Here is a 57,671-nt window from a genome sequence, read left to right as displayed (position 1 = left end):
CACCTCCTCGCTCTCGCCTGGCCCCAGGGTGAGCGCAAAAACTGACCCTGCTCCTAATTGCTCCTTCAAGCGCAGGGCCGCCTCCAGGGCACAAGCATCAGCGGCATTCAAAGTCTGGACGAAGCGTTCCGTATCGACCTCGCCGCTGATGGGATCAACATAGACCGAACTACAATCAGGAGCCTGCTTCAGGCAGACAGCGATGCGCATGGTCTCTCCTTTGGGTGGACCTTCCCTGTGCTGTGATCAAGTCTAAGTTGGAGAGCCTCTTATGAGGCTCGAAAACTAACCCCCCAACCTCCGCGGGGATAATCCCACTCGATGGCTTTGCGCTCGCAGGCCACATAGCACGTACCGCACTCCAGGCAATGCTCGTAGGAAAAATGCATCTCGCCTCCGAGAATCTCGAACAGTCCCGCCGGGCAGACATAGACGCAGGGAGTCAGATCACAGTCTCGGCAGGCCTCAGTATGAACGCGAATGTGTGGCCTCTTATCGACCTTGAAACGCACCAGTTCCAGCCGTTCTTCGATAGGTTGCATCACCACTGGTTCAGATGCTATCTGTTGCATAGTCACGTGTACTCCATGCACTCCTCAAGCGCACTAACAAACAGAGCAGGAAAAGCAGAGCGCGCTTCACTGGATTCTTTTTAAAAGAAGAGCGCGCGCCCTGCCTGCCATCCATCGCGCAGGAGGGTCCAGAGCGAGACCTTGCAGCGTAGCGTCGCCAGGATCGTTGACCCTAGCTTCTTGCGTGGCCTGCCCTCTGAGCGAAAGACCTGTTCAGCTGCCTGACACAACAGTTCAGGATAAAGGTTCTGCAAGCGCTCGTTATTCACAAAGGCAGGAGTCAGGCGGAAGCGCTGCAGGTCCTGCAACACAAAAGACTGCTCCAGGCGTTTCCGATAGCCTGTGAGAGTCGCGGTAGAAAAATCGCCATGTCGGTGAGCCTCCAGCGCCGTTTCAGCGGCAGCCAGGCCGGAAGCCACAGCGAAGTTCATGCCTTCTAGAAAAATGCCTGCGGCGAAGACCAGGGCGGCAGCGTCGCCAGCCACCAACAGGCCAGCGCGCACCAGGCGGGGGATAAGCTGCCAGCCTCCTTCGGGAATCATGTGGGCCGAGTACTCCAGTGTCACACCATCGCGCACCAGAGGGGCGACCGCTGGGTGCTGTTTGAAGCGATCGAGCAGTTCATAGGGTCTGACCCGCTGCTGAGCCAGCGAGGCAATCTGGACAATGACTCCGAGTGAGAGCGTGTCGCGATTGGTATACAGAAATGCCCCGCCTTTGACGCTGCCAGTGGCCTCGCCCACATACTCGCTGGCCATACCCTCATCACCCGTCAGATTGAAACGCTCCTCGATCGTACGCTCTCCCAGGCGGAGCACCTCCTTGACGCCCAGGCTCATCTCTTCTGCAGAAAACTCCCGTTGCAGGCCGGCTTTTTTGGCCAGGAAGGAATTGGCGCCGTCAGCGGCAATGACCACGGGGGCATAGAGGGCCCCGTCATCACGCCGGCATTGAACCCCGATAACACGTTCTCCCTCGTAGAGCAGGTCATCGACCACTGTCGAAGTAATGAGCAGCGCGCCGGCCTCGACAGCCTTGCTGGCCAACCAGCGGTCAAATTTGGGGCGCAGAATCGTCACCCCATTGTAAGGAGGGGTAGCGAAATGGCGGGTGCGGAAGTCGAGTGAGAATGCGGATTCCTTTCCCAGGAAGGTCAGTACTCGGCGCGTAATATAGCGCTCGAAAGGGGCCTCGTCCCAGAAAGTAGGGAGCAGTTCGGCCAGCAGACCAGGCGCATAGAAGACCGCTCCAGAGACATTTTTGGCCCCGGGATACTCGCCGCGCTCGATCAGAGCCACGCGCAAACCGGCGCGCGCCAGCACCAGCGCTGCGCTGCTTCCCGCCGGCCCGGCACCCACAACGATCACGTCAAACTGCTGCTGCGCATGCATCGCTTCGTCTCAGCTTTCGTCGTCACACTGTACTGCTGTACTGCCTGTACCGCTGCTTCGCGATCAGCTCGTGCCAACCTGGTCTGGCATAGCCTCGGAGCACGCTCCTTTGCCGCGTTGCGCTATCCATAGCCACATTGCTAGCTGCCACCTAGAAGGACCTGAGATACTGGAGGGAGGGAGGGCCGGCCTGGAGCAGGTCGAACAGATGATGCTGAGGACAGGCTTGTTATGCTCCGGGCCAGCTTCCCTCTTTGCCCTGGCCGATAGTGACTCAGCTGTGCAGGAGGACAATCTTGCCAGTAACCTCACCTGCCGCCAACAGCCGATGAGCTTCGGCCACCTCCTTGATCGGCATAACGCGCGCTATGATCGGCGAGACCGCCTTCTCGGCAATCAGCTGGAGAATGCGCTGCTCATTGGCGGGCGAGGTGCGCAGGGTGCCGCCGCCGATGACCTTCACTCGTTTGAGGCGCCAGGACTGCGTGTCAACAGTCGACTGCTGGCCGCCCAGGTTGCCGATCAGCACCACGCGTCCGTCGTTCACGCAGGCATCGATGCTATCCTGTAGGGTGGTACCGACTAATTCAATGACCAGGTTGACACCGTGGGCATTGCGCACTACCTGACCGACCTTTTCCTCACGATAGTTGACAATCATGTCGGCCCCCAGGCGGCGCAGCGTCTCAGATTTCTCCGTGTTGCTGGCTGTCGTGGTGACCCAAGCACCGACATGTCTGGCGAACTGGATGGCCCACGTCCCGACTCCACTTGCGCCCGCCCATACGAGCACGCGCTCACCTGCCTTGAGGTTCCCCAGGTCGAACAGTGCCGCCCAGGCCGTCGAGGCCGCCAGACCAGCTGCTGCCGCCTGCTCGAAAGAGACATCATCGGGAATACGTACCAGGTGGGAGGCAGGCACCGCGATCCGGCTGGCATAGCCACCACCCCCACGCGCCTCCGGCGCCCGCGTGGTGAGCACGCGCTCACCTGCCTTGAATCCATTGCTGTCCTCGACTACCACGCCCGCCGCCTCTAGACCTGGCGTGTAAGGCAGGTTGGGCACCGGTCTGCTGCCAGCCCGCTGAAAAAGATCCAGACGATTAACGGTCGTTGCTTTCACGTCAACGAGCACTTCGTCTGCTGCGGGAACAGGGTCCGGGACCTCGCGCAGTTCCAAAACTTCGGGTCCGCCGTAACGAGCAAATTGCACAGCTTTCATGGCGATGTCTTGCTCCTCGCTTCTCGTGAATCGTCAGGAGGTGTTGCTCCTGGCTTGATATATTGTATCCATTCCGCCTGATGACTGGCAAAACCAGAAAGAACGCTGGCAATCAACCAGCCAGCCAGCCAGCTCAATCAGGTCAGACCAGATCAGACAGAGAGGTAAAAAGAGCAGTAGAGGGCTGAATTGAAACGCTTAGACCCCTACCGACTCTTCTTGTAGCAGCTGGATGGCGCGGCGCAGAATCTCTCTGGCATCGCCTAAAAGTCCCAGATCGGCCAGCGCAAAGATCGGGGCGTTGCGATCGGGGTTGATGGCGATGATGGTTTGGGCCTCCCGAATGCCGCTGGTGTGTTGAGCTGCGCCTGAAATGCCACAGGCAATGTAAAGCCTTGGACTGACGCTTTTGCCAGTCGCTCCGATCTGGCGCTCTGACTCAACCCAGCCACGATCGGTAGCTACGCGACTGGCTCCCACCGCTGCACCTAGCAGGCGAGCAAAGGTGGCAAGCTCGGCAAACCCCTCGCGGCCAACACCCCGACCGCCTGCGACGATCTTCTCCGCTGCCTCTAGCTCTACTTCCTCTGCTGCTGGGGCCTCGATCCCAAGACGCTGCAGACGCGGGCTTTGCTCCTCAGTGGCGAGTGGAAGCTGATAGCGAATCACCTCTGGTGCCGGCGAAGGCCCCACCTGCGAACGGCTTGCCGACGGTGTTCCCCGCGTGCCCGGTACAAAGGTCACCAGCGCTGGCAGCCGTCCCAGTCGGGTACGAGTCTGGACGTAGGCCCGCCCGCCGTACAAGGCTCGCAGCGTCAGCAGGGTATCTTGCTCCAGCACAAAACGCAGACAGCGTGCCACAAAGGGTAACCCAAGCTGTGCTGCCAGGCGCGGGGCCCAGTCCTGGCCATTGGCCGTCGCGCTGGTTACGATCAGCGCCGGTGTGTGCGCTCGGATGAGCCAACTCAGCGCCGCAACATAGCCCTCCGTTGTGTAACGCTCCAGGGCGGGATGCTCCAGCACATAAAAGCGTTCAGGCGCGATGCTCTTGAAAAACGGCTCCGTGTTTTTCTCGGTAGCAGTAGGGAGAGGAGCGCGCAGCTGCACCGCGCACAGCTGCAATCTGCCTGAATGTTGTTGGACCAGCTCCTGTGCCTCAGCAAGCACCTCCTGATTGTACTCAGGGGGCAGGCCATCTTGTTCCTGTAGCACGACCCAGAGTTCGGCCACGCTTTCACCTCGCATGAGCGCCGCATCATCGGCAGCCTTCGTTGTTGACCAGATTCACCTGTTCTCTCAAGCACCCCCAGGCGCGGCAACCTGGAGCCGGCCCTTTGCTCTGAGCACCTGGGTCACCAGCACAAACATGGCGTGGGACCAGCCAAGCGGCATAATCCAGCAAGGTTGGCCATCCTGGCGACTGATTTGCTCAGCGAGCAGATCGAGGGCAGTACGATGTTCGACGGCCCAGCGATAGAGCTGCTCAGCTTCGGCAAGGTGTCCCGCCAGGGCCTCATACCAGGCCAACCAGAGCGTACATAGCACCCACGGATTCCCGCCGCGATAGCTATCCCCCTGGTAGCGCAGAATCCCACCAACAGGGCTGCGTAGCCGTTCGGCAATAGCTCTGGCTGTGGACTGCACCCGGGGGTCGGCTGGATCAAAGACTCCGCAGGGGACGGCCAGACCCAGAATCGAGATATCAAGCGTTGGATCGCTGCGGCGCGCGCGCCAGCGTCGACCCCGGATCTCGATCGCGACCTCATCGGCTGTCAGCGGCGTCGTCTCCTCATCTTCCAGCGGAGCCACTTTCAAGCGTCCCCCACGCAGAAAATGCCCTGCTGACTCGCTCCAGAGATGCTGCTCAATAGCCTGCTTCAAGCGAGCGGCGGCTTCCTGCCACTGCCGCATCTCTGCCTCGTCGCCCAGGAGCGTGGCGAGGTGGGCCAGGGTGGCGAAACCGGCCCAGGTCGTGGCGCAGGCATAGGTACTGATGCCGTCGAACTCCTCCCACAGATCCTTCGTGACCGGAGCCAGACCTGTCTCCGGGTCCAGCTCGCGTAACATATAGTCTCCAGCCCGTCTGAGCGCCGGCCAGGCCAGGCGCGCATACTCTATATCCCCGGTCAACTCCACGTGTTGGCCCAAGGCCCAGACAAAGATGCCGATCTCATCGAATTGAATCAGACCCCAGGTTGGTGCCAGGTTCCCCTGCGTATCATAACGCTGGTACCAGCAACCGGCAGCCTCCTGCGTCCGCAAAGCCCAGTCAAAGAAGGCACGGGCACGTTCATGCTCGCCGGCCACATCAAGAGCATGGGCATTATAGGCTCCATCGCGCAGCCAGCACATACCATATCCCCCGCTGGAACGGAAGGTCGGGTCCATCTCCGGCGCGGCGATGATGGCCCCCGTCTCCTGGTCGCTCAACAAATGGAGCACTATGAGCGAACGCTCGTAGAGCCGACTAATCTCATCTTCTATCCCGTTGAGAGCGAAGCGCAAGCAGAGCTGGCGCCAATAGACAAGCGTCTCCTCAAGCAACTGACCGCTGTTGTGTCGCTGCTGAGTCAGGACCGTACGCACGGTCTCTAGCTGGCGACCGAAAGAGAACAGCAGGACCCCACGGTGGCTAGCCCCAGGGGACAGCTCACCGATATTGTGACGCAGGGCCGCCGCCACCTGACCAACAGCAAACTCCTGGCGGCTGTAGCGCTGCTCAGCGGCCATCTGGAAGGCTGCATCAACGGCCCCGCAGCGGCTCTGTTCACAGGCGAAATCGGCCACGGGCCAGTTGCTGCCCAGAGCCAGATAGCGATCAGCATGGAAGAAGGTCAGCAGCTCCGTCTCTGGATCGTACCAGGCGCAGTTACCCGCTGGGCGCAGATCGATGTCAATAGCAGCGTAGGTGAGCAGGCTGCAGCGCAGAGGAACCTGCCCCGTATTCGTCAGGCGCAGCTCAACCACCAGCAGATCGTGCTCGGGATGGACGGCGAGGCGACGCTCAATGAGCAGCCCGAGGTCGGATTGCTCCGAGCGAGCGCTGACCACGGCGCTGGATGGCAGATAACGCAGCTCGTGCGACCAGCCTTCCTCGGCCAGCCAGCTCACCTGCGACGCCTGCTCCTCTCGCTCGACCTGGACTCCCTGGAGCAGAGAGCGCACATGTGGGCCACCGTCGATGTGCGGATAGAAGCATTGCACAGGGGTCGCTGTCTCATCCAGACAAACGAGTAGCCTGCCATTGCTGAGGAGCGCGCTATAGAGCCAGGCCAGGCTCAAGGCCCGTTCTGGAGGCAGAGGAGGAACGCTCGCACGCCGGGCAGGAGGCTCCATCAGATAGCTGGCATTGAGACCAGCACTCAGCTGAGCAGCGACATGAGACGGAGACGACCCGGCGGCCTGGGCCAGCTCCTTTTGCCCTCCTGACGAAAAAGAAGAACGCTCAACAGACATACCTACTCCACAAACAGCATTTGGCCTAGCGCTCACCGCTGGCTGAAGGCCGACGACTGCCGGCGGGCAAGAACCAGGCAAAACCCGCGCTCCTGGCGCCTTGAGTTCAGCACAGCGGGTTTCCCTGTATTGTAGCATCTCGAGCGAAATCGACAAGCCTCGAACCTGCTCGGAGGGCCGGAAGTTGGGGCCGCTGGAGCTGGAGCCTCAAGCCCTGTCGACAGCGCTCAGGCCCTCTAGCGCCAGTGCCCGCCCGACGCGCTCACCATCGAGAATAGCATGCTCCACACGTCGCGGCGCCAGACAGTCTCCTACACGATAAAGGTGAGGAACCCGACCCTTGAGGTCCTGATAGAGGGCCTCATCGGCTACCTGGGGAGCGACTACGACCACCAGCGCCAGGTCCTCAATAGTGCGGGCCTGACCGGTATAGTTATTGACAATGGTCGCCCCGCCGGGCTGCAGGGCCGCCAGATAATGATGAGGAGTGAAGATCGCCCCGTGAGCAAGCATGCGACGATACCACAGCTCGATATCCAGTGTCACACTGAGATCGCCGCCGACGTAAAACTGGGGCGTCACCACCTCAACCTGACAGCCGCGCTCGGCTAACAGCTCTGCCACGCTTGTCGCCTGGTGGAAGCCAACCTGATCGTAGATCAGAACGCGCTGGCCGGCAGCCGCAGTTTTCTCTCCGAGAAGCACCTGCCAGGGGTTGGCCACATGGGGCAGATCGCCGCCTGGCACTGGGACCGGCCCGGGGCGGGAGCCGGTGGCGAGAATCACCGCGTCTGCCTCCTCTCTCAGGATGAAGTCGGCGTCGACCTCGGTGCCTGTGATCACCTCAACGCCCACCTCGGCCAGCTCGCGCTGCAGATTCCGCGCGGCATCGCCAAACTCAACGCGACTGGGCACCCGTACAATCAGGTTGATCTGGCCCCCAGTCTCTGGCTGGCGCTCATACAAACGTACCTGGCCTCCGCGCTGAGCAATCACCTTGGCTGCCTGCATGCCCGCTGGCCCCCCGCCCACTACAAGCACCCGCGGACGACGAACGGCGCTCCGCAGCATGGGCCGCGAGGGTAGGGGACGGAAGCGCAGCTCGTTCCCTGTAGCCGGTGTCTGGATACAGCCCAGGCTGAGATTCAGCCCCATCCGTCCGATGCAATACTGATTGCAAGAGATACAGAGGCGAATACTCTCACTATGCCCCTCACGCGCCTTGCGGGCAAAAGCAGGATCGCAAATCTGGCCGCGCACTACATCGACCATGTCGGCCAGCCCTTCGCGCAGAATACGCTCCGCCTGGACGGGGTCCTTGATGCGTCCGGTGCAGAAGACCGGCAGCTGTACGACCTCGCGCAGTCCTGCCGAGACGAAGAGCTGGTAGCCGGGCGGTGTGTGCATTGACCCCTCAACCATATAGAGATTATGGAATTCACCGATGCTTGTATTAATGAAATCAAGCTGTCCGGTAGCTTCCAGGCGCAGAGCGATCTCGCGTACATCGCTGAAGGTCAGGCCCCCGGGGATCAACTCATCGCCGCAGAGGCGAATTCCCAAAGGGAAGTCGCGCCCGACCTCGGCGCGAATGGCCTCGATGACCTCCAGCACGAAGCGCAGGCGGTTCTCTAATGAGCCACCGTAAGCGTCACGACGCCGGTTGTAGTAAGGGGAGAGGAATTGACGGATCAGGGAGCTATGCGAGGCTTGCAATTCGGCCCCATCGAAACCGCCCTCGCGCACATGACGAGCCACCAGGGCGTAGCTGCGCACGATCTCGGCAATCTCCTCGACCTCGATCTCCTTACACATCTCGCGGTGGATCGGATCGACCAGAGGGGAAGGACCGAGCACAGGGCGGCGCGAGTAGATACTGCTCGCCTGCATGCCGTTATGGTTCAGCTGAGCAAAGATGCGCGTCCCGTAGTCGTGAACGGCGCGTGTCAGCCGGCGATAGGCGGGGATTACCTGGGGATCGAAGCCGTGGATCAGTTTTTGATAGGCCCAATCGCTGGGATGAACCGACTGCTCCTCGGTAATGATCAAACCGCAGCCGCCGCGAGCGCGCTCAACATAATAGGCAGTCAAGCGCGGGCCAGGCTGATTCTCCTCGGCCAGGTTCGTCAAATGAGCGGCGAAGACAATGCGATTGGGTATGACCACTGTACCAATGCGCAGCGGCGTAAACAAATACTGAAACTGGCCTGCCATGGGCGGACCCTCCTGTGCTGCTCAGGCGCATGTCTGCCTGCTCTCTACTACGCTCATGCGTGGGCTGACTGCTGACGCTCAGGCCCAGAGGCCAGCCTGGCGCCCCTCAGCGATCGCCTGCTCAATGCGGCGAGGGGCAATGCAATCGCCAGCGCGGCGTAGACGAGCGAGGCGCCCCTTCAAAGCAAAATAGAGATCCTGGTCGGGCTGCTCATAGACTCCCAGAACCACCATGTCGGCGGGCAAGGCGCGCTCCGCCAGGGCGAAGCGATCACGCACGACCACTTGTCCAGGCTCAATGCGCACAACGCTGGTATGGGGTGTCATGACCACGCCGCGCGAAAGTACCCGTCCCAGCCAGGCAGGCAGATCGTGGGTAGCGACCAGATCGCGCCCGACATACCAGTCTTCAGTCACGATCTCGATCTGCCATCCCTCATTGGCGAGCAGCTCCACTGTCGAGAGCACGCCATGTGAAGCTGTCTCATCGATCACGACGGCGAGCTGACCAGCCCCCGTCACGCGTTCACCCTGCAGAATGCGACGCACGTCCAATACATGGGGGAGGCCATGACCGGGAATCGCCAGCAGACCCTGGCCCGCTTTCGCCCCTGTAGCCACAAGCACTGCCCCAGGACGCTGCTCCAGGAGCCAGGAAGCACTCACGGCGATACCGGTCTGCAGCTCGACTCCCAGACGCTGGCATTCGCTCACCAGATAGTCGATGATGCGGCGCAGCGAAGCGCGTCCCGGCGCCCGCGCGGCCAGGGCCACCGCCCCACCTGGCTCCGACTCACGCTCGAACACTACCACCCGCCGCCCGCGCAGAGCGGCAGTGCGTGCCGCTTCCAATCCTGCTGGACCTGCCCCTACCACGACAAAGGCTTCGCTCAGTGAGGGCGTCTTGTCTGGAGAAACCTGGCAGCCCTGGCTCTGGAGGCCTCCCGCGGATGGCTCGGTGAGCAGAGCAATGGAAGGAGGCCCGGGATGCAGCACATCAGGGTTGACGTTACAGCTGAGGGCCACATTGAGCAGGCCACGCACCTGGCAACCCTGGTTACAGGCCAGGCAGGGCCGTACACGCTCCGCCTGGCCCGCCTGAGTCAGACGCGGCAAAGCGGGATCGGCGATCAGAGGCCGGATCATCTCAACGCCATCGGCCTGGCCTGCCGCCACAATTGCCTCCGCTTGCTCGGCATCCATAATGCGACCGGCGGCAAAAACAGGCAGCGCGACCGCCTCCTTCACGGCTGCCGCCAGTGCTACTGCATAACCTGGGGCGACATGCATGGAGGCGTGGAAAGGAAAGAGGTGGGTACTCAGGATGCTTCCCATCGTTACCGTCAGGTAGTGGACCCGACCTGTCTCGGCCAAGCGGCGGGCGATCTCGACCCCCTGCTCTGGCGTGAGACCGGCCCACGGTGCCAGCTCATCGACGCAGAGGCGTACCCCGAGAATATAGCGCCCCTGCAGGACGGCGGCCACAGCCTCGATGGTCTCCTGCAGGAAGCGCAGACGATTTTCCAGCGATCCCCCATAGGCGTCGCTGCGCTGATTGGTCAACGGCGACAAGAACTGACGCAGCAGCGAGCGATCGGCGACTTGCAGCTCTACCCCATCGGCTTCGCCGCGCACGGCGTGCTGAGCGACCAGGGCGAAACCGGCGATCACAGCGCGAATATCCTCCAGCTCCATCGCCTTGGGAACCTCGCGCGTGGCCACATCAGGTACGGCAGAGGGCGCCCACAGTTCGCGCTGATGATGGTCACTCACTCCTTGCTGTCCGTTGTGGTTCAGCTGAACGAGGGTCAGCGCCCCGGCAGCATGCAGACGAGCGCTCACCTTGGCCAGGGCCGCTGGCGTTTCGGGCAAATAACCAAACAGGGCAGCCTCATACGGAAAATCGGAGACGTGAACGATGTGCTCCTCCAGCACGATGCTGCCGACACCTCCTTCGGCCCGGCTGGCGTAGTAGTCGCCATGCTGCTCGCTCAGTAGATGATGACGGGCGAAGTTGGTCGTGTGGCTCCCAAAAATCAGGCGATTGCGCGCCTCTCGCGGCCCAATACTGATGGGTTGAAAGAGTTTCATATCCATGCTTATCATGGCGTAGGGCGGATTCTCCTCCGGCGGCAATGCCTGCGCCGCCCCTTCTCATGGATAAACAAGCAACCGGACTGCTGACTCGGCTCCCAATGCTCAAGCCCAACGCACCAGGCCCATATCATGTTTGCCCGCCAGCAAGGGATGATTGGGCAGCACACGTACCCCATAGACCAGGCTGCCGCTCTCCTCTGGCTGGAAGCGAGCCTCGTAGCGATACGAGCCGTCCTGCTCCTGGTGCTGATATTGCATGGGAATAGCCCGCTGATTAGAGACCTGCTCACCGTCCCCGCTCTCGCCATAGACCAGCTCGACCAGCAAATCATCCGGTGTAATCTCGGGTGCGCGCACCCAGGCACGTACTTCGATGGTCTCGCCCAGGCTGAGCTGACCCTCGCGGCGTCCCTCCACATAGAGAGCCAGGCTCTCCCAGCGCTGCTGAATGCGCTCTTTCCACTGAGCCAGTGCGCGGGCCAGCTCGTAGGCGTTCTGCTCGACCCGCTGGCCCTGCTGAATCTGGGGTACATAGAAGCGTGTCGTGTATTCCTTCACCATCCGTCGCGTACTGAAGTGGGGGGCGCAGGAACGGATGGCTTCTTTCATATAGCTGATCCAGCGATGAGGCAGACCGCTATTGGCCAGATCGCGCTCATAGTAGGTAGGGATGATCTCCCCTTCCAGAAGAGCGTAGAGTGACAGACTGTCGGCCTCATCCTGAACATCGGGATTGTGGTACTCGCGCTCCTCGCCGATGGCCCAGCCGTTGCGCCCATTGTAGGCCTCGGCCCACCAACCGTCGAGAACGCTGCAGTTAGGCTGCCCATTCAAAGCCGCCTTCTGGCCGCTGGTGCCGCTGGCCTCGTGGGGGCGAATCGGGTTATTCAGCCAGAGATCGGTCCCTGCTACCAGATAGCGAGCCATATCAATATCGTAGTTTTCCAGGAAGATCACCTTGCCACGGAAATCGTCGCTCCGCGAGATCCGATAGACCTGCTCGATCAGGGCCTTGCCCGGCTCATCGGCGGGGTGGGCCTTGCCCGCAAAGATAATCTGTACCGGACGCTCAGGATTATTCATAATGCGCTTCAAGCGCTCCGGATTGCGGAAGATCAGCGTTGCCCGTTTATAGGTTGCAAAGCGGCGGGCGAAGCCAATCAGCAGGGCCTCGGGATCAAGCATACGCTCGAACTCGGCCATCTGCAGTGGCCCCTCGCCCAGGCGCAGATGCTGCTGTTTTAAGCGTCGACGCACGTAGTCGATCAGCAAGCGCTTACGCTGCAAATGCACCTGCCACAGCTCCTCATCGGGAATCTCCAGCACACGGTTCCACAGATCCGGTTCATCGACGTGCTCCGCCCAATCCGGCCCCAGGTAGCGCTGGAAGAGAGCGTTCATCTCAGGAGCCACCCAGGAGAGGGTATGGATACCATTGGTAATCGAATCGATAGGGACCTCATCGGGATCGACGCCCGGCCAGAGAAACTGCCACATCCGGCGCGAGACCGCGCCGTGCAGCTTGCTCACCCCATTATGCTGCCCGGTCAAGCGCAGGGCCAGCACTGTCATCCCGTAGGTCGGACCCCAGCCATGATCTTCGCGGGCCACCTCCAGAAACTGCTCGCGCGAAAGGCCAAGCTGACCCCAGTAGGTATTGAAATACTTGTCGATCAGATCATAGCTAAACGTATCATTGCCCGCTGGCACCGGTGTATGAGTCGTAAAGAGGGAGCTGGCGGCCACGACCTCGCGTGCCTCGCGGAAAGTCAGCCCGCAAGCGACTAACTCGCGGCAGCGCTCCAAATTCAGGAATGCAGCGTGTCCCTCATTGATATGCCAGACTGCCGGAGAAATGCCCAAAGCGCGTAGAGCGCGCACGCCACCAATGCCCAGTACAATCTCCTGAGAAATGCGCATCTCGCGGTCGCCACCGTAGAGGCGGGCCGCCAGCTCACGATCGGCGGGAGCATTCGGTTCGACATCGGTATCCAGCAGATAGAGTGGAATACGACCGACCTGGACGCGCCAGACCTTGGCATGGATGCGTCGTCCTGGCAGATCAACGCTAATCAGGACCTCATTGCCATCGGGGCCGCAGGCCGGAGTTGCCGGCACCTGGGAGAAGATCAGCTTATCGTAGAAGGCCTCCTGAATACCCTCGCGAGTGATGCTCTGCCGGAAGTAGCCCTGGGGATAGAGGAAGCCTACTCCCACCAGCGGCAGGCCCAGATCGCTGGCCTCCTTACAATGATCGCCTGCCAGGATACCCAGGCCACCGGAATAGATGGGCAGGGCCTCGTGCAGGCCAAACTCAGCCGAGAAGTAAGCAATGACGCACTGCTCCAGCTCTGGATATGTGCGAGCGAACCAGGTGCTGCCTGGAGCCGGATGCATATAGCGGTCGAATTCTGCCAGCACACGATCGTAGACCTGCAGATACTGGGGATTATGAGCGGCCTTCTCTAAATACTGTGGTCGCACCTCGCTCAGAAAGTGGACAGGATTATGACCGACCGCCTCCCATAGTTCGGGATCGAGCGTACTATAGAGCGTGCTGGCTTCGGGGTGCCAGCTCCACCACAGATTGTAAGCAAGCTCATAGAGGCGGCTAATCCGGGCGGGCATGATGGGGAAAACGGTCATGCGTCCGAATACTTTCACGGAAATCAAGCTCCCTTTCTTCGCTTACTGGACTGGCCTGTGGGCTATGTTGTTATCTCTCGTTATCGCTAGCCCATGACCCGGCAAGAGGTCAAAGGCTACCTGGGCTGACCTCCTGCCCCAAGGCAAGGCTTGTTTCAGGGTACCACAGCTGGCAAGAGGAGGTCCCAGTCTGCGCCCTGGGTTCTCGCTCCGCTTGTCAGGCCCTGCAGGCGCAGGTCTGGCAGCGCCGGGCCTGTAAACCATAGACAGACTCAACCTGGCTTCTTGCTCCTCTTCTCACTCTCATTATGGCATATCGCTTGAGCGCTGCGCCTTTCCTCCGCTGTGGGAGGCTTGTCTTTGCCAGGCATCTTCGACTATACTTGGCAATACTGGATGGACCAGATGCTTGAGCGAGGCGGCGAGCGCCAGGCCCACGAGTCCAGTCCTCAACCAGCCAGCCGGTTTAGTTTAGTGGCAAGCGAGCCGTAGCTGATCAGCTCGTCTACGGCTCGCTAGAACCTAACAGGCAGCAGGCCAGGCGCATCTACTCAGAGGAAGGAGAAAAGGTATCAGCATGAAGCGGCGACAGCGTATCCAATCGCGTACCTGGAAGATCAGCGGCCTCGTCGGAGCGCTTCTGCTGGTGATTGGTCTGGGCTGGTTTATCCTCCTGCTCAGACACCCCCAAGGAGGGCTGAGGCTGCTCGTCCCCCACCTGGCCCAGACCAGTCAGACCTCGGCGGTCCAGCTGCCCGCCCTCTACACCGCTGGCGTTATTCTTGGTACACCCTCCCAGCCGGCCAGTCTTGGTCAGGAAGAGGCTCTTCTGCTGGCCAGTCAGTGGGAGCCAGAGGTGGCCAGCAATGCCAAGAAGGTCCTGGCGCGCTACGTCCTCCTCACCTACATTCCGCGCACCAGCAACCGGGCCCAGATTGAAAATGCTCCAGCCTGGATGATCATCTACGAGCAGGTACCGCTGCAGCCCGCCGATGCCTCAGTTGATCCCACCCCCTTCCCGCGCTCAAGCTACGACTTTTATCTGTTTCTTGACGCCCGGAACGGCAAGGTGCTCCTCAGTCTGTGGACCTAGCAAGCTTGCCTGGCTCAGTACTGCCTGCGACCTTCCTCCTCTCTGCGCTCGACTTACGTATCCTGAATCTTGATCCAGCCGTGGCGCAGAGCATGCACCACCGCGGCGGTACGGTCGTTAACCGCGAGCTTTTTGAGGATCGACGTAATGTGATTTTTCACGGTCTGATCGCTGATCTTCAAAGACTTAGCGATCTCCTTATTACTATTCCCACGGGCAATGTAGTCCAGAATCTCGATTTCACGGCTGGAGAGGGGGGAATAGCTCTCCTTGCCGTCGCTCTCAGCGGCACCATCGTGAGAGGCCATCGGCAGCTCGCGCAACGACTGCAAAACACGGCTGGCGATCTGAGGCCGGGCGAGCACTTCGTCATTGATCAAATACTCTCCGCGATTCACGCGCTGCACGGCCTCGATCAGCTCCTCGGATGAAATATTGCGGGTATAGTAGGCGGCGGCGCCCACCTTGATCGATTGAAAGAGGCGCTCCTCATCCTCGGAAGGGGTCAGGATCACAATGGCCATCTGGGGGGCCAGCTGGCGGAGCTGGCGGGCCAGCTCAAGAGCGTCAGTGCTCTTGAGACCGGCATCGAGGAGGATCACCTCGGCTCCCGGCTCGCGCGCCAGCGCCAGAATCTCGGCGGGGTTAGTCGACTCGCCCACAACAGTGCAATGGCCCAGGCGCTCAAGCGTATAGCGAATTCCTTCGCGGAACAGCGGCTGCTCATCAACGATGATGACACGGATAGTCTCCATAAGAACCTCGCAGCGAGACAGTCGATCGATCAAGCGAGCGGCCCGGTGCTTTGCCTGGGCCGTCTCGAAGTGATGGCCTTTCATCTGCAAAGACAAGAGAGGAAAGGCCAAATCTCCCTTCGTAGAGAGGGAGAAGATAACCAGACCAGGTTTCGCCGTATTATACACAGAAAACCGTCGATGAACAACGAGTAAGACAGGAACAAAGTTGCTCTACATAGATGGCGGAAGAGGCACGGGGAGAAAGAGTTGCTGAAAAAAGGTCGGGCCATCCTGCCAGTCAGAGGAGAAGCGGCGACTCCTTGCCACAGGAGGAGAGCGAAGCGAGCGAGCGAGCGCGTAGGCGCGCGCACCGCTAGCAGGCTGGACTAGATGCGTTCGAGGCGGCGGAGCGTCGCGTTGATGGCGACGCGCAGGCATTCGATCACGCCGTAGCCTGTGACAGCGACGGCCTCGAAGCTAGGGACGCGGTACGGGTTCAAATACTGTTCCAGCACCGATACTGGTAGAATATCCTGCAAGTCGCGCTTATTCCACTGCATCACCAGCGGGAACTCGGTGATATTCTTGTTCATGCGGCGGAGCTGTTCCTGAAGCTCGTTCCAGCTTTCAATATTTTCCTGCAATTTGCTGGCCTGGGAATCAGCCACGAAGATCACGCAGTCGGCCCCTTTCAGCACCGAGATCCGCGTCTGCTGGTAGAGCACCTGACCGGGCACGGTGTAGAGCTGAAAACGGATTGAGAAGCCATTGACCTTGCCCAGTTCCAACGGCAGCAGATCGAAGTAGAGGGTACGCTCTGTCTCGGTATCGATCGAGACCATCTCACCCACATCGCGGGGATCGACTGCCTGATAGATATAGTGCAGGTTAGTGGTCTTGCCGGACAGACCAATGCCATAGTAGACGAGCTTACAAATGATCTCGCGTTTGGCCATATTAATCAGGGACATAGGTGGTCATTCTCCTCATCCGCTCGCTGGTGTGCCTCGTCGTGGTAGCGCGTCGTCTCCTCTTCTCTGTAAGAGGAGGGCACCGTGCCTATGAATCTCAGCAACAGTCCTCTCGTGCGAAGCAGTACAAAAGGTATTTCCTGGATTTATCGAGGGAAGCTTGCGTTTCAGCGCAAGACGTCCCACGATGTTGGTGACTTCAGTATACCAGAGTCATCCGTATCTGGCAAGGACTCCGGCTCCTCTTTCCTGCTGGTCCCGAAGCAAGGGACTGGCGGCCTGATCGGGCATCAGTGCCAGTGCAGCCCTGGCTGGGCCTGTCACGGCTACCCAGTTGACGAATCCAGGGGAAAGGGCTAGACTAACGGGTGACAGTGACGCTGAAGAAGCTTTCAGGAAGGTTGGGAAAGATGGCTGTACCTGCTCATACCGAGGTTGCCACTGAATTCGAGATTGTCATCGGTCTCGAAGTGCATGCTCAGCTCACCACGCGGAGCAAGATGTTCTGCTCCTGCAGCACTGACTACGCCAACGCCGCCCCCAACACCCATGTCTGCCCTGTCTGCATGGGGATGCCAGGCGTGTTGCCGGTCATCAATCGGCAGGCTGTGGCCTACACCATTATGACGGCGCTGGCCCTCAACTGTAGCATTCCCGAATACTCCAAATTCGACCGCAAGAACTATCCCTACCCTGACTTGATGAAGGGGTACCAGATTTCCCAGTATGATCTTCCGCTCAGTCGCAATGGCTATCTGCTGATTGAGCATGATGGGCAGGTGCGGCGCATTGGTATTACGCGCGTTCATCTGGAGGAAGATACCGCCAAGCTGCTGCATCGAGACGGTTACAGCCTGGTTGATGTCAACCGCGCCGGTACGCCCCTTATCGAAATCGTTAGCGAGCCGGACATGCGCAGTCCCGAGGAGGCGCGGCTCTATATGCAGAAGCTGCGCGAGATTCTGGTCTACCTGGGAGTCTCTTCGGGGCGTATGGAGGAGGGCAGCCTGCGCTGCGATGCCAATATCTCGGTTCGTCCCCGCGGACAGCAGACGCTCGGGGTCAAGACCGAAATCAAGAACATGAATAGTTTCAAGGCCCTGCAGCAGGCCCTCGAATATGAAGCTCATCGCCAGATTGAGGTGTTGCGAGCCGGCGGGACCATTCAGCAGGAAACGCGTGGCTGGGACGAGAGTCGAGGCGTGACGGTGCCGCAGCGTAGCAAAGAGTATGCGCATGACTATCGCTACTTCCCTGAGCCGGACCTGCCGCCGCTGGTGATCAGTCGTGAATGGGTGGAGGAGCTGCGTGCGCGCCTGCCAGAGCTGCCCGATGCCCGCCGGCTGCGATATCAGCGCGACTACGGCCTCTCGGCTCAGGATGCTGATATTCTCACAGAAGAGAAGGCTCTGGGCGACTACTTCGATCAGGTCATGGCTCTTTCTTCCCAGGTCCAGGATCGCCAGACCAGGGCCCGCGCAGCCAGCAACTGGCTCCTGAGCGAGGTTGTTCGCCTCCTCCATGCGCATGATATCGCTCCTGCAGCTTGCCCGCTGAAGCCAGAGGCCCTGGTGAATCTGCTCGATCTGCTCGATCGTCAGCGCATCACCGGCAAGCAGGCGAAGGAGGTTCTCGATGAGGCCTTCGTCAGCGGTGAGCTGCCAGAGACCATCGTGGTGCGCAAGGGCATCCAGCCGCCGATTACCGATCCGCAAGCCTTGGAGCGCATCATCGTTGAAGTCATTGAGGCGAACCCTAAGATCGTGGCCGATTACCGCGCTGGTAAGACTAACGCCGCCCAATATCTGGTCGGCCAGATTATGAAGCGCACCCGTGGCCAGGCCAAAGCCGATCTTGTCCAGCAACTCTTGCGCGCCAAGCTTGATGAGACGCCCACGGCCTGAGCGAACTTGACCGGCCCTGGCAGTCAGACCCGGCTGCTGGACCGGAACAGGCTGGCTGGGCGATTGATTCTTGATCCTTGGCTGCATCAGCTGCTCTCAGCTGTAAAATACGGAAAAAGGAGCAAGAACGTGGACCTGCACAACGACGTGAAGTCCTCTCGCGAGACCCGTATTAACCCCTATGAAATGGCTGTTCAGCAGTTTGAGGAGGCTGCCGATCGGCTCAATCTCTCGGAGGATATGCGAGAGATTCTGCGCAAGCCCAAGCGCGAGCTGACAGTCAACTTCCCTGTACGCCTGGATGATGGCCGGATCAAGACCTTTACCGGCTATCGCGTACAGCACAACGTGAATCGCGGGCCTGCCAAAGGTGGCATTCGCTACAGTCCTGATGTGACCCTGGACGAGGTCAAGGCGCTGGCCATGTGGATGACCTGGAAGTGCGCAGTGGTGGGTATTCCCTATGGCGGAGCCAAAGGCGGGGTCATCTGCGATCCCAAGACTATGAGTCCAGGCGAGCTGGAGCGGCTGACGCGCCGCTATGCGACTGAAATTTCGATCATTATCGGCCCTCACAGCGATATTCCAGCGCCCGATGTCAACACCAATCCCCAGGTCATGGCCTGGATCATGGACACCTATTCGATGCACGAGGGCTTCTCCATTCCCGCCGTTGTCACTGGCAAGCCACTCTCCATTGGAGGGAGCGAGGGGCGCAACGACGCTACCGCGATGGGCGTGCTCTTTGTCACACGTCAGGCGGCGCGCCGGATTGGCCTGCCGCTGCGAGGGGCGCGCGTCAGCATTCAGGGATTTGGCAACGCTGGCTCCATTGCTGCCCGTCTGTTCCATCACGAGGGCTGCAAGATCGTGGCGGTCAGCGATACCCGGGGTGGCATTTACAACGAGGCCGGACTGGACCCTGCCGCTGTCCTCCGGCATAAGCAGGAAAGGGGCAGCGTTGTCGGTTTCCCGGCGGCTCAGCAGATCAGCCCCCAGGAGGTCTTGGAAGTTCCCTGTGATATCCTGATCCCGGCGGCGACTGAAGGGGTCATCACCGAGGCAAATGCCGGTCGTATCCAGGCGCAGATCATTGCTGAAGCTGCCAATGGCCCGACAACGCCCCAGGCGGACAGGATTCTCGGGCGCAGGGGGGTCGTTGTCATCCCGGATATTCTGGCCAATGCTGGCGGCGTCACGGTCAGCTACTTCGAGTGGGTGCAGGATCTCCAGAGCTTTTTCTGGGGAGTCGAAGAAATCACTCAGAAGTTAGAGATCATTATGAATCGAGCCTTTGCGGCGGTAGCTGAAAAAGCGGAACAATACCATTGTGACCTGCGGCTGGCGGCCAATATGCTGGCCATCTCACGAGTGGCTGAGGCCACTCAGATTCGCGGCATCTATCCCTGATATGACCTGCGAGGAACCGAGGGTTGAACAGCTGCTGCTCGGCGAGCGGTGGCGGCCCGGGGCAGTCGAAGCGGCTGGTGATCAACAAAAAGGCCAGGAGCAGACAACTGCCTCCTGGCTTTTCCTGGCTGGGATCGGACTGGGACAGCAGTGAACAAGTTTCCCCAAGACACAGAGGCTGATCGACAGCTTCCCCTGTTAGCTGCTGCTCCAGTCCGACTGGCATCCAGCGCAGCGCATCATCGCAGGCCGTCTAGTAACCGCGACGCGTCTCGCGTTTTGCGCGCTTCGCGGGCTTAGACTGGCGACCGGCTTTCGGCTGCTTCTTCTTCCCTTTACCGCCGGGCCAGAGGTCCTCATCCTCCTCCTCTTCCTCATCCTCGAAAAACTCCTCCTCCTCCTCGAAGTCCGGCTCTAGCTCCTCCTCTTCCTCGTATTCCTCCTCCTCCTCCTCTGGAGTGGCTTCCAGAGACTCTTCCTCTAGCAGCTCCTCATCCTCAAGGTCGGCCCCCACGCTCTCCTCTTCCTCCTCAGCGCTCGGGATCTCCTCCTCGGGGACAATAATTTCCTCAGAGGAAGCCGTCGCAGGAGGAGCCGCGGGCGTCGCGACCTCGGGCTGGCGGGCCTTGGCTGTCAGCGTTTCCGCCTGAGAAGCGCGAAGCTCCTCACGCTCGCGGCTTTCGCCGCTGGACGTGTGGCTGCCGCGAGCCGGCTTTCGTGCTGCCCCTGACTCCTGGGAGTCGCGTTCGCCCCGCTCACCCGTCTCGCTCTCCTCGGTGGTCTTGGAGCTGCCGATCACCCGGCGTCCGGCGGCGACATCGAGCCAGAACTGAGAATAGTAGTGCGGACGTTCGGTGTCCTTTTCGCTCTCTTTCCTCGTCATTGGACCTGCGGCGCAGCAACCCCCGCCAGGAATCTGGGGAAAAGCGCCGCCTCCTTTCCCTCAAACAGTATCAGAAGATGACGACAAAAGCGCCGTAATGTCCGTTCATTCAGACAGACGGCAAGCCGCCTGGGCACTATTGCCGGTGCCTCTCTCCCCGGACCGGGCGTGCTGATCGCCTCCCTTTCCGTGATCCTGTTGGCGTGCTGTTCTGCGGGGCTGCTTCAGCCCTGATGCTTGCCGACCTCATAACTGCTTAGCTGGTTTGACTCAGCTCGACTGGCTTACTCACGAGCTGAAGGGGACATTCCCACGCACGGACAGGGTTGATGGGAGACGAAGAGCTGAAGGGATGCAGGAGAGCCGCCTCCACCCCAGTGTGATCAGTATACCGGCAGGAAAAGGCAACGTCAAGCGGTCCATCGGGTCACGCCTGCCATCATTTCAGCGCGTAAACGGACCTCCCCTTGCGGGGGAGCGTTGATCTTTTGGGAACGCTCCAACCCACCCGGATGTCCCAACTGTTTTCCGAAAGGCCATGATAAGAAGAAAGTCGAACCCTGTCAAGAGTCTTCCGGCTCCATCCCGGTTGGCCAGTACCGTGAGCAGCTCCAGCGCCCAAGCCACCGCCTGGCCACCTCCCGACCGCATTGCCTCCCCCTCCTTTCACGTGAACAGCTGTCCTGTCAAGGCTTCAGGTGCCTTCCTCTGTCGCATCGCGACCTTTCTTTCGCTGTCTGCGACGCCCTATAATACGAGGTAAGCTTTCCTGTGGGAGGACTGCCTTGGCAAGGATACTGGATCGCATTGATAGCCCGGCTCAGCTCCGTTCGCTCAGTGTGGCGGAGATGCAAACGCTGGCCGAAGAGATTCGTCAGGAAATCATCGAGACTGTCTCGACGAGAGGAGGACATCTTGCCCCCAACCTGGGTGTTGTCGAGCTAACACTCGCCTTGCATACCGTCTTCAACACCCCCCATGATCTGCTTGTCTGGGATATCGGCCATCAGGCTTATGTGCATAAATTGTTAACTGGACGTCGCGAGCGCTTCCGCACAATTCGCCAATTTGGAGGCCTGTCGGGCTATCTCCGCCGCGAAGAAAGTCCCTATGATGTCTTCGGCGCCAGCCATGCCAGCACCTCCATCTCTGCCGCTCTGGGCCTGGCCGTGGCGCGCGATCTCCAGGGCCAGGACTTCAAGGTCGTGGCCATCATCGGTGACGGCGCCTTGACTGGCGGTATGGCTCTGGAAGCCCTCAACAACGCTGGCAGCTTGAAGAAGAATCTCATTATTATCCTCAACGACAACGAGAAATCGATCTCGGATAATGTGGGCGCCATTGCCACCGTGCTGGCCAAAGCGCGACGCATGCAGACCTCACCAGGCTACCAACGCTTACGAGAGGTGACCAAAGGCTCCATCGAGCGCTTGCCCGTCGTGGGTGATGTCGCTCTGGAAGCCGCTGCCCGTGCTGAAACCAGCTTTAAACAGTTTGTCTTGCATAGCAAGAGCGGAACCATTTTCGAGGAGCTGGGCTTCAAATTCTTTGGGCCATTCGATGGCCATGATCTTGCACTGCTCATTGATGTTCTGGAAAATATCAAGCGTATTGAAGGGCCGATCGTGGTCCAGGTGGTTACCAAGAAAGGCAAGGGCTGGACCTTTGCCGAAGAAGATGCCACCAAGTGGCATGGACCAGGCGCCTTCGACTACCGCACCGGCGTCATTAAAAGGAATCCCAACGACCCCCCCACCTACACCGAGATCTTCGCGAACACACTGGTCGAGCTGGCTGAGCGCGACCAGGCCATTGTTGGTATCACTGCCGCTATGGCCGAAGGCACAGGCTTGAAGAAGTTGCACCAGCGTTTCCCCGAGCGCTACTTCGATGTCGGCATTGCTGAGCAACATGCTGTGACCTTTGCCGGCGGGCTGGCTGTTGGTGGCCTGCGTCCGGTGGTTGCCATTTATTCCACCTTCATGCAGCGGGCCTTTGATCAGGTCATCCACGATATCTGCATGCAGAACCTGCACGTCGTCTTTGCGATGGACCGCGCCGGCGTCGTCGGAGAGGATGGCCCCACGCAGCACGGCCTCTTTGATATCGCCTTTATGCGGATGATCCCTAATATGAAGGTCATGGCCCCTCGTGATGAAAACGAGCTACGCCACATGCTCTATACGGCCCTCTACATGGACGGGCCAGTCTGCCTGCGCTATCCGCGTGGTAAGGCGCGTGGGGTGCCCCTGGACAAGGAGCTGCGCCCTCTAGAGATTGGCAAGGCTGAGCTGCTCACACCAGCGACCCTCTCGGAGGCCAGGCGTTGCCAGTGTGCCCTGCTCGCCTATGGCACTACCGTCGAGTTAGCTGAGCAGGCGGCCACAGAGCTACGAGAAGAGGGATTCAATGTCGCGGTAGTCAACGCGCGCTGGGCCAAGCCGCTGGATGAAGATCTCATTCTGGATCTGGCCCGGACCACGCGACACCTGATCACCATTGAAGACCACATGGTGGCGGGCGGCTTCGGTAGCGCCGTCCTTGAACTCCTGGCCCGCGAAGGCTGCCACGACGCCCGTGTCAAGCTCATTGGCTTTCCCGATCGCCTGGTCGAGCACGGGGCGCCGTCTATCCTCAAGGAGCTGTATGGCCTCTCCTCTGCTCATATTAAGGAAATCGTTCGCGAGCTGCTTGGGATCACAACCCCAGCCCCCACCGCGCATAGTCGCCCGGCCTCGGCCTGAGCAAGCGGTGGCAGGCCACACCTGTGAGCTGAGGGCAGCACGGGCCTGTTCTGCCTGCCCGGTTTGATCCTGCCCTCAGCCACAGCGATGAGCAAGCGTGCGGCAGAATGATAGGAAACAGATGGCCGCCTGGTGGTACGCGAGAGGCAGCGATCAGCCCTCAGTTGCGTGAACTGAGCAGATAAATGGCCTCAGTGCGGCTACGAGCATGTAGCTTCTCAAAAATATTCTGAATGTGCTTATGTACTGTTGATTCTGCTATATTGAGTTCCTGGGCGATTTCTCGGTTCTTGCGACCTTTGCGGATCAGATCAAGAACCTCGATTTCGCGCTCCGTGAGCGGGCGCGAGAGGTTCGGCAGGTTCAGCGCCGAACCATGAAGGCGCTGCTGGACCTTATAATAGAAAGCGCGACTGGTCGCGCCCTGGGAGAAATCGGCGGGAGGAACCTCGCGGATCTTACCGCTGAGAGTCAGTGTGCGCAGGTGAGCTAACACGCGCGTTGCCAGGGGGCCGGGGATCGAGATTTCGTTGCGCGCGGCGGAGCGGATGGCAGCTACCAGTGTCTCTGGCTCGATATCCTTGGTTAGATAGCCGATGGCCCCACGCTGGATGGCCAGCAGCGCCAGCTGTTCCTGTTGCGAAGCTGTCAAAATGACCACGCGCGTCTCCGGCGAGCAGGCGAGCACACGCTCCGTTGCCTCGAAACCATCACATTCTGGCATGTCCAGGTCCATCAATGCAACATCCGGGTGCGTTTCCCCGGCCTGGGCCTCAGCCTCCCGGCCATTACAGGCCTCGGCCACGACCTCGATATCGCCGGCTCGCTCCAGAATCTCACGCACGACACGTCGAATCAAGGTATGATCATCTGCCAGTAGGACTCTAATCATCGTCTAACCCTTTCTGCCTCCTGTACAGTCTTAAGTCCTATCAGTATATAAGCAAATATGCACGTGTGCCAGATAGGAAAGCACACATAAGCGAATATGTGTACACATTACACTGTACTGTGGCCTCCAAGAAGCAGGGGCTAAAAGCGCGGTTAGAGGGGAGGTTGTAGGAAGGTAGGGGGGGCCGGGGTAGGGTGAGCCGGGAAATCTTGCTTGCGTCCATCTGCAACCTATGCTATACTTGCAAGTTAGCAGGAGCGAGGGTTCCTGCGGGTTAAGGCAAGTGTAGCGTTGTATTATTCATCAAGTACACACGCTCTCTAATCGGCGTTTCCCTGGTGCCCCGATACCCTCGGTACCTCGAACCCTGAACAGCCCTGGCACCAGCGTGGCGAGGGGAGGGGCGCGAGCGAACCAGCAGGCCAGCCAGCCAGGAAGCTGTGCAGCGCAAGGAGCGAGCAAGGGGAACCCTATCGCCGATCGGAGGAGAGCGGAGGAAAAAAGGGAGGATCTGTTTTTTGGCCAACATTATCTCGATGAAGCAGCTGCTGGAAGCTGGCGTTCATTTTGGGCACCAGACGCGGCGCTGGAACCCCAAAATGAAGCCCTTCATCTTCATGGAGCGCAATGGCATCCATATCATTGACCTTCAGCAAACTGTGGCGCGTCTCAACGAGGCCTACAAGTTTGTGAAGGAACTGGCTGCCAGCGGTGAGACTCTGTTGTTCGTCGGGACGAAAAAGCAGGCTCAGGAGGCGGTGGCGGAGGAGGCCAGGCGCTGTGGAATGTTCTATGTCAACCAGCGCTGGTTGGGTGGTATGCTCACCAATTTCCAGACCATTCAAGGGCGTATCCGCTATCTCCGCGAGTTGGAGGCGCGACGCGATCGGGGTGAATTCGAGCGTCTGCCCAAGAAAGAGGCTCAGCGTCTGCAGGATGATTTGGTGCGCCTGGAGCGTATTCTGGGAGGCATCAAGGAAATGCGGCGCCTGCCTGGAGCGGTCTTCATCATTGATACGCGCAAAGAGCATACCGCTGTGCTGGAGGCTCGCCGCCTGGAGATCCCCATTGTGGCCCTGGCCGATACAAACTGCGATCCCGACGAGATCGACTATCCGATCCCGGCTAACGATGATGCTATTCGCGCTGTCCGCCTGCTCTGCTCAAAGATCGCTGATGCGGTGATTGAAGGACGCCGCGAGCTGGAGGCGCAGCAGAAGGATAGCGAGGTGCCTGCCGAGGGCGCGGCGGCTTCAGGTGAAGAGGGGGTTGTCCCGCCGGAGGCGGTGGAGGCGTCAGCCTCTGTTGCTGGCTCGTCTCAGCGTGAGCGTGAGGCGACGTCCTCTACTGGTGGAGAGGCCGAGAGTTCATCGAACGCCTCTGAGCCTGAGCTGGTGGCCAAAGAATCCTAGAGCCATCTCGCTCCCCTACGAGTTTGTCCCATCCTGCCGCTTGTCGTTCGTTGTGATCTGGTTGCACTGCTGTGCTGCTCACCCTGCTTTCGCCTACCAGCTGATCGCCAGCTGGAGAGGCGTGGCTATCTGCACTTGTGCCTGAAAGAAAAGCCTGGGCTGGTGCCCGCTTTTGGTCTAGGCTCTACGAGAAAAAGCGCGAGAGCCTGGGCGGTACAAAGAACTGCGATATTGGTTGGACCAGTGCAGCTGCCCTGGCCGGTCCAGCGCTGGGGGCTGGGTGAAACGAAGCGATGTTCCGGGCAGCAGGCGCTTCCCAACAGCGAAGAGGGCAAGTGGCAAGGCAGGTAGCCCGGCGAGCTGGATTCATCTTAACAAACCTGTTCTTCTCTTCTCTCTGTTATCCCGCGTGCTCCAGGTCTAACGGGACCGGCACGGATGGCTTGCGGCCTGCGCCAGATATCAGCTGTCGGCTGCGCCCTCTGCTGCCAAGAGACTTGGTTGGGATATGGACCTGGTGACCACACGTGTGCCAGACCCGAAAGACAGCAAGGTTTCTCGCCTCCGGGGGCTGGCCGTGGTGGATGCCAGGTCCTCTCTATGCCGTCTGGCCTGGTCGAGATTGGGCCGGTGGCTGCATGCTCACACTGAGGGGTCTTGGAGGGGAGGAGGCTGATGACCGGTGAGCCGCACAAAGCCCAGAATCCTACTGTACCGCAGCTGTCAAGCACTCGAAACCGTCTACGAGTGGCCGAGAGTCATTGTCAGTCAGGCTGAAACCTGAGTATGCTATCAGAGTACGCTGAAGGAGAAATGCCCTTATGAACTATGCTGCTGCCGATGTGAAGAGGTTGCGTGAGGAGACCGGGGCGACCTTTGCCGATTGCAAGAGCGCGCTGGAGGAGGCGCAGTCGTGGGAGGAGGCCATCAAGATCCTCAATGCGAAGGCCAGCCGCAAGGCGGAGAAGATGATTGCTGCTGGGCGCGAGACCAAGCAGGGAGGCGTCTTCTCCTATGTCCACCACAACAACAGTGTGGGGGTCCTGCTGGAGCTGAACTGCAGCACCGACTTCGTGGCGCGCAGTGAGAGCTTTCGCCAATTGGCCAATGAGTTGGCTCTACAGATTGCTGGCACCAATCCGAAGTATGTGAATTACGAGGATGTACCTGCCGAGGTAATCGAGCAGGCTCGTCAGCAACTGCTTGAGGACCCCTCGATGGCTCGTGTGCCGGAGCACAAGCGCGAGGAGGTCATTCAGGGCAAGCTCAAGAAGCTCTTTGGCGAGCAGGTGCTGATGATGCAGCCCTGGATTCGTGATGAGAGCCAGGTGGTGGGCGACCTGGTGCGCAAGGTTATTGCGGAAACCGGGGAGAACATCGTGATTCGTCGCTTCTGTCGCTTTGCCTTGGGCGAATAGGGTAGGAAAGGAAGCGGCACTTCCTGGCCAGTCTTGTGGCGTGCTATGCTATGTGTGGAATTGGAGGTGAGCGAGATGCGCTCCGGTCAGCCGTCCAGGTGGCCGCCGAGGCATCCGCTCCCACTCCGGCCTTGCCCACCGGGGGCCGGCCTCTCTTTTTCCCCTCTCTGCCTGCTCTGGCCGGTGGCTGAAAGCGTCACGTGCCAGTGTTGGACGGTCGGGGCCGGGGGCTGTCCCCCACCAGAAGCGCATGGGAGTAGAAGAGAAGATGGCTGAATCTCAGATGGCTGCGTCCTTGCGATATCGGCGTATCCTGCTCAAGCTGGGCGGCGAAGCGCTAGGTCCCCGCCATACCTCGGAGGCCGGCGAGCCGCGCATTGGAATCGATCCGGTCGCGGTCCGCCGGATCGCGGCTGAGGTCAAGCGCGTCCACGATCTGGGGGTCGAGGTCGCGATGGTCATCGGTGGCGGCAATATTTGGCGTGGGGCAGATGCCGCTGCCGCAGGCATGGATCGTGCGACTGCCGACTATGTTGGCATGCTGGCCACGGTAATGAACTCTCTGGCCATGCAGGATGCTATGGAGAAGCTCGGCCTGGTCACCCGCGTGCAAACAGCGATAGAGATGCCTCCGGTGGCGGAGCCCTTTATCCGTCGCCGCGCTGTGCGCCATCTCGAAAAAGGGCGCGTGGTCATTCTGGCGGCGGGAAGCGGCAATCCGTTCTTCACGACCGACACGGCGGCGGCCTTGCGCGCCATTGAGCTGAATGCCCAGGTGCTGCTGAAGGCCACAAAGGTGGATGGCGTCTACGATGACGATCCCATGCGCAATGCGAACGCTCGTAAGTTCGAGGAGTTAAGCTATATGCGCGCTCTCAATATGGGCCTCAAGGTGATGGATAGTACTGCGATCTCGCTGTGCAAGGATAATCGCTTGCCGATCGTGGTCTTCAACCTCGATCAGCCTGGTGCGTTGGAGGCGATTATGCGTGGCGAGAAACGTGGAACACTCGTTCATGACCTTGAGGAGAGCGTTATTGGTGAGCGCGCCTGAACACAGGTTGGCTGCCAGCCGCAGGCCCAGGTCTCTTGCTTCCTGGCCGCCGACTGGCTCGCTGGCCCGTGATTCTATCCTGGTCTGTCGCTGGCTCTGCGTGCGTATCCAAGGTACCTTACGATGGGAGCATTGCTATGGTAGATGATATTTTCGGAGATGCCGAACGCCGGATGCAGAAAGCTGTGGAGGCGCTCCGCCATGACTTGGGGAGCATCCGTACTGGTCGCGCCAGTTCTGCCCTCGTGGAGCGGATTCAAGTCGATTACTATGGCGTCCCCACGCCGATTAACCAGCTCGCTTCGATCTCTGCGCCAGAACCGCGCTTGCTGGTGATCCAGCCCTGGGACCGCAGGCTGCTCCCTGATATTGAGCGGGCTATTCAGAAGTCCGATCTGGGGATCAATCCCAGTAGTGATGGCCAGGTGATCCGCCTGGCGATCCCCCCTCTCAATGAGGAGCGGCGCCGTGAGATGGTAAAACTCCTTCATAAGAAGTTGGATGAGCATAAGGTGGCGGTGCGCAATATCCGTCGCGATGTCCAGGACAAGTTGCGCGACCGCGAGAAGAAGAAGGAGATCTCCGAAGATGAGCTGAAGCGCGGTCAGGATCGTCTGCAGAAGCTGACCGACCGCTACATCGAGGAGATGGATAAGATCGGCAAGCTCAAGGAACACGAGATTTTGGAGGTCTGACGTTGACCAGGATACGTGATCTTTTTCCCTCTTCCGTAGGGAAAAAGAGTGAGCAGTCGCAACCAGCGGTAGAGGTGCGCTCTCGGGAGCAAACTCAGGAGCAGAAGCAGGGACAGAAGCAGGAGCAGAGCTGTCCGCTGCGTCACCTGGCCATCATCATGGATGGCAATGGACGCTGGGCCGCTCAGCGCCATTTGCCTCGCTTGGCCGGCCATAAGGCCGGCGTGGCTGCGCTCCGCCGCGTGGTGGAGGCCGCCGTCGATGAGCATATCGAGTATTTGAGCGTCTATGCTTTCTCGACCGAGAACTGGGGCCGCCCGAGGGAAGAAGTCGAGGGCCTCATGCGCCTTTTCTGGGAAACCATCCGCTCTGACCTGGAGAAGTTGCATCGTGACGGAGTGCGGCTGCGCCATCTTGGTCGCTTGCAAGATCTCCCCCCTGCGATTCAGCGCGCCGTCCAGGAGTCGGTGGAGCTGACGCGCTATAATAATCGTATCCACCTCAGTGTGTGCTTTAACTACGGCGGTCGCGCCGAGCTGGTCGATGCCGTGCGGCGTATTATCGCCGCTGGCTTGCCGCCCGAGGCGATCACCGAGGAGGTGATTAGCTCCTATCTTTATACTCACGATTTACCCGATCCCGATCTCGTCGTCCGCACTGCTGGCGAGATGCGCGTCAGTAATTTTTTGATCTGGCAGTCAGCCTATAGCGAGTACTATTCCACACCAACACTCTGGCCCGATTTCGGGCGCGAAGATCTACGCGCGGCCCTGGAGAGCTATCGCCAGCGCCAGCGGCGTTTTGGGCGGCTGACCGCTTCTCCCAGTGGCCGCTAAGCAGGTGGAAGCATCGCGTGGAGCGCGCAACTGAGAAACAGGTACAATCAGGGAAGAGAGCTGCTGACAGCGGCGGGCAGTGGACGGGCACTCTGGCTCTGCGAGTGCTGACCGCTGTTGTGGCCATTCCTATTGTCTTGCTTGTGGTCTGGCTGGGGGGGTGGGTGGCTTTTGCGGCGGCGCTCTTTGTGCTGGCCTGGGGCAGCTACGAGTTGCATCAGATGATGGCGCACTCAGGTAGCCGCCCCTTGCTCTGGGTGAGCTTCGGGCTGGGGACGCTCTTGCTGATCTCTGCCATGTTCCCCCAGTGGCGCCTGCTCTTGCTGGAGATCAGCCTGGGCGCCGCTTTGCTGGTGGCCTTCCCGCTCCTCTTTTGGCGAGAGCGCCTTGACGGTTCGCTCGTCGATTGGGCGCTGACGGTCGTCTTTGCTCTCTATCTCGGCTGGCCGCTTAGCCTCTTGTTGTTGTTGCGTGGCTCTCAGTTCGGCTGGCCTCCCCCTCGTGGTCTCTGGTGGCTGCTCTTGCTCTTTGCCGCCGTCTGGACCTTCGATTCCGCGGCCTTTTTCACCGGCCATTTCCTGGGGCGCCATAAGCTGGCTCCTCAGATTAGCCCTGGCAAGACCTGGGAGGGGGTCTTCGGCGGCCTGCTCTGTACAGTGATCCTTTGCCTATGGCTGGCCGGCTCGCTGCTGCAGGTCCCCTGGTACCTGGCTCTAATCCTCGGCCTGGCTCTCTCGCTGGCTGCTACCCTGGGCGATCTGGCTGAGTCGTTGATGAAGCGCCAGGCGCAGGTGAAGGATAGCGGTCAGCTGATGCCTGGCCACGGCGGCTTGCTCGATCGCATCGATAGCCTGCTCTTCGCCGCCGTTGTTCTCTACTTTTTCTCTCAGCTGGCCCTGGCGCTCCCGCACTAATCAGCTGGCCGGCTCACTTCCTGGCAGATCCAGGTAATGGCTAAGGGAGGATAGTCACTGATAGACGAGGCTGGTCGCAGTCGATTAGACGGACTGGCCTGAAGTGCCATGCACCGTCTTGCTTAAGATGGAATTCTGACGAGAGTGTAGAATAAGAGCAGGAACGTCTCCTGCTGCATGCGCTCTGCCGTGCTACAATATTCCCTGGGCAGAGCCAGCAAGGAAACGGCAATACAGCAATGGAATCGAATGAGGAGAAAGAAGCTGGCCAGCCGGCTGCAGGCCGGATGACTGCGATGCAGACCTTTCCCAGGCGCATCGCCCTGCTAGGAAGCACCGGCTCAATTGGACGACAGACGCTGGACGTGGTGCGCTGCTTCCCTGAGTACTTCGAGGTCGTGGCCCTGGCCGCCCATAGTAATCTATCCCTGCTGGCCCAGCAGGTTGAGGAATTTGCACCGACTCTTGTAGCCTGCTTCGCGGAGACACCGGCCATTCGGGAGGAGGCGCAACGCTCGCTTGTTGAGGCCCGTGGCCGTGAGCGGCGACCTGCGCCCCGCCTCGCTTTCGGTCTCGCTGGCTTGCTGGAGGCGGCTACCCTGCCGCAGGTGGATCTGGTGGTTGTGGCTACGTCTGGCCTGGTGGCCTTGGAACCGGTGATGGCGGCAATCCAAGCTGGTAAGACCATCGCTCTGGCCAATAAGGAGACGCTGGTTATGGCCGGCCATCTGGTGATGGAGGCGGCGCGGCGGGCCGGAGTGGCTATTCTGCCGATCGACAGTGAGCATAGTGCGCTATGGCAGTGCCTGCGAGGTGAAGACGGAACCGAGGTGCGCCGCCTGATCTTGACGGCTTCAGGCGGGCCTTTCCGGCGCACTCCTCTCACAGAGCTGTCCTCGGTGACGGTTGCTCAGGCGCTGGCTCACCCAACCTGGCGCATGGGGCCGAAGATCACCGTGGATTCGGCGACCTTGATGAATAAGGGACTGGAGGTCATTGAGGCTCACTGGCTCTTCTCCGTCCCTTACGAGCGTATCGAGGTGGTAATCCAGCCTGAGAGTATTATCCATTCTATGGTTGAGTTCGTTGACGGCTCGATCAAAATGCAGGCGAGCCTTCCGAGTATGCATCTGCCCATCCTCGATGCGCTAAGCTATCCGCTGCGTCTGGAGGCTGGGACGCGCGGGCTGATCCGACCCCTGGACTGGGCGCAGGTGGCGCAGCTACATTTTGAGACCCTCGATGTGGTACGCTTCCCTTGCTATCGCCTGGCTCGTGAGGCCGCTGAGCACGGTGGTACCTACCCTTGCGCTCTGGTGGGGGCCGATGAGGAGGCGGTCGCGCTCTTCCTGGCGGGACAGATTGGCCTCTTGGATATCGCTCGCCTGATTGAGGCAGTGCTGGAGCGCCATACGACGATGGCTCAGGCGCAGCCGGATATTCCAGCCATCCTCCAGACGCGCGATTGGGCACGGCAGACAGCGCGAGAGTTGGCTGCCTCGCTAGGGGTTGTGCGCCAGGCCACAGGTTAGTCTTTGCTTGCAAAGCTGTCTGAGGGAAGTGGGAATGAATTATTGGTACTTGTTAGCTGCGATACCGGTCTTTGGTCTACTAGTCTTTGTCCATGAGCTGGGTCACTTTTTGACTGCCAAGTGGGCGGGGATTCGGGTCGAGGAGTTTGGCCTCGGCCTGCCTCCACGCATTGTGGGCATTCGTCGCCGCCCTGGCGGGGGATGGGAGCTAATCTGGTTTAACGGGGGCACTCAGCCTGGCCAGCCAGCTGCTACTCAGACTGCCGACGATCTCTGGACTCCAGGCGCTCCCGGTTCTGGCACCACAGCCGGTGAGCGCGAAGGCAGCTCTATGGCTGTGGCTCCTCCTTCCTCGACGATCTACTCACTCAACCTGCTTCCCATCGGTGGCTTTGTGCGGATGCCTGGCGAGAACGGGGAGATGTATGATGAGTACGGACGCTATGACCCGCAGAGCTTCGCCTCAAAGTCCGCTGGTAAGCGTCTCATTGTGCTGGTGGCCGGGGTGGCGATGAATTTCTTGTTGGCGATCCTCCTCTTCTCGATCGCTTACAGCGTCGGGGAGCCGGTGATCCCGCCGGTCATTGCCAAAGTAGCGCCGGGTTCGCCGGCGGCTGCGGTGGGCTTGCGCCCAGGCGATACTTTCCTCTCTGTCAATGGTCAGCCGGTTCAGCAGTTCTCTGATGTGCAGAATATCGTCCAGCAGGCCATCGCTCAGGCCCACGGTCAGGCTACGGTACCGGTGCACGTTGTCATCAGACATGCTGGTGATTCGCAGCCAGTGGCGCTGACCATCAATGTGCGGGTCAACCCTCCCCCGGGTCAGGGTCCGATGGGGATCGAACGCGGCAATGAGGTTCGCTATGTGACCTACCCGCTCTGGCAGGCTCCACTCAAGGGCATCGCGCAGACCTTCTCTGTGACTGGCCAGTTTATCTCCAGTATCGTCCAGATGGTGACGGGGGCGGTGAAGCCGGAGATTGCTGGACCGGTGGGTATTGTGCAGATGACTGGCGAGGTGGCCCAGACCGTCCCTACCATCGGCTGGTGGCCCATTTTGACCCTGACCGGTATCCTGAGCTTGAATCTGGCCATTATCAATATCTTGCCGTTCCCGGCTCTCGATGGGGGGCGGGTGCTCTTGATCTTCATTGAACTGCTGCGCGGTGGCAAACGCTTGCGCCCTGAGCGCGAGGGCCTGATTAATCTGGTGGGCATGGCCATTCTCTTGATGTTGATCGTGGTCGTCACGATCAGCGATGTCGTGAATTGGGGCGCCCGCTGAATGCCTGTAGAGTGCTGGTATGATGGGTAGCTTGCTCTCTAGTCGACCTGTCTGCTCTCCTGCTCGCTAGCGGCCCTCGATTGCTCTGACCGGTCGAGTAGCGGGCGGGTAGAGCCTCGCCGCAGTCGTTTGTCAAGGTAGGCTCCTGCTCAGCAGTGCCTTGCCACAGCGGGTGCTGCTGTTATGATAGATGTATCGGATTTATGGAGTGCTTATGCGAAGAAAGACGCGACAGATTCATGTCGGAGATGTACCTATCGGTGGTGATGCACCCATTGCGGTGCAATCAATGTGCACCACCTACACCCGCGATGTCGAGAGCACCGTGGCCCAGATCTTGCGTCTTGAAGAAGTAGGCTGCGAGCTGGTGCGCGTGGCCGTGCCGGAGATGGAAGATGCTCTCGTCCTGGGGGAGATCAAGAAGCGTATCCATATTCCGCTGATCGCCGATATTCATTATAATCATCAGCTGGCCCTGGAGGCAATTCGCCAGGGCGTCGACTGCGTGCGCATTAATCCTGGTAACTTGATTCATGGGCGTAAGGCTCTGGAGGAGATTGTCAAGGCTTGTAAGGAGCGCGGTATAGCGATGCGCATCGGGGTCAATTCCGGCTCGCTCGATGCTCTGGACAAGCAGGCCCAAATGCAGCGCATCCAGATTCGCCGCCGCTCCGATGGAGTAGTGGAACGCAGTGATCCGGCTGAGGAGCGCCGACGCGAGCGTGAGCAGCTGGCCGAGCGCATGGTGAATAAGGCTCTGGAGTACATTGGCTGGTGTGAGGAGCTGGATTTCCACGAAATCAAGGTCTCCCTGAAGTCCTCTGCGCCGTTGACGGCTATTGAAGCCTATCGGCGTTTCTCACAACGCTCCGACTATCCGCTTCATTTAGGGATCACCGAAGCCGGGACTTTGGTGCCAGGAGCGGTAAAGTCGGCGGTTGGTCTGGGTATCTTGCTGGCCGAGGGGATTGGCGATACTATTCGTGTCAGTTTAAGCGCCGAGCCGGAGCAAGAGATCCCTGTGGCCTATGAAATCCTGCGCTCGCTGGAATTGCGCAATCGCGGTGTGACCTTTGTTTCATGCCCTTCTTGTGGGCGCGTCGAGATCGATGTTATCGAAGTTGCTAATGAAGTGGAGCGCCGGCTGGCCAAAGTGCAGACCCCTATTCATGTAGCGGTGATGGGTTGTGTGGTGAATGGGCCAGGTGAGGCGCGAGATGCCGACGTTGGCCTGGCGGGCGGACGTGGCAAAGGGGTCATTTTCCGCAAGGGGCAGGTGGTACGCACGGTACCTGAAGAGGAGTTCCTCGATGCAGTCTTAAAAGAGGTGGCCTCGCTCCTTCCAGAACATGAGGCGCGTCTGGTCTATCCCGAGGGAGGGATTAAGGAAAGTGCCGGACGTCATCGCACACGCGATGAGGGCATCACAGAAATCCCTGTGCTGAGGAAGTAGCGAGAAATGCGCTGAACTAAAAAGAGAGCAGCCCTCATGGCGTCCTCTGCGTGCAACCTCGTTCCTGTGAGACAGGAGCACAGCCAGCAAGACAGGGCAGGATAGCCGGGTAGAGCTGTGCCCTCGTTGGAGGGTGCCAGGCTGCTCGACCGGCGCCCTCTGGCCAAACTGGCGAGAGGGAGAGGCGCGCGATCGGGGGAGCTGGTCGGGCTTGTCTTTCTGGAGTCCAAAAGGGGGAGAGAGTAACCTCCTCTGGGCCATAAGGCAAGGAGCTGAATTGCACGAGTTCCTTTTCTCTTCTTTTCTTTTTGACCTCACTGTTTTCTTCCCTTTTTCCCTGTCTCCTCAATAGAGGTCTCTTCCCTTTTCTGGAAAAGAAAAGAGGCGATCCTCTTTACACAGGATCGCCTCTCAGAGTGGGCAATACAGGACTCGAACCTGTGACCTCTGCCATGTCAAGGCAGCGCTCTAACCGGACTGAGCTAATTGCCCGAGCCTTGGATTGGATAGCTTTGCACTTCCTTCAGGACGCTCCTATCATAGCATTGCTCCCCCACCCTGTCAAGCCCTTTTTTGGCTGGGGAGCGAAAAGGGCAGAGCGCAGGCTTGTTGTCTTCTGCTCGCTTGCTAGGTATCTGCCGGATGGCCGAGACGGGCCTGGCTGTCCAGGAAAAAGGTACAATAGAACTGGAAAGTGACGGAGGCGGTGCCAGCTCCTGGCGAGTGCTGTGGTGTGAAGGCAGAAAGGAACCGACAAGACAAGCAGGCCACCTTGCGCGCATGAACTCACAATGGTATACTCTCCAGGAAATCGCAGAATGGCAGAAAGACCGCGAGCGTGCTTTCAGGCAAATTGGCCAGCCGTGGCTGCATACAGGTCTTATTTTAGGGAGGAAGAGACCAGATGCATCCTTTGGCCTTCCTGCGGAGGCTACTGCAAAGCGATGACAGGCATGTGTCCACTGGGCCTATCAAGCGACGCCATTTCCTCACTGCTTTCCTCGTTGCGGTGCTCTGCTTGCTGTTCTCGCAACCACTCTCATTGATGAGCCTGCTCCAGGCTAATGCCCAGGGCCTGGGGTATACCGCTCCAACGCTCGATCCTGACTGTGACCAGCTCAGCTTCAGCGCTGATGGCAATCCCTTTGCGCTTTGCCCTGGTCCCTTTCCTCGGGGCGGAAACTGTGTCTGGTGGGCCTGGGAGCAGTGGCACTGGCTGCATTACGATCTCCCCCTCAATTGGGGAAATGCGGCGGACTGGATCAGTGACGCGCAGAAGGCTGGCCTGGCGGTGGGGACGCAACCCCGCGTCGGAGCTATTGCTGTCTTCCCCGTTGCTGATGGCGTCTGGGCCTACAGCCCCGCTGGTCACGTAGCTTTTGTCACCTGGGTCAGTCCCGACGGCGATACGTTCAATGTGACCTATCAGAACTACGGTGACCCTACCCCCGTGCACCTCGGCCTTGGTTACCGGGTCTCGATCATCAATCAGCCACGCTATCAGCGCGGTCAGCTCCGCTTCATCTATTTCCCGGGCCAGATAGACCCGCAACTCTTCGCTCGTTTACCAGGTGTTGACAGCGAAGCCCTGGCGCAGGTGATAGCGGCTAATCAGCAGCAGCAGCGTGATCCGGCTACGCTGACCACGGCGCGCCTGGCTCTTGGTCTGCCACCAACCTCCTCGGATCAGGAGTTTGATGCCGATTTCACTGGCAGCGGTCAGAGCGCTCTCCTGCTTTATAACCGCCAACAAGGTACGCTGAAGGTACTGCAACTGCTGGACGCCGACCAGCTCAGCAGGCGCCCCGGGGGACGTCTCTGGCCCTATCCCGACGCGCCAACGACTTCCTCTGGCACGATCGCCGGCGCGCGGCTGGTGACGCTGGCCGATCGCCAGGTGGGGCCACATGGTTGGGGCTCGGACCTCGATATTCGGATCGGCGATTTCGCGGGCCTCGGTCATGCTCAGATATTGCTCTACAGCCGCTCTTCAGGGAAGATACAGATCTTGAGCCTTGGCCCTGATCTACAAATCAGCCAGCATATTACGCTCGATGGTTGGGGACCTGGTTGGGAAGTGTACACCGGTCGCTTCGATGGCCAGACGACGGGTTTGCTGCTCTACAATCGCTTTGTCAACACGCCGATCCCGACTATTCCGACGCCGAGCTTGACGCCCACTCCTTTCCCAACCGTAACCAGCGAGTCAGGCGTCTCGCCTGTGCCCAGCCTGGTGCCGACGAAGACACCTACACCTTCGCCCATTCCAAAACCCACGCCGCGGCCAACAGCGACCGCTGCGGCGAGTCCGACGCCGACACCGAGGCCAACAGCGACCGCTACGGTGGGTCCGACGCCGACGGCCACGCCACGGCCAACAGCGACCGCTACGGCGAGTCCGACGCCGACACCGAGGCCGACACCGACGCCGACGGCCACGCCACGGCCAACAGCGACCCCTACCGTCACCCCTGTGACCAGCCCTACAGTCACGCCGACGGCCACACCGGGCTCAACGCCTTCAGCCACGGCGGGAGCTATCACCAGCACTCTGGCTGCTGGCGAAGCAGGACCCCTGGCCGTGCCGAATGGCCTGGCTCTGAGCTTGACCCCCAGCGATGGCGGAGGCAATGACCTCGGCGGCAGCCAAAGCAATCAGTCCCAGCTGATGCCGAATGTACTATTGGTTGACTTCACGAGCAAATTTGGCATCAATCATCTCCAGCGCTACCTACTCTCACAGGACTCGTGGGAGATCTATGTCGGGAGCTTCGTGAGCACCCGGCAGGACGGCCTCTTTCTCTACGATCGTCTGAATGGCCAGGGGCGTCTGATCAGTTTTGATGCCCGCTTGCAGGTTGTCCATAACCAAGCCGTGACCGATCTCGATGGCAACTGGCAAGTCTACAGTGGTGATTTTTGCGGCACTGGCCAGGCCCAGCTCTTGCTCTATGATCCCATTGCTGGCGAGGCGCAGCTCTTGATCCTGAAGCCCAATCTACAGGTGCAGGGGCGTCAGAGCTACAGCCAGTGGGAAAGCGGGGCGATTCTCTACACGGGTCACTTTGGCGGTGCTGCGGAGGGTATTATGCTCTATAGCCCTCTGCAGGCTCAGAGCACCTTCATCGCCTTTGGTCATGATGGGCAAATTACCCACCAATATACTGTGGCAAGCTGGGATCAGCGCTGGCAGGTTCTGATCGGCTCTTTCACCAATCATACGTCCTGTAGTGCCGAAGCGACCTGCCTGCCTGGGGATGACATTCTGGTGCTCAATCGCCAGACGGGGCGTCTTGAACAGTACGCCTTCCATTTCCAGTCAACCTTCAGGCTCTACGATAACCGCGTCCAGGCTTTCCTGCGCGAAGGTCTGGCCCAGGAGCAGGATAACTATCTCAAGATAGTCGATACCTCGACCTTCAGCCTGCTGGCTGTCCTGGATACGCCGGTGCACAGCGAAGAGCTTTACTGATCAAGCAAATAAAAGGAGTATCAGAGGAGGGAGGAAGGAGCCGCGGCAGCTGCTGAGCTGGCTGCCAGGCTCATGGTAGAATAATGCGCATGCGTAACGTCTTCTTGATAGGGCTGTCCGGGAGTGGCAAGACGACCGTAGGCCGTCTGCTGGCGGAGCGCCTGGGAAGGCCCTTCCTTGACACCGATCTGCTGGTAGAGCAACGCTGTGGCAAGCGTATTGCCACCATCTTTGCTGAGGAGGGTGAGAGCGCTTTCCGGGCTCGTGAGAAGCTGGCCTTGCAAGAAGCGGCTGCCAGCGCCGGAGCCATTGTGGCCACGGGCGGGGGGATTGTCCTGGATGCTGACAATCGCCGGCTTATGGCCGAGCGGGGAGTAAGGATCTTTCTGAGTGTCGAGCCGGAGACTGCCCTTGAACGCCTGCGTCAGCAAGAGGCAGTAGCGCGGCGGGAAGGCCTCTCTCCCGAAGTGCGTCCGCTGCTGGCTGGTGATGATCCGCTGGCGGCTCTGCGTCGTTTGCAGGCCGAGCGTCGGGCACTCTATGAAGAGGCGGAGGCCACCTGCTCAACCGATGGCAAAAGCAGCGAGCAGGTCGCACGTGCTGTCCTGGCGGCCCTCATCGCCCTGGGAGTGCTGGAAGGAGGGGAGCCACTGGAGCGTCAGATTCGCGCTGGGGAGGGCTATGCGGCGATCGTCGATTGGGGTGGACTGGGGCGCTTACCGGCGTATCTGGCGCGTCTGGAGCTGCCGCGGCGCGTCTTTCTCCTCAGCGACCAACATGTCTATGATCTCTACGGGCCGCCTTTGCTCCGCACGCTGCAGCGAGCTGGCTGGAGCGCGAGTAGCTACGTCCTTCCTGCGGGCGAAGCCAGTAAGTCGCTGCAACAGCTGAGCGCCATCTACGACTGGCTCGTCGAGCAGCGGGCAGAGCGCCGTGAGGCCCTGCTGGCCCTCGGCGGCGGCGTCGTCGGCGATCTGGTTGGCTTTGCCGCCGCTACTTATCTCCGCGGCGTGCCCCTGGTACAGCTGCCGACCTCGTTACTGGCCCAGGTTGATGCGGCCATTGGAGGAAAAACAGGAATCAATCATCCGCGGGGCAAAAACCTCATTGGCGCCTTCTATCAGCCCCGTCTGGTCTTGGCTGATCCGGCAACACTGCTGACGCTGCCAGAGCGCGAGCGTACTGAGGGCTGGGCAGAGGTTGTCAAGTATGGTATGATACTCGACGCAGAACTCTTTACTTTGCTAGAAACCCATGCGGCGGCGCTGCGCGACTTCTCTTTGCCCCCGGCTTCTCTGTTGGCGCAGATCATCGCGCGTTGTATTGCCCTCAAGGCCGCAGTAATTGAGGAGGATGAACGCGAGCAGGGGCGGAGGGCGATCCTCAACTATGGGCATACGCTAGGCCATGCCCTGGAAAATGTAACCGGCTATGGCGAGTGGCTGCATGGGGAAGCGGTAGCGCTGGGCATGGTGGCCGCGGCTGAACTGGCTTACCAGGCCGGCTTCCTGGCGCGTGAGGAGGCTGAGCGCCAGCGAGCGCTGCTAGCGGCTTTGGGACTGCCCACTGCCTATCATGGGAAGCCGCAGAGCGAGGCTTTGCTGGCCGCCATCCGGCTTGATAAAAAGGTGGCTCAGAAGCAAGTACGCTGGATCATGCCGCGCCGGATCGGCGAGGTCTTCCAGACAACGTTACCAGATGAGCTGGTCAGCAAGGTTGTGTACTCCCTCTTTGGAGGCGAGAGCATCACCCGCTCCAGCGCCGGGGCAAGGCAGGAAGAAGCATGACGCGCACGATCCTGGTGGTCAATGGACCGAACTTGAATCGTCTGGGCAAACGGGAGCCGGCTATTTATGGCACGGTCACCTTGCCCTGGATTATCGAGCGCTTGCGCCACCTCGCCGCTGAACACGGGGTCACGCTGCTCGATTTCCAGTCGAATCACGAGGGGGCGCTCATCGATTTTCTCCAAGAACAGGGAGAGCAGGCCGCCGGAGTGATCATTAACCCAGGGGCCTTGACTCACTACTCGCTGGCCCTGCGCGATGCGCTGGCCGCCCTCGCGGTTCCGATTATCGAGGTCCATCTGAGCAATATTTATGCGCGGGAGCCTTTCCGTCACCAGTCAGTGACGGCAGCGGTCTGCCGCGGCCAGATCACTGGTCTGGGCTGGCGTGGCTACGAGCTGGCCCTGCGCGCCTTGCTCGATATCCTTACTGAGGAAGATTCTCGCGCAAAAGAGGAGCGTACATGAAAGAGGAGAGCATCGCCACCGTTCGCGCGTGGCTGCGCGAGCAGGGACTCGATGCCTGTTTGATCACGCAGCCGTACAATCGTGTGTATCTGAGCGGCTGGCTAGAGAGCGACCCCGAGGCGGCCTGGTTGCTCATCTCTCAAGAGCTGTGTCTGCTGCTTACCTCCACGCTCTACCGTGAGGTAGCGGAGAAAGAGGCAGCGGGCTGTCAAGTGCTGGTGCCGGAGCGGCGCGACTTTGCCCAGGCGGTAGCGGCTCAGGCCCGTCAGCATGGTTGGCAGCGCCTAGGTTTCGAGGCCTCGGCCCTCAGCTATAGCTACTATGCCAGTCTCTCTCGTGGCGGCGAGGGCCACTACACCTTGCAGCCACTGGAGAGCACGATCGTTGACCGTCTACGCCAGGTTAAATCGGCCCAGGAGCTGGAACGGCTGCGCAAGGCCGCGGCGATTACTGACGAGACCTTTATCCATCTACGCCGCTGGCTGCGCCCTGGACTCTCCGAGAGGGAGGTGCAATGGGAGATTATTCGAACCATGATCGCTCTTGGGGCGGATGGACCGGCCTTCGAGCCGATCGTGGCGGCTGGCCCTAATGGCTCGATGCCCCATGCTCGTGCCAGCGGGCGCCCCATTGAGGCAGGCGAGCTGATCACGATCGACATGGGGGCGTGCTACCAGGGCTATTGTGCCGATATGACGCGCACTGTCTGTCTCGGGGAACCGCGCGAGGAGCGTATGCGCACCCTCTATGAGGCCGTGCTAGAGGCCATGCGCACCTGTGAGCAGGGCCTGCGGGCGGGCCTCTCTGGACGTCAGGCCGACAGCCTGGCACGAGATGTATTGGAGCGTCACGGCCTGGCTGAGTATTATATCCACAGTACCGGCCATGGTGTTGGCCTGGAGGTGCACGAGGAGCCGCTGTTATCTCAGCGGGCACCCGAGGATAGCCACTTGCCCGCTGGGGCGGTGGTGACCGTAGAGCCGGGGGTCTATATCCCAGGCTGGAGTGGCTTGCGCATTGAGGATAGTGTGCTGGTGTTGGAAGATGGGGCGGAGGTGCTGACGCGCTCACCGCTCGATCTGATCATTCCGCAATAGGGAGTGTGTGGCGATGATTTCGACTGGCGACCTGAAAAAGGGCCTTTCTATAGAGCTGGATGGCCAGCTCTATACCATTCTCGACTGGCAGCATATTAAACTTGGCCGCGGTGGGGCCACGGTTCGCCTGAAGCTGCGCAATTTGCGTACGGGCGCTATCGTCGAGCGAACCTTTGATGCCGGCGAGAAGTTTAGGCGCGTCTTCCTGGACCGGGTGCATGTGATGTACCAATACCGGGATGGCGATCAGTACCATTTTATGGATACGACTACCTACGAGGATATTGTCCTGACCGAGGATCAGCTCGGCGATGCCCGGCTCTATCTGACCGATAATATGGAGCTGGATATCATTATGTATGAAGGCCAGCCGATCTCGGTGGAGCTGCCGGAAAAGGTGGTGCTTCGGGTGACCTATACGGAGCCGGGCGTCAAGGGCGATACGGCGACGGGTGGTTCGAAGCCAGCCACCACGGAGACAGGTCTGGTGGTGCAGGTGCCGCTCTTTGTCAACATCGGCGACCTGATCCGCATCAATACCACCACTGGTGAGTACGTTGAACGCGCGTAGCCTGCCAGCGCAGAGGAGGACCAGAACAATGGAAACCAAGGGATCGCGCCGGGGAGGCAGCCGCGCTGCTCTGGAGAACGGTTCTTCTGGCGCTGAGGAGCTGACAGTTGAACAGATCAAGCGCCTGGTGCAGTTGCTCGACAGGAGCGATGTGAGCGAGCTGGAGCTGCGCGCTCCGGCTGCGGGCCTGCGCCTGGCGCTGCGCAAGGCGCGCCTCAGTGGCGCCGATGGTCTGGCAGCGGCAGAACTCGTTGATGAAGAAGAGGCGGCGACCGAGGAACCGCCAGCGACCGCCGTCGAAACCCGACACACGGTTGTCTCTCCCTGGGTTGGTATCTTTCATCGCTGGGCCAGGCCCAAGGAGCAGCGCCCTGCGGTCCAGGTCGGTGATCAGGTCAAGGTGGGCCAGCTGGTGGCCACCGTCGAGGCACTCAATGTCATCAATGAGGTCGAATCGCCAGTAGTGGGCCGCGTCGTTGAGATTCTGGTGGAAGAAGGCCAGCCGGTCGAGTACGGGCAGCCGCTGATGGTGATCGATAGCGCCGGCGAGGCTTAGCCGAGGAGCGGGAGGGCGCTGATGCTGGCGACACTCAACGAGCCGCCGTTGACGGTCTCCGAGGCGGTTCATTACCTCAAGAAATTGCTGGAGCAGGATGAGCTGCTGCGCAGTCTCTGGGTGCAGGGAGAAATCTCTGATTATAAGGTTCATCTGGCTTCCGGCCATTGTTATTTCACCTTGAAAGACGAGACAGCCCAGCTGTTATGCGTCTTTTTCAAGCATGCTCGCCTGCGGGCCGGCTTGCCTGAGCTGCGCAACGGCATGGCGGTGCTGGCCGCCGGCTATGTCTCGTTCTATGAGCAACATGGTCGGCTGCAACTCTATGTCGAGTATGTCGAGCCTCTAGGCGAGGGCGCCCTCTATCGCCGCTTTGAGCAACTGAAAGAGCGGCTGGCTGCGGAGGGCCTCTTTGCCGAGGCGCGTAAGCGTCCGCTCCCTTCAGCGCCAGCGGTAATCGGGGTCGTGACCTCACTGCAGGCGGCAGCCCTCCGCGACATGCTACGCGTACTCCGCACACGCTACCCACTGGCGGAAGTGCTGATTGCCCCCGCCCTGGTGCAGGGAGAGGAGGCTCCAGCCTCTATTGCCGCCGCTCTTGATCTGTTAAATGAGCATGGAGAAGCAGAGGTGATTATCGTGGCGCGCGGCGGCGGCTCGCGTGAAGAGCTATGGGCTTTCAACGACGAGCTGGTGGCGCGCGCCATCGCTCGCTCGCGCATTCCAGTCATCAGTGGCGTCGGCCATGAGACCGACGTTACCATTGCTGACCTGGTGGCCGACTATCGGGCTTCAACGCCAACCGCCGCCGCAACCATCGCTGTACCCGATGTGGCTCGCTGGCGCCAGGACTTGCTTGAGTGGCAGCGGCGCTTGCAGGAGTGTATCTTGTCGTACCTGGCCGAGCAGCGTGAGCGCTTACTGCTCGCCGAGCGCGACCTCCGACGCGCTAGCCCTCGTGGTCAATTGGATCAGCAACGCCAGCAGCTGGATGATCTGAGCGAGCGCTTGCTCGTCAGTATGCAGACGCTCCTCACTCTGCAGCGCGAACGTCTCCGCGGAATCGCACGTCATCTGGAAACGCTCTCTCCGCTGGAGACGCTCGCTCGGGGCTACGCCATTGTGCGACGCGCCGAAGACCAGGCGCTGGTTACCACTGTCGAGCAGGTCCACCCTGGCGATCGCTTGCTGCTCCAGCTCGCGAACGGTTCCGTGACCGTTCAGGTGCTCCCCTAAGCGAGTCACCCCTGCCGCGCGACCTTGCTTGAGGTGATCTGCGTTCCCTTGCTGCTCTCTCTGGCTCTCAGCTCCCTCAAGGTCAATGGCCTGTAAGCTGTGGCGAAAGCTTCGCTGCTGTTCACTTTACTGGTAACAAGGCTGGTCCCGTCTTCCTGGTTGGCTTTACTCGGAAAACTGGCAGAATGGTGCGCACTATGGAAGAGTTGTCTTTTGAAGAGGCATTTCAACAGCTAGAGGAGACAGTGCTCACCCTACAAAATGGACAACTTCCTCTAGAAAAAGCGATTGAGCATTTCGAACGTGGTATGCGTCTGGTGCACTACTGCAACGATCTCTTACAGCGGGCGGAGCTGCGCGTTAGGCAGCTGACAGTTGACGGCCAGGGGATGCCGGTGGCGCAGCCGCTGGAGCTGAGCCAGCTCGCGGACGAGATCGAGTAGGAAGCAGGGCGCGCATAGTTGCAGGTGTCGATGGCATCGTTGCTAGAGAATCGTGCCTTGTTGGCAGCCTTGCTGGCCTGGGCCTTGGCCCAGGTGAGCAAGACCCTTATCGAGGTTGTCACCCAGCGGCGACTGAACCTGCGCCGGCTGGTCTCGGCAGGAGGAATGCCCAGCGCCCACTCAGCTCTTGTCATGGGACTGGCCACGGCGGTAGGCCGTCTGGCGGGCCTCTCCTCGACCAGTTTTGCCATCAGTATCGTGCTGGCGGGCGTGGTCATGTACGATGCGGCGGGCGTAAGGCGAGCTGTTAGCATTCAGGCCCGGATGTTGAACCAGATGCTGGAGGAAGCCTTTAAGGGCCACCCTATTGGGGAGCAGCGTCTGCGTGAGCTGATTGGCCATACCCCGGTGCAGGTCCTGGTTGGGGGACTGCTGGGCATTGCGATCGGCTTGCTCATGACGGCCTGAGCATGCTCGCGGGCCTCCGACAGCAGCTGCTCTTCCTCGGCGAGGAACGAGTAGCAAGCAGGTGGCTCAAGAGATGATATTTTCAGGAGAAGCGCGGTAATGGAGCACAAGCGCACGAGTGAGAAGGATATCTTTATCCATCCGACGGCAGATGTCTCGCCAGAGGCGCGGATCGGCACGGGGACACGTATCTGGGGTCTGGCCCAGGTACGCGAAGGAGCTGTGATTGGCGAAGAGTGCATTCTGGGACGAGGCGTCTATATCGATGCGCGAGTACGCATCGGGGCGCGGGTCAAGATTCAGAACTACGTGTCGGTCTTTGAGGGGGTGACGATCGAAGACGGGGTCTTTATTGGCCCCCATGTCTGCTTTACGAACGATCTGTTGCCGCGGGCGATTACACCCGATGGGCAGCTGAAGGGGGCCCAGGACTGGCAGATTACGCCCACGCTGGTGCGCTATGGGGCTTCGCTGGGGGCGCGGACGGTGGTAGTCTGCGGAGTAACCATTGGCGAGTTTGCTCTCGTAGGAGCCGGTTCGGTAGTCACGCGCGACGTACCTGCTCATGCTCTGGTTTATGGTAATCCGGCGCGCCAGCATGGCTATGTCTGTCGCTGTGCGCGGCGCCTGAGCGAGCTGCGCGAGGAGGGGGGGCAGCTCGTTGGCTGGTGTTCGGCCTGTCAGCGCCTTTGCCTGCTGCCTGCTCACCCCGAAGGCCCGAAGGGTGGAGGTGAACAGGGAGAGGCAACGGGGTAGTGCGCTGCGCTTCCCTGCTCACCCCGCAAGGTCAAGTGGCAGCCGTGGACGTCACGGCGCCGGGGGAAGGGGGGGATAGTAGTGGGGGTCCTGGCTAAAGTCGAAGACCTCATAGAGGTCGCCGATCTGGACCAGCCCGTCGCGTGGCGGGGCTGGCGGTCCTGCACTTCGCCCGGCGGCGGCGTCGTTGTTGCTGGCAGGCGTCTCGTCATCAAATTGATGGTTGAGGCTGGCCAGCGCTGGCAGCCCGAAGGTGCGCTCGATGAATTTCAGCACGGAGCTGTGTTCGTAGAGTTGGCCAGCGACATAGCCGCGCTTGACCCAGGGCGAAATGATCAGCGTGGGCACGCGCATGCCGAGGCCGTAGGCATCCAGCTGCGGCGGCGCGATGTGGTCAAAGTAACCGCCGTTCTCGTCGTAGGTCAAGATGAAGGCGGCCTGGCTCCAGTAGCGCGAGGCGATGAGCGCGTTGATGATCTCTGCGACCTTTTTCTCCCCAGTGCGCACGTTGCTGGGGGGATGCTCGCTGACCTCGCTGCTGGTAATGAGAAAGACAACCTGGGGCAGGGTTCCGTCGGCCAGGGCCTGATAATAGTCGTCTTCACTGCCATAGAGCCGCGCATCTTTGATCCAGCGTTTGAAGTAGGCCAGTCCGTTGAAACCGTTGGGGCTGCCGATGCGCTGCCGGCTGTGGCTGTTGAGATTATAGCTTTGCCAGCTGACGCCGTGCTGGTCAAGCAAGTCGGCGATGGTTGGCCAGTCGAGTGAGCCTGGCCCTGGTCGATTGTTGGTGATGCCGCCACAGGTGCCGCTCCAGAGGGCGAGGCGATTCGGCAGGGTCGGCCCGAGCTGGTAGCAGAAGTAGTTGCCGCAGAGAGTGAAGGCGTCGGCCAGGGCGTAATAGTAAGGCAGGTCACTCCGCGTGTAGTAGCCGAGAGCTTCGAGGCCATCTGTGGTAACGAACCCGTCCATCTTGCCACCGTTCCATTCAGCGTGGAGGGCCTGCCAGCTGTGGGGAATGTCGTGGTTGGTGTAGCTGCTGAAGTGATAGGGCTTGACGACGGGCTTACCGGCTCCACCCGGCTGGCTGTAGTTGGCCGGTACGGCGAAGCGCCCAGCCCGCTCGTAGTAGCCAAAATAGGTATCGAAGGAGCGGTTTTCCTGGCAGAGGATGAGAATATGTTTGAGCGGGTTCTCTGCCGGAGCCGGAGCTGGCGCGCTGGCCGCGGCTCGCCCAATGGCGGTCAGCGCTCCTGTTCCCAGACCCGCGCCAGCGCTCAGGCCAAGGGTAAAGGCCCCGAGCCGCTTGAGGGCACGGCGCCTGCTCTGGCGGCGGAGAAATTGCTGTGAAAAGTTCATGTAGCCTCCTTTGCTCTACTAAACCATCCTGTTGCTATTATAGCGGTATGAGTAGCAAAAGTGAACACAATATCTATGAATATAGGGGGGGAAGGATGGGAAGTGGTACTGACAGGCAAAAGCGCGCATAGCTTGACCAGTAGTCCAGTATACGTTAGAATAGGTCTGGCGCTCGGCGACCTTGCGGTCGCAGCCTTTGGTTTGGCTGGTGTCCTGGTTGGATGAGCGAGGAGCGGTAGGGGGATAAGCCGGACGGTGCCGTTGCCCAGGTTGGGGGAGAGAGGTATTGAAAGGCGGGCGGCTTTGCTGGCAGACTGCGGAAGGCTGTGGAGGGAGTTGGTTCTCTGGTGGCACGAACTGGCAGACGAGCTTGTCTGGTGCTTACCTGAGCTGAGCCGGGTGGGCTGGGCTGCGGCCATGCGCTGCTGGAGATGATCCTGATGAGACCCGGTGGCTCTGGACGCTTTAGCGCCGGTCCGGTCGGGTTAGGACGGCACGCGGACGAGGGCCGCTGGACTGCGGTTGCGGTAGGTAGGGGAGGCGCTAAAGTGGGGAGGGGCGACGAATGGGAGGAATGGGTGAGTAACCCGCACGTGGCACTGTCTCACGGTCACGGGAGACAGCACCCGAACACTGATGATGGCCTGTCCATCGTTAGGGCAGTTTCGGAGAACGGCGTTGTACTATGTCTTCCAATGCACAGTGGCAGGGTTCGCTAGCTGACCTGCCCAGTATTATCAGCAGTATTAAGCGCCTGCGCGCCTTTGGGCGGCTGACCGTGCGGAACAATACGCGTCTGGGGCTGGCTCATCTCTATTTCCGAAATGGCAGACTGGTGCATGTGATCGGAACGCGGGGCGCAGTCGATGCTGTGCTGGCGGATTTGCAGAGCTGGACGCGCGCGACGCTCCGGTTTGAACGCGGTGTGACGGTCCAGAGCGAGAATGTGACGCCTGCCCATGAGCAGCGCTTTGAGCGCTGGCTCTCGCATTTGCAGGCGCGCTATAGCTCTGGGGCCGTACCACGCTCAGGGCCGGCTCCAACCGCGCCTCCGCCTCCTGCGGCCCAGCCGCGTCCACAGATTGTAGAGGGTCAAGTGGTGGCCCGTACCAAGGTCAATCAGCTGATCTCGCCCTGGGAGTGGCAATTGCTGGTTGAGGCCACCAGGCGGGTCTCGTTGGCTGTAGCTCAGCTGGTCGGGCCAAAGGAGGCAATGAACGTTCTGCGCGACATCATCGATGATTGTTCCGCTGCTTTCCCTGCCTTCTCTGGCCTGAGAATCTCCCCCAACGGCTACCTCTATGTGATGGATAAGTCTCACCTTGACCGGATGCCTCGTGAAGACTTGCTTGAGGGGTTCTCAGCCCTGATTGCCATCTGTCAGTATTTCTGCTCTCCTATTGTTGGCGAGGTGGAGGCTCATAAGTTGATTATTCGGGCCTTGGGGGACATCGCCCCGGCCCTCGTCAGTCTGGGGGTCTTTCAGGTTGACAACCACCTGCTCCTTAATGGGGGCTGAGTCGGGCGAAAGGAGCGAGCCAGCCACGCCGCAGCAAGCCTGCTCAACCCGGCTCGCGCTGGCGGCGTGCGCTGGTCTCTGGCTTCCTTTCCCCGCCTGGCTAGGCGGGAGGACTCTCCTGGAGCCGCTCGGGGTGCTTCTTCCGCCAATAGCGCATGTAACCCTGGACTGTCATCGGATAGTTGGTCGCAAGGTCGTAGCGCTTGATGGCCTGAGGATCGCGAGCGACGCGCTCCAGCTCAGGTTGGGTCTTGGCGATGAGGTGCTCGCGGATCTCCTCCTCGCTTTTGCCTTCGCGCATGGCCTGCAAGACAATCTCGCCCCAGGCGATGAGGCGCTCGCGCAGATTGGCGATGTGCCGGGTGACATCGCGCGTTGGTCCGAAGTGCCCCAGGTAAAGCACATCAGGCCGCAGACGGCTGATGCGGCTCAAACTCTCGAACCAGGCTTCCAGATCGAGATCGGGTGGTGGCGTGGGTGGGCGCACATAATCGACGTCCTGGAGACGCACGCCAGCGACGTCCCCAGCGAAGAGTTCTCCCGAGTGGACATCGAAGAAGATAATGTGGTGAATGGCGTGTCCAGGCGTATAGTGCACCTCTAGCCGACGCCCGGCGACTGTGAGCACATTCCCGTCCTCGAGGCTATGGACTCGCTCGGCGGGCACGGCCTCAACCTCGCCCCACAGTGTTGGCATCTGCTCGCCGTAGATGCGGCTGGCGCTGGCGATGACTTTCGATGGATCGACCAGATGCGGGGCGCCCTGGCTGTGAACATAGACCTGGGCCTGCGGTAGCAGGCGGGCCAGAGTGCCCGTGGCCCCAGCGTGGTCCAGGTGAATGTGGGTCAGCAGAATATGCGTAATGGCCTCGGGATCAAAACCCGCCTCGCGCAATTCGCTTAGCAGGGCTGTCACTGTACTGGTTGGTCCGGGATCGATGAGAGCCGTCTGACGCTCATCTGTGATGAGGTAGCTGCCGATGATCCCGTGTTCGCCGAGGAAAGGCAGTGAGATCTGCCATGTCCCCGGCCTTTCTTTCCGTAGGCGAACAACAGGTTGAAAGTTTGCAGACACGTAATACACCTCTCTCGTGCCGCGACGCAGGCGCTGCCCTGCGGCAACAAGCTGCTCTTGTTCGGGCTCACTCGCCTGGCGGGCGAGCTAGAGCTTCTTGACCGAGATCGCCTTAGCCTGCGTAAACAGCAGGAGATAGTCGCGGCCCCCGGCTTTGGAGTCCGTGCCTGACATGTTGAAGCCTCCGAAAGGGTGCACGCCGACCAAGGCTCCCGTGCACTTGCGGTTAAAGTAGAGATTGCCAACGTGGAACTCTTCTTTGGCCCGCTGGATGCGCTCAGGGTCGCGCGTATAGACTGAACCCGTGAGGCCGTACTCGGTATCGTTAGCGATACGCAAGGCGTCACTGAAGTCCTTCGCCCGGATGAAGGCCAGCACAGGCCCGAAAATCTCTTCCTGGGCGATGCGAGCGTGGGGATCGACGTCTGCGAAGATGGTCGGCTCGATATAGTAGCCCGGGCCATGATGGCCACCTCCCAGGACAAGGCGCCCCTCGCCTTTGCCGATCTCAATGTAGTCGGTGATCTTCTTGAAGGCGTTGGCGTCAATCACTGGCCCCATGAAGGTTTCGGGACGCGTGACGTCGCCGATGCTGAGCTGTTTGGCCTTCTCTACCACCTTCTGTAGAACCTGATCATAGACGCTCTCGACAATGATGGCGCGCGAGCAGGCTGAACATTTCTGGCCCTGGAAGCCGAAAGCGGAGGTAACAATGCCGTGAGCGGCAGCCTCCAGGTCGGCGGTTTCGTCGACGACGATCGCATCTTTACCGCCCATCTCCAGGATGGTACGCTTGATCCAGCGCTGGCCCGGCTGAGTCTTGGCCGCCAACTCGTTGATGCGCAGGCCGACGTCGCGCGAGCCGGTGAAGGCGATGAAACGCGTCAGGGGATGGGAGACCAGGGCGTCGCCAATGCTGGAGCCGGCTCCCGTCAGGAAGTTGACAACGCCCGCTGGCAGGCCGATGTCTTCAAGGATGCGTACAAACTGGGCCGCAATAGTGGGCGAGGCGCTCGATGGTTTGAGGACCACGGTGTTGCCCGCCACAAAGGAGGCGCTGGTCATTCCAACCATGATAGCGCCGGGGAAGTTCCAGGGTGGAATGACGGCACCGACGCCCAGCGGAATGTAGACAAGTTCGTTATCTTCGTCTGGAATACGGACAAGTGGCTGTTCTTCGGCCAGGCGCAACATCTCGCGGGCGTAGAACTCCAGGAAGTCGATGGCCTCGGCGGTATCGGCATCGGCCTCGGTCCAGCTCTTGGCCACCTCGTAGATCATCCAGGCGTTGAAGAGAAAGCGACGCTCGCGCAGGCGGTCGGCGGCGGCAAAGAGATAGTTAGCGCGCTCGTGGGCTGGAACGCGCTTCCACTGCTCAAAAGCCTCGGCGGCGACGCGCACGGCCTGGTCAACCTGGTCTAACGTGGCGCGCGAGAAATAGCCGATGACCTGGTCAGGCTGGGCCGGGTTGACGGAGGCGAAGGTCTCGCTGTTCTGGATATGCTGGCCGCCGATGATCAGCGGATAGGTGCGGCCTAGCTCGCTACGCACCTGAGCCAGGGCCTCTTCTTGGGCCCGACGATTCTCAGGGCGCGAGAAGTCTGTCAGCGGCTCGTTTCTAAAAGGGGTCCGCGCACGCTCTAAAACGTGCTCTGCGGTTATGGTCATAATTGGTCACACTCCTTCGTGTTCTCAACGGGTACTTTCCCCTTTATTGTATCCCACGGAGTGGCCCGCCTGGTAGGGAAGGGACCAGCTCTGCCGGCAGACTGGTGGCTGGTTGGCTCGATTACTGACCGTCTGCTCAGCCGGCTCAGCAAAGGACGAGGTCGCTGGCGATTGCGATCAGAATGGTGCCAAGGCAGAGGAGCGCGACACCAGGCCAGCCGCCGCGCAGGAGGGCAATACCAGGCAGGACCGCCCCCAAACTGCCACCGAAGTAGTAACAGGAGAGGTAAAGGGAGGCGGCCGTCCCTTTGGCTTTGTGGGCTTGTTCACCAAGATAGAGATTGACGGCAGGAATGGTACAAAACATGCCAAGGGCTAGTAGACCAAGGCCCGTGATGACAAGAGGTAGTAGAGGAATCAGAGTAATCAGGAGTCCGCAACCAGCCAGGCTCATGCTGACAGCAATGGCGCGCCGTGAGCCAACACGTCCCGCTAGGCTGCCCGCGATGGGCGAGCAGAGGCCAGTTAGCCAGAGCAGATAGACCAGACCAAGCTGGACCGTTGAGAGACCGAAGTGCGGTCCGCTGAGGTAGTAGGGTAAATAGGTGAAGGTGCCAACGAAGCCAAAGAAAAGGGTGAAGCCGATGATGAAGGCTCCCACCAGGTGCTGATTGTGCAAATGAAACCAGATATCGCTGAGCGACTGACGCAGGACGTTGCCCTCTGGCTGATCACTGACGCTGTCGGAGATCGCCGTCCGCTGACGCCGGTGGAGCGGATGAGGAGCGCGCTGGGACTGCTGGCCCTGGCTGTCGGGCAGAAAGCGCCACATGGCGAGTGCGGCGATCAGGGTCGGCAGGCTGAAAGAGAAGAGGGCGACCTGCCAGCCGGTGGCTGCAGTCAGGGAGGCGCTCCCGAGGCGAGCAAAGAGACCACCGAGCGTCTGCCCGCTGACGTAGACACCCATTGCCAGGCCACGCTCGCGCCCTCTAAACTCGTCATTGACATAGGAGATGGCTACACTGGTCAATCCCGGCATCAGCAAGCCCTGCAGGGCGCGCAGACAGAGTAGAATGGTAAAATTAGGTGCGAAGGCGCATAGCAGCGTCGGCAGGGTAATGAGAAGACTGCTGCCCACCATGACGATTTTGCGTCCAATGCGGTCGGAGAGCGGTCCATAGAAGAGCGAGCCTATCGCGACCGCCAGGACGGTAATGGAAATGGTCAGGCCTGCGGTGGGCGCATCGACTCTGAAAGCCCGGCTCAGCACAGGCAAGATAGCCTGGGTGGTGTACATGTTAGCAAAGACAAAGGCAGGACCTAAGAAAAGGGCTATCAGTGCTCCAATACGGATGTTTTGCTGATCCGGGCGAGAAGAGAAAGAGGTCGTGCTAGACATGAACGGGAAGACCTTTCCAGACACAAGAGACTGCCAGAAAAGAGATGGATGTCTCTATTATAGCCTCGTGAGAGCTGGCTAGCCAGCCAGCCAGGTTGGTGGTCACGGCTTTCAGGCATCTGGGCTGCCTTGCTGTTATGGTCAGGACGCTGCCGACGTTTGTTGCCCTTGCCAGTGTCGACTATGATAGGAAAAGCGAGGAAACCGTATGGACATCTATCGCGCCCTGGGACTGGATGTACCGATCCTCCATCTCTGTGTCCGCCTGTTAGCTCGGGAGGGGGAGGCCGAACTTTTGCCGTTGCTCGCTGCACTCCGTGAACGCTGCGCGGCGGTCGCGGCGCGCTTGCAGGAGTGGACTGAGGAGCAGTGCGCGCGCTATGCAGAGGAGGCCGCGCTGCGTCTTCAGCGTCTGGGCTTCCTTGCAGCCGCTACTGAGCCATCCCAGGTTGTAGCCGCCTTGCTGCGTGAGCTGCGTCATCTGGCCACGCGCTTAGGCTCGACTGGCCTTTTCCCTCTTGAAGGGCCAGCGCTAGTTGCCTGTGCTGTCCCGGAGTTGGGGCCGGAGTTGGCTGCCAGTGAGCTGGCGCCAGCATTACAGACTGCCAAAGCCAGGCTGGAGGACTGGCGACGCTGGCGACCCGGGCACCAGCTCTATGAGCTGTGGTTTCTCTTGCGTGGCGCCTGCGCCTTCGATCTGCTCAATCAGTTCATTGCAGACTGGCCAGCTTCCTTGCGCGGCGATCGGGGGCCGGCAGAAGAGGAAGAGCTGCCTGCGCCTGCCTCTGCCGGGCTGTCCTCCCTGGCCAGTGGTGCGCTTGTCTATCATCTCGTTTACCAGCTCGGCAATGATCTGCTCAGTGGAGCGGCGCCAGAGTTAGGGACGCAGACGCTCTCGCTCACCTTCTCTGCGGGTGATCTTCCGTATAGTACTCTGAGATATGAGGTGATGGCCTTGCTGGAGCAGCTGGCCGAGCAGCCTTTCCTGCGCCACGCCTCGTTTTGGCAGCGTGATCCCTGGCCGGGAGAGACGGGCGCGGCTTTTCTGCTACGCCTGCGTTTGCCTGCGGGAGAGGTAGCGCTGCGGCAGATTGGAGAGGTGCTGAGGGCGGCCAGCCCCAGTGGCTGGGAGCACCTGTTGCGCCGGGGCCTGCTGTTCACTGGACGGCGCCTCTTCTAACAAATGGGTAGCCGGGTTGGTCCGGGAGTGGGGTCGATGCAGTGGGGCGTAGGCCTGGCCGGTCCTGCTAGTGTGGTGTGCGCATCGCCTGACTGGCTCGACAGCACTGGCGCCAAAGGCTATACTGGAGATCGCCATCAGAATTGCCGAGAGCATAGGAGGAATATGTAACATGGCGCAGACGCGTGAGGAGTTCCCTATCGAGAAACAACTACGAAAAGACATTCAAGAAGCTCAGCGAGCGAGAGATCAGCTCAGGGTTGACACGCTGCGTATGGTGCTGGGAGCTATCCACAATCTGGAAGTTGCGCGCACCGATCGCAAGCATCCCGAGTATGGGAAGCCACTGACCGAAGCTGACTGCTATCAGGTGCTAGAGCGCGAGATCAAGATGCGTGATCAGGCCATTCCCCTTTACGAAAAGGGAGGTCGCAGTGATCTGGTCGAGAAAGCCCAGCGCGAAAAGGCCCTCCTGCAATCCTATCTTCAGGCTGCCCAGCTCAGCGACGAGGAGATCCGGGCTGTTGTGGCCCGTCTCATTGAGGAGCAGGGGCGCGATTTCCGCAAAGTTATGCCGCTGGCGGCTCGTGAACTGAAAGGGAAGGCCCCAGGCGCCAGGGTTCAGCAGATAGTCAAAGAGATGACCGCCTGAGCCTGGACTCCACCTGTGCACGAGCGTTACTGGCGAGGAGGGAGGTGGCTGCACGTCGACACGCTGGCGGGACTGCCCTGTCTCCTCGCCTGGTCGAGGCCGCCAGGCCGGGAGTATAATTCCGTGTGGGAAAAGAAGGGATATGGTGCGGGTCAGTAGCAGTCGGCGCCAGGGGCGGCGGTTGAGCCGAGCCACATGGACGCTCGCTCGGGCGGGGACTGGCAGAGGAGAGGCTGTCACGGAAGGCCGTTCGTCGTTGTTCTGTTTGACCCATGCTGGGAGCGTGACGAGGCGATGAGAATCTATAACACACTCACGCGGCGCGTCGAGGAAATTGTCCCGTTGGAGCCTGGCAAGATCAAAATGTACTCCTGTGGTCCGACCGTCTACCGCTATATCCACATCGGTAACCTGCGTACCTTCACGATGGCCGACTGGCTCCGCCGTACCCTGGAGTACCTCGGCTACGAGGTCTTCCATGTGAAAAATATCACCGATGTCGGGCACATGCGTCATGAGCTGTTGGACCGTGGCGAGGATAAGATCCAGGCCCAGGCCCGCAAGGAAGGGAAGACCTCTGCCGAGATCGCGCGCTTTTACACTGAAGCCTTTCATCGTGACGAGGCCAAGCTCAACATTCTGCCGGCCCATGTCTTCCCGCGGGCCAGTGAGCACATCCCCGAAATGATCCAGGTCATCGAGGAGCTGCTGCGCAAAGGCTTTGCCTACGAGGTGCACGGCTACGTCTATTTTGACATCCAGCGCTTTCCCGGCTATGGCAAGCTTTCGCGCAATCTGCTGGAGTATATGCAGATTGGCATTCACGAGGGCAGCGATGCTGACCGCCGCCATCCCGAGGATTTCCCGCTCTGGAAGCCTGCCGAGCCAGGGCGGGACATGGCCTGGGACAGCCCTTGGGGGCGTGGCTTCCCCGGCTGGCACATCGAATGCTCGGCCATGTCCATGAAGTATCTGGGACCCCACTTCGATATCCACACCGGCGGGGTCGACAATATCTTTCCCCATCACGAGGATGAGATCGCCCAGAGCGAAGCCTACAGTGGTCAGCCCTTTGTCAACTACTGGGTTCATGCCCAACACCTGCTTGCTGACGGGCAGAAGATGGCCAAGTCGGTCAGCAACGACTATACCTGCGCTGAAATTGAGGCGCGCGGTTTCGATCCGCTGGCCCTGCGCTATCTCTACACCACCGCCCTCTATCGTAGCCGTCTCAACTTCACCTTCCGCGCTCTAGAAGCGGCCCAGGTCGCTCTGGAGCGCTTGCGCGAGCGTGCCTATGATCTCTGGCTGCGAGCTGATCAGGAGCGTGCGCTCAGGCCTCTGGAGGATGAAGAACAGCCGTGGCGTCTGGCTTTCCGCCGTGAGCTGGAGAATGATCTCAATATCCCTCGGGCGATGGCGGTGCTCCTGGCCATGCTGCGCACTCCTGAGCTGGATGCTACCAGGAAGCTACAGCTACTGCTCGACTTCGACCGTGTACTCGGTTTCAATCTCAAATCTTACCTTCTGAGCGAAAAGCCACGCCAGCACCGTGAGCCGCAGCACACACAGCATCTTTTGCCGGCAGAGCTGACGGCGCTTGTGCGTGAGCGGGAGGCCTTGCGTCGGCAGAGCGACTACGAGGGCGCTGATGCCTTGCGGCTCCGTTTACTCCAGCGGGGCTGGAAAGTAAGTGACCTGCCCGAAGGGACGCTGGTTCGGCCCCGGCGTCTCAGCGAAGAGTTTCCGGTGCTCTCGCGCTGGCAGGATGCTCCTGATGCCACACAGCTGCCATCGCGCTATGCCTTCTCGCTCAATCTGTTGGCGCGCAATAACTACAGGGACCTTGAACGCTGCCTTAACAGCATCTGTCGCCACGCCGACGGGCGCAGCCTGGAAGTTGTCGTGATCGAGAATGGATCAACCGATGAGACCCTTCCTTTTCTACGGGAGCTGGCCCGACGTGCCGAGCTGGTCGGAGCCAACGGCGAGCGGCTTGCTCTGCGCGTGCTCTTCGCCGACCATAACCTGGGCTTCGCCGCGGGGCGCAATGCAACCATGCGTGCCAGCCAGGGAGCGATCATTGTCTGGCTAGACACCTCGGTTGAGATCCAGGGCGATATCTGGACGCCCCTGGAGCAAACGCTGACCGATCCGCAGGTAGGAGTGACTGGTCCCTTCGGCCTGATTACCGAAGATCTGCGTGAATTTCGCGAAGAGAGTGGCCCCGAGGTGGACGCCATTGAGGGGTACCTATTAGCCTTTCGCCGCGCCTTGCTTAACGAGGTCGGCTGGCTCGATGAAAAGTTCCGTTTCTATCGCCTGGCCGACGTCCACTACAGTTTCTTCTTCAAGGCCGCTGGCTATCGCGTCGTAGTCTGTCCCGAGGTCGCAGCCCGCCTTATCAGGCATCCTCATCGCGAATGGTACAGTCTGACGGAGGAAGAGCGGCGTACCAAGAGCAAGAAGAATTATGATGTCTTTCGCGCGCGCTGGCATCATGGGCAGAGCCTGCTGGTGGCGTACTGCAATCCGGCTCATCGCTGGTACGGGCATGATCATCCCCATCATCTCGATGGCACTCATAGTCACGGACCTGGGGAGCTGCCCCCGCCGGGAGTCATGCATTGCCATGAGCATCAGCACTGGCCCGACCATGCTCATAGCCATCCCCATCTTCATGCTGTTCAAACAGTCTGAAGCGCTCCTTCACGGTCAGAGCGGGCCAGCCAATGGCCTCGCCTGGCCTGGTTCCGTCGGCGGAGGTATCGTCGACAGGCTGCATCGACCTGGCCAGGGTCTCTCTCCGGCGCCTGAGAGCGGGGTACTCAGACCGGCAGGCCAGGGCTACCTAGGATGCGATCGAGGCAAGGCCCCAGTCTATCCCAACCAGCGGGCCCAGATGCGGATGCGCCGGCAGAAGCGAGCGAATACACCCATGATCCTGGAAGAAAGCCGAAAGCCCGTGCGCTAAGGAGAAGATCCCGTGGAGAGAATCGTCGAGGTCCCACTCTTCCCGTTGCAGCTGGTCCTCTTCCCGACCGCGGTGGTGCCGCTGCATATCTTTGAACGGCGCTATCGCCTGATGGTCGCTCGCTGTCTTGAGGAGAAGTCTCCCTTTGGCATCGTCCTGAT

Annotated in this window: 45 protein-coding genes and 1 tRNA gene (2 of these 46 running past the window's edge); 28 read left to right on the top strand and 18 right to left on the bottom strand. The window is 60.2% G+C overall.

Features of this window, described 5'->3' with window-relative positions:
* The 9 genes from A4R35_RS06405 to glgP all read right to left on the bottom strand — a co-directional run.
* Positions 1-210: the 5' end (the start) of an electron transfer flavoprotein subunit beta/FixA family protein gene (locus tag A4R35_RS06405; protein WP_112427626.1), read on the bottom strand. It extends 669 nt beyond the left edge of the window; 210 of the gene's 879 nt are visible here — the first part of the coding sequence; its start codon is at positions 208-210; its stop codon lies beyond the left edge, outside the window.
* Between the two features lie 59 nt (positions 211-269).
* On the bottom strand, positions 270-572 hold the full coding sequence (locus A4R35_RS06400; protein ID WP_223258229.1) for a ferredoxin family protein: 303 nt from the start codon (positions 570-572) through the stop codon (positions 270-272).
* Positions 573-652: 80 nt separating this feature from the next.
* Entirely contained in the window at positions 653-1,963 is a 1,311-nt protein-coding gene (locus tag A4R35_RS06395) for an FAD-dependent oxidoreductase (protein ID WP_112427624.1), read from the bottom strand.
* 274 nt (positions 1,964-2,237) lie between these two features.
* Positions 2,238-3,185 carry a quinone oxidoreductase family protein gene (locus A4R35_RS06390; protein WP_112427622.1) on the bottom strand — a complete coding sequence of 316 codons (948 nt, stop codon included), beginning with the start codon at positions 3,183-3,185 and terminating at the stop codon, positions 2,238-2,240.
* A gap of 198 nt (positions 3,186-3,383) precedes the next feature.
* Positions 3,384-4,430: an electron transfer flavoprotein subunit alpha/FixB family protein gene (locus tag A4R35_RS06385; RefSeq protein ID WP_112427620.1), complete on the bottom strand. Its 1,047-nt coding sequence runs from the start codon at positions 4,428-4,430 to the stop codon at positions 3,384-3,386.
* Between the two features lie 51 nt (positions 4,431-4,481).
* A complete protein-coding gene (locus tag A4R35_RS06380) occupies positions 4,482-6,641 on the bottom strand; it encodes a glycoside hydrolase family 15 protein (RefSeq protein ID WP_189361400.1) in 2,160 nt (719 codons plus the stop codon).
* 207 nt (positions 6,642-6,848) lie between these two features.
* On the bottom strand, positions 6,849-8,855 hold the full coding sequence (locus A4R35_RS06375; protein WP_112427616.1) for a mycofactocin system FadH/OYE family oxidoreductase 2: 2,007 nt from the start codon (positions 8,853-8,855) through the stop codon (positions 6,849-6,851).
* A gap of 78 nt (positions 8,856-8,933) precedes the next feature.
* A complete protein-coding gene (locus A4R35_RS06370; RefSeq protein ID WP_189361397.1) occupies positions 8,934-10,946 on the bottom strand; it encodes an oxidoreductase in 2,013 nt (670 codons plus the stop codon).
* A 108-nt stretch (positions 10,947-11,054) separates the two neighbouring features.
* Positions 11,055-13,598: an alpha-glucan family phosphorylase gene (glgP, locus tag A4R35_RS06365; RefSeq protein WP_112427612.1), complete on the bottom strand. Its 2,544-nt coding sequence runs from the start codon at positions 13,596-13,598 to the stop codon at positions 11,055-11,057.
* A gap of 577 nt (positions 13,599-14,175) precedes the next feature.
* Between glgP and A4R35_RS06360 the strand changes: the two genes are divergently transcribed.
* Positions 14,176-14,691, top strand: coding sequence for a hypothetical protein (locus A4R35_RS06360; protein WP_112427610.1), 516 nt, complete (start codon positions 14,176-14,178; stop codon positions 14,689-14,691).
* Positions 14,692-14,744: 53 nt separating this feature from the next.
* Here A4R35_RS06360 and A4R35_RS06355 read toward each other — a convergent pair whose 3' ends face one another.
* A complete protein-coding gene (locus A4R35_RS06355) occupies positions 14,745-15,446 on the bottom strand; it encodes a LuxR C-terminal-related transcriptional regulator (protein WP_112434051.1) in 702 nt (233 codons plus the stop codon).
* Positions 15,447-15,814: 368 nt separating this feature from the next.
* Positions 15,815-16,399, bottom strand: a complete 585-nt coding sequence (locus A4R35_RS06350; RefSeq protein ID WP_052888601.1) for a GTP-binding protein — start codon at positions 16,397-16,399, stop codon at positions 15,815-15,817.
* A 410-nt stretch (positions 16,400-16,809) separates the two neighbouring features.
* On the opposite strand from A4R35_RS06350, the gene gatB reads away from it, so the two are divergent.
* Together gatB and A4R35_RS06340 are read left to right on the top strand one after the other, a co-directional pair.
* On the top strand, positions 16,810-18,303 hold the full coding sequence (gene gatB / locus A4R35_RS06345) for an Asp-tRNA(Asn)/Glu-tRNA(Gln) amidotransferase subunit GatB (RefSeq protein ID WP_112427608.1): 1,494 nt from the start codon (positions 16,810-16,812) through the stop codon (positions 18,301-18,303).
* A 186-nt stretch (positions 18,304-18,489) separates the two neighbouring features.
* On the top strand, positions 18,490-19,713 hold the full coding sequence (locus A4R35_RS06340) for a Glu/Leu/Phe/Val family dehydrogenase (RefSeq protein WP_112434049.1): 1,224 nt from the start codon (positions 18,490-18,492) through the stop codon (positions 19,711-19,713).
* Positions 19,714-19,966: 253 nt separating this feature from the next.
* On the opposite strand, the gene A4R35_RS06335 is transcribed toward A4R35_RS06340, so the two are convergent.
* Positions 19,967-20,596: a hypothetical protein gene (locus tag A4R35_RS06335; protein ID WP_112427606.1), complete on the bottom strand. Its 630-nt coding sequence runs from the start codon at positions 20,594-20,596 to the stop codon at positions 19,967-19,969.
* Between the two features lie 785 nt (positions 20,597-21,381).
* Between A4R35_RS06335 and dxs the strand changes: the two genes are divergently transcribed.
* Entirely contained in the window at positions 21,382-23,340 is a 1,959-nt protein-coding gene (gene dxs, locus A4R35_RS06325; protein ID WP_112427602.1) for a 1-deoxy-D-xylulose-5-phosphate synthase, read from the top strand.
* A gap of 160 nt (positions 23,341-23,500) precedes the next feature.
* On the opposite strand, the gene A4R35_RS06320 is transcribed toward dxs, so the two are convergent.
* Positions 23,501-24,232, bottom strand: coding sequence for a response regulator (locus A4R35_RS06320; protein WP_112427600.1), 732 nt, complete (start codon positions 24,230-24,232; stop codon positions 23,501-23,503).
* Positions 24,233-24,768: 536 nt separating this feature from the next.
* Here A4R35_RS06320 and rpsB point away from each other — a divergent pair.
* The 9 genes from rpsB (at position 24,769) to ispG (ending at position 34,831) form a co-directional block, all read left to right on the top strand.
* On the top strand, positions 24,769-25,644 hold the full coding sequence (rpsB, locus tag A4R35_RS06315) for a 30S ribosomal protein S2 (protein WP_112434047.1): 876 nt from the start codon (positions 24,769-24,771) through the stop codon (positions 25,642-25,644).
* A gap of 821 nt (positions 25,645-26,465) precedes the next feature.
* The gene (gene tsf, locus A4R35_RS06310; RefSeq protein ID WP_112427598.1) at positions 26,466-27,062 is read left to right on the top strand and encodes an elongation factor Ts; all 597 of its coding nucleotides are present in this window, start codon (positions 26,466-26,468) and stop codon (positions 27,060-27,062) included.
* Positions 27,063-27,330: 268 nt separating this feature from the next.
* Positions 27,331-28,116 (top strand): UMP kinase, encoded by a 786-nt coding sequence (gene pyrH, locus A4R35_RS06305; protein WP_223258226.1) that lies wholly within the window; start codon positions 27,331-27,333, stop codon positions 28,114-28,116.
* A 137-nt stretch (positions 28,117-28,253) separates the two neighbouring features.
* Positions 28,254-28,811, top strand: a complete 558-nt coding sequence (gene frr / locus A4R35_RS06300; protein ID WP_052888610.1) for a ribosome recycling factor — start codon at positions 28,254-28,256, stop codon at positions 28,809-28,811.
* A 137-nt stretch (positions 28,812-28,948) separates the two neighbouring features.
* A complete protein-coding gene (gene uppS / locus A4R35_RS06295) occupies positions 28,949-29,647 on the top strand; it encodes a polyprenyl diphosphate synthase (protein ID WP_371875056.1) in 699 nt (232 codons plus the stop codon).
* A gap of 17 nt (positions 29,648-29,664) precedes the next feature.
* Positions 29,665-30,561: a phosphatidate cytidylyltransferase gene (locus A4R35_RS06290; protein ID WP_189361395.1), complete on the top strand. Its 897-nt coding sequence runs from the start codon at positions 29,665-29,667 to the stop codon at positions 30,559-30,561.
* 296 nt (positions 30,562-30,857) lie between these two features.
* Positions 30,858-32,093, top strand: coding sequence for a 1-deoxy-D-xylulose-5-phosphate reductoisomerase (dxr, locus tag A4R35_RS06285; RefSeq protein WP_112434043.1), 1,236 nt, complete (start codon positions 30,858-30,860; stop codon positions 32,091-32,093).
* Positions 32,094-32,127: 34 nt separating this feature from the next.
* The gene (locus A4R35_RS06280) at positions 32,128-33,378 is read left to right on the top strand and encodes a M50 family metallopeptidase (protein ID WP_112427592.1); all 1,251 of its coding nucleotides are present in this window, start codon (positions 32,128-32,130) and stop codon (positions 33,376-33,378) included.
* 214 nt (positions 33,379-33,592) lie between these two features.
* Positions 33,593-34,831: a flavodoxin-dependent (E)-4-hydroxy-3-methylbut-2-enyl-diphosphate synthase gene (gene ispG, locus A4R35_RS06275; RefSeq protein ID WP_112427590.1), complete on the top strand. Its 1,239-nt coding sequence runs from the start codon at positions 33,593-33,595 to the stop codon at positions 34,829-34,831.
* 417 nt (positions 34,832-35,248) lie between these two features.
* Here ispG and A4R35_RS06270 read toward each other — a convergent pair.
* Positions 35,249-35,323: transfer RNA gene (locus A4R35_RS06270), tRNA-Val, on the bottom strand.
* 463 nt (positions 35,324-35,786) lie between these two features.
* Here A4R35_RS06270 and A4R35_RS24960 point away from each other — a divergent pair.
* The 10 genes from A4R35_RS24960 (at position 35,787) to A4R35_RS06220 (ending at position 45,684) form a co-directional block, all read left to right on the top strand.
* Positions 35,787-38,303, top strand: coding sequence for a CHAP domain-containing protein (locus tag A4R35_RS24960; protein ID WP_189361393.1), 2,517 nt, complete (start codon positions 35,787-35,789; stop codon positions 38,301-38,303).
* Positions 38,304-38,392: 89 nt separating this feature from the next.
* On the top strand, positions 38,393-40,090 hold the full coding sequence (gene aroB / locus A4R35_RS06260) for a 3-dehydroquinate synthase (protein ID WP_189361390.1): 1,698 nt from the start codon (positions 38,393-38,395) through the stop codon (positions 40,088-40,090).
* Positions 40,087-40,557 carry a type II 3-dehydroquinate dehydratase gene (aroQ, locus tag A4R35_RS06255; RefSeq protein WP_112427583.1) on the top strand — a complete coding sequence of 157 codons (471 nt, stop codon included), beginning with the start codon at positions 40,087-40,089 and terminating at the stop codon, positions 40,555-40,557. Before aroB ends, aroQ begins: the two co-directional genes overlap by 4 nt.
* A complete protein-coding gene (locus A4R35_RS06250; protein WP_112427581.1) occupies positions 40,554-41,654 on the top strand; it encodes a M24 family metallopeptidase in 1,101 nt (366 codons plus the stop codon). The genes aroQ and A4R35_RS06250 overlap by 4 nt, the downstream gene beginning before the upstream one ends.
* Before the next feature lie 13 nt (positions 41,655-41,667).
* The gene (gene efp, locus A4R35_RS06245; RefSeq protein WP_112427579.1) at positions 41,668-42,225 is read left to right on the top strand and encodes an elongation factor P; all 558 of its coding nucleotides are present in this window, start codon (positions 41,668-41,670) and stop codon (positions 42,223-42,225) included.
* Positions 42,226-42,253: 28 nt separating this feature from the next.
* Positions 42,254-42,781 (top strand): acetyl-CoA carboxylase biotin carboxyl carrier protein, encoded by a 528-nt coding sequence (locus tag A4R35_RS06240; RefSeq protein ID WP_112427577.1) that lies wholly within the window; start codon positions 42,254-42,256, stop codon positions 42,779-42,781.
* Positions 42,782-42,802: 21 nt separating this feature from the next.
* Entirely contained in the window at positions 42,803-44,017 is a 1,215-nt protein-coding gene (gene xseA, locus A4R35_RS06235) for an exodeoxyribonuclease VII large subunit (protein ID WP_112427575.1), read from the top strand.
* Between the two features lie 197 nt (positions 44,018-44,214).
* Complete coding sequence (xseB, locus tag A4R35_RS06230; protein ID WP_112427573.1) at positions 44,215-44,460, top strand: exodeoxyribonuclease VII small subunit; 246 nt, start codon at positions 44,215-44,217, stop codon at positions 44,458-44,460.
* Positions 44,461-44,490: 30 nt separating this feature from the next.
* The gene (locus A4R35_RS06225) at positions 44,491-44,928 is read left to right on the top strand and encodes a divergent PAP2 family protein (protein ID WP_052888622.1); all 438 of its coding nucleotides are present in this window, start codon (positions 44,491-44,493) and stop codon (positions 44,926-44,928) included.
* Between the two features lie 99 nt (positions 44,929-45,027).
* The gene (locus tag A4R35_RS06220) at positions 45,028-45,684 is read left to right on the top strand and encodes an acyltransferase (RefSeq protein WP_112427572.1); all 657 of its coding nucleotides are present in this window, start codon (positions 45,028-45,030) and stop codon (positions 45,682-45,684) included.
* Positions 45,685-45,735: 51 nt separating this feature from the next.
* Here the strand turns inward: A4R35_RS06220 and A4R35_RS06215 are convergent, their stop codons facing one another.
* Entirely contained in the window at positions 45,736-47,043 is a 1,308-nt protein-coding gene (locus tag A4R35_RS06215) for a phospholipase C (RefSeq protein ID WP_112427570.1), read from the bottom strand.
* Positions 47,044-47,728: 685 nt separating this feature from the next.
* On the opposite strand from A4R35_RS06215, the gene A4R35_RS06210 reads away from it, so the two are divergent.
* Positions 47,729-48,562 carry a DUF4388 domain-containing protein gene (locus A4R35_RS06210; RefSeq protein ID WP_112427568.1) on the top strand — a complete coding sequence of 278 codons (834 nt, stop codon included), beginning with the start codon at positions 47,729-47,731 and terminating at the stop codon, positions 48,560-48,562.
* Between the two features lie 100 nt (positions 48,563-48,662).
* Here the strand turns inward: A4R35_RS06210 and A4R35_RS06205 are convergent, their stop codons facing one another.
* From A4R35_RS06205 to A4R35_RS06195, 3 genes are all read right to left on the bottom strand, one after another.
* A complete protein-coding gene (locus tag A4R35_RS06205; RefSeq protein WP_189361388.1) occupies positions 48,663-49,637 on the bottom strand; it encodes an MBL fold metallo-hydrolase in 975 nt (324 codons plus the stop codon).
* Between the two features lie 87 nt (positions 49,638-49,724).
* Positions 49,725-51,305 carry an L-glutamate gamma-semialdehyde dehydrogenase gene (gene pruA / locus A4R35_RS06200; RefSeq protein WP_112427564.1) on the bottom strand — a complete coding sequence of 527 codons (1,581 nt, stop codon included), beginning with the start codon at positions 51,303-51,305 and terminating at the stop codon, positions 49,725-49,727.
* Between the two features lie 145 nt (positions 51,306-51,450).
* Positions 51,451-52,704, bottom strand: a complete 1,254-nt coding sequence (locus A4R35_RS06195; protein WP_112427562.1) for an MFS transporter — start codon at positions 52,702-52,704, stop codon at positions 51,451-51,453.
* Between the two features lie 208 nt (positions 52,705-52,912).
* Between A4R35_RS06195 and A4R35_RS06190 the strand changes: the two genes are divergently transcribed.
* The 4 genes from A4R35_RS06190 to A4R35_RS06175 form a co-directional block, all read left to right on the top strand.
* Positions 52,913-53,884, top strand: coding sequence for a hypothetical protein (locus A4R35_RS06190; protein ID WP_112427560.1), 972 nt, complete (start codon positions 52,913-52,915; stop codon positions 53,882-53,884).
* A 172-nt stretch (positions 53,885-54,056) separates the two neighbouring features.
* Complete coding sequence (locus A4R35_RS06185) at positions 54,057-54,536, top strand: GatB/YqeY domain-containing protein (RefSeq protein ID WP_112427558.1); 480 nt, start codon at positions 54,057-54,059, stop codon at positions 54,534-54,536.
* Between the two features lie 294 nt (positions 54,537-54,830).
* Positions 54,831-57,236, top strand: a complete 2,406-nt coding sequence (gene cysS / locus A4R35_RS06180; RefSeq protein WP_189361386.1) for a cysteine--tRNA ligase — start codon at positions 54,831-54,833, stop codon at positions 57,234-57,236.
* 286 nt (positions 57,237-57,522) lie between these two features.
* Positions 57,523-57,671 carry the 5' portion of an LON peptidase substrate-binding domain-containing protein gene (locus A4R35_RS06175; protein WP_112427553.1) on the top strand. Its footprint extends 514 nt past the window's final position, so the window shows 149 of its 663 coding nt (coding positions 1-149); the start codon lies at positions 57,523-57,525; its stop codon lies off the right edge, out of view.

Origin of the sequence: Thermogemmatispora tikiterensis (assembly GCF_003268475.1) — a bacterium.
In the GTDB taxonomy this organism is placed as follows: domain Bacteria; phylum Chloroflexota; class Ktedonobacteria; order Ktedonobacterales; family Ktedonobacteraceae; genus Thermogemmatispora; species Thermogemmatispora tikiterensis.
The sequence above is the reverse complement of the archived record's forward strand: the minus strand, read 5'-3'. Positions and strand labels throughout refer to the sequence as shown.

Bases quoted from the DNA above. Each gene is read 5' to 3' on its own strand.
- pyrH (WP_223258226.1), top strand. From the start codon at position 27,331: ATGGCTGAATCTCAGATGGCTGCGTCCTTGCGATATCGGCGTATCCTG.
- A4R35_RS06370 (WP_189361397.1), bottom strand. From the start codon at position 10,946: ATGAAACTCTTTCAACCCATCAGTATTGGGCCGCGAGAGGCGCGCAAT.
- A4R35_RS06395 (WP_112427624.1), bottom strand. From the start codon at position 1,963: ATGCATGCGCAGCAGCAGTTTGACGTGATCGTTGTGGGTGCCGGGCCG.
- pruA (WP_112427564.1), bottom strand. From the start codon at position 51,305: ATGACCATAACCGCAGAGCACGTTTTAGAGCGTGCGCGGACCCCTTTT.
- A4R35_RS06215 (WP_112427570.1), bottom strand. From the start codon at position 47,043: ATGAACTTTTCACAGCAATTTCTCCGCCGCCAGAGCAGGCGCCGTGCC.
- A4R35_RS06385 (WP_112427620.1), bottom strand. From the start codon at position 4,430: ATGCGAGGTGAAAGCGTGGCCGAACTCTGGGTCGTGCTACAGGAACAA.
- A4R35_RS06320 (WP_112427600.1), bottom strand. From the start codon at position 24,232: ATGATTAGAGTCCTACTGGCAGATGATCATACCTTGATTCGACGTGTC.
- efp (WP_112427579.1), top strand. From the start codon at position 41,668: ATGATTTCGACTGGCGACCTGAAAAAGGGCCTTTCTATAGAGCTGGAT.
- xseA (WP_112427575.1), top strand. From the start codon at position 42,803: ATGCTGGCGACACTCAACGAGCCGCCGTTGACGGTCTCCGAGGCGGTT.
- aroB (WP_189361390.1), top strand. From the start codon at position 38,393: ATGCGTAACGTCTTCTTGATAGGGCTGTCCGGGAGTGGCAAGACGACC.
- tsf (WP_112427598.1), top strand. From the start codon at position 26,466: ATGAACTATGCTGCTGCCGATGTGAAGAGGTTGCGTGAGGAGACCGGG.
- A4R35_RS06185 (WP_112427558.1), top strand. From the start codon at position 54,057: ATGGCGCAGACGCGTGAGGAGTTCCCTATCGAGAAACAACTACGAAAA.
- A4R35_RS06240 (WP_112427577.1), top strand. From the start codon at position 42,254: ATGGAAACCAAGGGATCGCGCCGGGGAGGCAGCCGCGCTGCTCTGGAG.
- ispG (WP_112427590.1), top strand. From the start codon at position 33,593: ATGCGAAGAAAGACGCGACAGATTCATGTCGGAGATGTACCTATCGGT.
- xseB (WP_112427573.1), top strand. From the start codon at position 44,215: ATGGAAGAGTTGTCTTTTGAAGAGGCATTTCAACAGCTAGAGGAGACA.
- A4R35_RS06355 (WP_112434051.1), bottom strand. From the start codon at position 15,446: ATGGAGACTATCCGTGTCATCATCGTTGATGAGCAGCCGCTGTTCCGC.
- A4R35_RS06380 (WP_189361400.1), bottom strand. From the start codon at position 6,641: ATGTCTGTTGAGCGTTCTTCTTTTTCGTCAGGAGGGCAAAAGGAGCTG.
- A4R35_RS06280 (WP_112427592.1), top strand. From the start codon at position 32,128: ATGAATTATTGGTACTTGTTAGCTGCGATACCGGTCTTTGGTCTACTA.
- A4R35_RS06335 (WP_112427606.1), bottom strand. From the start codon at position 20,596: ATGACGAGGAAAGAGAGCGAAAAGGACACCGAACGTCCGCACTACTAT.
- A4R35_RS06220 (WP_112427572.1), top strand. From the start codon at position 45,028: ATGGAGCACAAGCGCACGAGTGAGAAGGATATCTTTATCCATCCGACG.
- dxr (WP_112434043.1), top strand. From the start codon at position 30,858: ATGCAGACCTTTCCCAGGCGCATCGCCCTGCTAGGAAGCACCGGCTCA.
- aroQ (WP_112427583.1), top strand. From the start codon at position 40,087: ATGACGCGCACGATCCTGGTGGTCAATGGACCGAACTTGAATCGTCTG.
- A4R35_RS06350 (WP_052888601.1), bottom strand. From the start codon at position 16,399: ATGTCCCTGATTAATATGGCCAAACGCGAGATCATTTGTAAGCTCGTC.
- frr (WP_052888610.1), top strand. From the start codon at position 28,254: ATGGTAGATGATATTTTCGGAGATGCCGAACGCCGGATGCAGAAAGCT.
- A4R35_RS06210 (WP_112427568.1), top strand. From the start codon at position 47,729: ATGTCTTCCAATGCACAGTGGCAGGGTTCGCTAGCTGACCTGCCCAGT.
- A4R35_RS06250 (WP_112427581.1), top strand. From the start codon at position 40,554: ATGAAAGAGGAGAGCATCGCCACCGTTCGCGCGTGGCTGCGCGAGCAG.
- A4R35_RS06190 (WP_112427560.1), top strand. From the start codon at position 52,913: ATGGACATCTATCGCGCCCTGGGACTGGATGTACCGATCCTCCATCTC.
- A4R35_RS06360 (WP_112427610.1), top strand. From the start codon at position 14,176: ATGAAGCGGCGACAGCGTATCCAATCGCGTACCTGGAAGATCAGCGGC.
- cysS (WP_189361386.1), top strand. From the start codon at position 54,831: ATGAGAATCTATAACACACTCACGCGGCGCGTCGAGGAAATTGTCCCG.
- gatB (WP_112427608.1), top strand. From the start codon at position 16,810: ATGGCTGTACCTGCTCATACCGAGGTTGCCACTGAATTCGAGATTGTC.
- A4R35_RS06225 (WP_052888622.1), top strand. From the start codon at position 44,491: ATGGCATCGTTGCTAGAGAATCGTGCCTTGTTGGCAGCCTTGCTGGCC.
- A4R35_RS06390 (WP_112427622.1), bottom strand. From the start codon at position 3,185: ATGAAAGCTGTGCAATTTGCTCGTTACGGCGGACCCGAAGTTTTGGAA.
- A4R35_RS06340 (WP_112434049.1), top strand. From the start codon at position 18,490: ATGGCTGTTCAGCAGTTTGAGGAGGCTGCCGATCGGCTCAATCTCTCG.
- A4R35_RS06400 (WP_223258229.1), bottom strand. From the start codon at position 572: ATGCAACAGATAGCATCTGAACCAGTGGTGATGCAACCTATCGAAGAA.
- A4R35_RS06195 (WP_112427562.1), bottom strand. From the start codon at position 52,704: ATGTCTAGCACGACCTCTTTCTCTTCTCGCCCGGATCAGCAAAACATC.
- A4R35_RS06375 (WP_112427616.1), bottom strand. From the start codon at position 8,855: ATGGCAGGCCAGTTTCAGTATTTGTTTACGCCGCTGCGCATTGGTACA.
- glgP (WP_112427612.1), bottom strand. From the start codon at position 13,598: ATGACCGTTTTCCCCATCATGCCCGCCCGGATTAGCCGCCTCTATGAG.
- rpsB (WP_112434047.1), top strand. From the start codon at position 24,769: ATGAAGCAGCTGCTGGAAGCTGGCGTTCATTTTGGGCACCAGACGCGG.